Source organism: Vicinamibacterales bacterium (assembly GCA_041659285.1).
In the GTDB taxonomy this organism is placed as follows: Bacteria; Acidobacteriota; Vicinamibacteria; order Vicinamibacterales; family UBA2999; genus 12-FULL-67-14b.
The window spans coordinates 1-57,671 of record JBAZYO010000021.1 but is presented as its reverse complement, the minus strand read 5'-3'; the positions used below and the strand labels follow the sequence as shown (position 1 = coordinate 57,671).

At 67.7% G+C, this 57,671-nt stretch carries 39 protein-coding genes (1 of these 39 running past the window's edge); 19 read left to right on the top strand and 20 right to left on the bottom strand.

Going from position 1 to position 57,671, the window contains the following annotated elements; genetic code table 11:
* Window positions 1–477: the beginning of a CoA transferase gene (locus WC815_22770; protein ID MFA5911611.1), read on the bottom strand. The gene continues 714 nt to the left of window position 1, outside the view; the window shows 477 of its 1,191 coding nt (coding positions 1–477); it begins with the start codon at window positions 475–477; the stop codon falls past the left edge of the window.
* Between the two features lie 19 nt (window positions 478–496).
* On the opposite strand from WC815_22770, the gene WC815_22765 reads away from it, so the two are divergent.
* Window positions 497–1,228 carry an enoyl-CoA hydratase gene (locus WC815_22765; GenBank protein MFA5911610.1) on the top strand — a complete coding sequence of 244 codons (732 nt, stop codon included), beginning with the start codon at window positions 497–499 and terminating at the stop codon, window positions 1,226–1,228.
* Window positions 1,229–1,260: 32 nt separating this feature from the next.
* Here WC815_22765 and WC815_22760 read toward each other — a convergent pair whose 3' ends face one another.
* The 4 genes from WC815_22760 to WC815_22745 all read right to left on the bottom strand — a co-directional run bounded on the left by WC815_22760 (window position 1,261) and on the right by WC815_22745 (window position 7,993).
* Window positions 1,261–2,532: an SLC13 family permease gene (locus WC815_22760; GenBank protein MFA5911609.1), complete on the bottom strand. Its 1,272-nt coding sequence runs from the start codon at window positions 2,530–2,532 to the stop codon at window positions 1,261–1,263.
* A 33-nt stretch (window positions 2,533–2,565) separates the two neighbouring features.
* On the bottom strand, window positions 2,566–5,475 hold the full coding sequence (locus tag WC815_22755; GenBank protein ID MFA5911608.1) for an FAD-linked oxidase C-terminal domain-containing protein: 2,910 nt from the start codon (window positions 5,473–5,475) through the stop codon (window positions 2,566–2,568).
* Window positions 5,476–5,522: 47 nt separating this feature from the next.
* The gene (locus WC815_22750; protein MFA5911607.1) at window positions 5,523–6,617 is read right to left on the bottom strand and encodes a DSD1 family PLP-dependent enzyme; all 1,095 of its coding nucleotides are present in this window, start codon (window positions 6,615–6,617) and stop codon (window positions 5,523–5,525) included.
* 113 nt (window positions 6,618–6,730) lie between these two features.
* A complete protein-coding gene (locus WC815_22745; GenBank protein ID MFA5911606.1) occupies window positions 6,731–7,993 on the bottom strand; it encodes an MFS transporter in 1,263 nt (420 codons plus the stop codon).
* A gap of 105 nt (window positions 7,994–8,098) precedes the next feature.
* Here WC815_22745 and WC815_22740 point away from each other — a divergent pair, with 105 nt between their 5' ends.
* Complete coding sequence (locus tag WC815_22740; protein MFA5911605.1) at window positions 8,099–9,607, top strand: serine hydrolase domain-containing protein; 1,509 nt, start codon at window positions 8,099–8,101, stop codon at window positions 9,605–9,607.
* Window positions 9,608–9,619: 12 nt separating this feature from the next.
* Here the strand turns inward: WC815_22740 and WC815_22735 are convergent, their stop codons facing one another.
* Window positions 9,620–10,930 (bottom strand): trypsin-like peptidase domain-containing protein, encoded by a 1,311-nt coding sequence (locus tag WC815_22735; GenBank protein MFA5911604.1) that lies wholly within the window; start codon window positions 10,928–10,930, stop codon window positions 9,620–9,622.
* Window positions 10,931–11,132: 202 nt separating this feature from the next.
* On the opposite strand from WC815_22735, the gene lepA reads away from it, so the two are divergent.
* The 3 genes from lepA (at window position 11,133) to WC815_22720 (ending at window position 14,030) form a co-directional block, all read left to right on the top strand.
* Window positions 11,133–12,935 (top strand): translation elongation factor 4, encoded by a 1,803-nt coding sequence (gene lepA, locus WC815_22730; protein MFA5911603.1) that lies wholly within the window; start codon window positions 11,133–11,135, stop codon window positions 12,933–12,935.
* A 2-nt stretch (window positions 12,936–12,937) separates the two neighbouring features.
* Window positions 12,938–13,591: a signal peptidase I gene (gene lepB, locus WC815_22725; GenBank protein ID MFA5911602.1), complete on the top strand. Its 654-nt coding sequence runs from the start codon at window positions 12,938–12,940 to the stop codon at window positions 13,589–13,591.
* A gap of 91 nt (window positions 13,592–13,682) precedes the next feature.
* Window positions 13,683–14,030: a hypothetical protein gene (locus tag WC815_22720; GenBank protein MFA5911601.1), complete on the top strand. Its 348-nt coding sequence runs from the start codon at window positions 13,683–13,685 to the stop codon at window positions 14,028–14,030.
* Between the two features lie 143 nt (window positions 14,031–14,173).
* Here WC815_22720 and WC815_22715 read toward each other — a convergent pair whose 3' ends face one another.
* The 9 genes from WC815_22715 to rpiB all read right to left on the bottom strand — a co-directional run bounded on the left by WC815_22715 (window position 14,174) and on the right by rpiB (window position 22,628).
* Window positions 14,174–14,791, bottom strand: a complete 618-nt coding sequence (locus WC815_22715) for a cyclodeaminase/cyclohydrolase family protein (GenBank protein ID MFA5911600.1) — start codon at window positions 14,789–14,791, stop codon at window positions 14,174–14,176.
* A 49-nt stretch (window positions 14,792–14,840) separates the two neighbouring features.
* Complete coding sequence (gene hutI / locus WC815_22710) at window positions 14,841–16,082, bottom strand: imidazolonepropionase (protein MFA5911599.1); 1,242 nt, start codon at window positions 16,080–16,082, stop codon at window positions 14,841–14,843.
* Window positions 16,083–16,328: 246 nt separating this feature from the next.
* Window positions 16,329–16,586, bottom strand: coding sequence for a DUF167 domain-containing protein (locus WC815_22705; GenBank protein MFA5911598.1), 258 nt, complete (start codon window positions 16,584–16,586; stop codon window positions 16,329–16,331).
* A gap of 16 nt (window positions 16,587–16,602) precedes the next feature.
* Window positions 16,603–17,169 carry a DivIVA domain-containing protein gene (locus tag WC815_22700; protein MFA5911597.1) on the bottom strand — a complete coding sequence of 189 codons (567 nt, stop codon included), beginning with the start codon at window positions 17,167–17,169 and terminating at the stop codon, window positions 16,603–16,605.
* Entirely contained in the window at window positions 17,166–17,867 is a 702-nt protein-coding gene (locus WC815_22695) for a YggS family pyridoxal phosphate-dependent enzyme (protein ID MFA5911596.1), read from the bottom strand. Before WC815_22695 ends, WC815_22700 begins: the two co-directional genes overlap by 4 nt.
* Before the next feature lie 19 nt (window positions 17,868–17,886).
* Window positions 17,887–18,849, bottom strand: a complete 963-nt coding sequence (locus WC815_22690; protein ID MFA5911595.1) for a tetratricopeptide repeat protein — start codon at window positions 18,847–18,849, stop codon at window positions 17,887–17,889.
* A gap of 32 nt (window positions 18,850–18,881) precedes the next feature.
* Window positions 18,882–20,891 carry a helicase C-terminal domain-containing protein gene (locus WC815_22685; protein ID MFA5911594.1) on the bottom strand — a complete coding sequence of 670 codons (2,010 nt, stop codon included), beginning with the start codon at window positions 20,889–20,891 and terminating at the stop codon, window positions 18,882–18,884.
* Entirely contained in the window at window positions 20,852–22,120 is a 1,269-nt protein-coding gene (gene glyA, locus WC815_22680) for a serine hydroxymethyltransferase (protein MFA5911593.1), read from the bottom strand. The genes WC815_22685 and glyA overlap by 40 nt, the downstream gene beginning before the upstream one ends.
* 61 nt (window positions 22,121–22,181) lie before the next feature.
* Entirely contained in the window at window positions 22,182–22,628 is a 447-nt protein-coding gene (gene rpiB, locus WC815_22675; protein MFA5911592.1) for a ribose 5-phosphate isomerase B, read from the bottom strand.
* 113 nt (window positions 22,629–22,741) lie between these two features.
* On the opposite strand from rpiB, the gene WC815_22670 reads away from it, so the two are divergent.
* The 7 genes from WC815_22670 to WC815_22640 all read left to right on the top strand — a co-directional run bounded on the left by WC815_22670 (window position 22,742) and on the right by WC815_22640 (window position 33,540).
* A complete protein-coding gene (locus WC815_22670; GenBank protein ID MFA5911591.1) occupies window positions 22,742–23,908 on the top strand; it encodes a class I SAM-dependent rRNA methyltransferase in 1,167 nt (388 codons plus the stop codon).
* Window positions 23,909–24,056: 148 nt separating this feature from the next.
* The gene (locus tag WC815_22665) at window positions 24,057–25,421 is read left to right on the top strand and encodes a cytochrome c (GenBank protein ID MFA5911590.1); all 1,365 of its coding nucleotides are present in this window, start codon (window positions 24,057–24,059) and stop codon (window positions 25,419–25,421) included.
* A 72-nt stretch (window positions 25,422–25,493) separates the two neighbouring features.
* On the top strand, window positions 25,494–26,399 hold the full coding sequence (locus tag WC815_22660) for a hypothetical protein (protein ID MFA5911589.1): 906 nt from the start codon (window positions 25,494–25,496) through the stop codon (window positions 26,397–26,399).
* Window positions 26,400–26,690: 291 nt separating this feature from the next.
* The gene (locus WC815_22655; protein ID MFA5911588.1) at window positions 26,691–29,651 is read left to right on the top strand and encodes a carboxypeptidase regulatory-like domain-containing protein; all 2,961 of its coding nucleotides are present in this window, start codon (window positions 26,691–26,693) and stop codon (window positions 29,649–29,651) included.
* 128 nt (window positions 29,652–29,779) lie between these two features.
* Window positions 29,780–30,370: a redoxin family protein gene (locus tag WC815_22650; protein MFA5911587.1), complete on the top strand. Its 591-nt coding sequence runs from the start codon at window positions 29,780–29,782 to the stop codon at window positions 30,368–30,370.
* Between the two features lie 56 nt (window positions 30,371–30,426).
* Window positions 30,427–32,205, top strand: a complete 1,779-nt coding sequence (locus WC815_22645) for a tetratricopeptide repeat protein (GenBank protein ID MFA5911586.1) — start codon at window positions 30,427–30,429, stop codon at window positions 32,203–32,205.
* A 3-nt stretch (window positions 32,206–32,208) separates the two neighbouring features.
* Window positions 32,209–33,540, top strand: coding sequence for an APC family permease (locus tag WC815_22640; GenBank protein MFA5911585.1), 1,332 nt, complete (start codon window positions 32,209–32,211; stop codon window positions 33,538–33,540).
* Here the strand turns inward: WC815_22640 and WC815_22635 are convergent.
* The gene (locus WC815_22635; GenBank protein MFA5911584.1) at window positions 33,527–34,495 is read right to left on the bottom strand and encodes a TlpA disulfide reductase family protein; all 969 of its coding nucleotides are present in this window, start codon (window positions 34,493–34,495) and stop codon (window positions 33,527–33,529) included. The genes WC815_22640 and WC815_22635 overlap by 14 nt on opposite strands.
* A gap of 76 nt (window positions 34,496–34,571) precedes the next feature.
* On the opposite strand from WC815_22635, the gene WC815_22630 reads away from it, so the two are divergent.
* The gene (locus tag WC815_22630; protein MFA5911583.1) at window positions 34,572–36,761 is read left to right on the top strand and encodes a M28 family peptidase; all 2,190 of its coding nucleotides are present in this window, start codon (window positions 34,572–34,574) and stop codon (window positions 36,759–36,761) included.
* A gap of 222 nt (window positions 36,762–36,983) precedes the next feature.
* Here WC815_22630 and WC815_22625 read toward each other — a convergent pair whose 3' ends face one another.
* Window positions 36,984–37,172, bottom strand: coding sequence for a hypothetical protein (locus tag WC815_22625; GenBank protein MFA5911582.1), 189 nt, complete (start codon window positions 37,170–37,172; stop codon window positions 36,984–36,986).
* Between the two features lie 167 nt (window positions 37,173–37,339).
* Window positions 37,340–38,704 (bottom strand): M23 family metallopeptidase, encoded by a 1,365-nt coding sequence (locus tag WC815_22620; protein ID MFA5911581.1) that lies wholly within the window; start codon window positions 38,702–38,704, stop codon window positions 37,340–37,342.
* A gap of 208 nt (window positions 38,705–38,912) precedes the next feature.
* Between WC815_22620 and WC815_22615 the strand changes: the two genes are divergently transcribed.
* Genes WC815_22615 through WC815_22605 form a run of 3 tightly spaced genes read left to right on the top strand, consistent with a single transcriptional unit; the run spans window position 38,913 to window position 47,533 of the window.
* Complete coding sequence (locus tag WC815_22615) at window positions 38,913–42,560, top strand: TonB-dependent receptor (GenBank protein ID MFA5911580.1); 3,648 nt, start codon at window positions 38,913–38,915, stop codon at window positions 42,558–42,560.
* An 11-nt stretch (window positions 42,561–42,571) separates the two neighbouring features.
* Complete coding sequence (locus tag WC815_22610; GenBank protein MFA5911579.1) at window positions 42,572–45,211, top strand: alkaline phosphatase family protein; 2,640 nt, start codon at window positions 42,572–42,574, stop codon at window positions 45,209–45,211.
* Between the two features lie 33 nt (window positions 45,212–45,244).
* Window positions 45,245–47,533: a TonB-dependent receptor gene (locus WC815_22605; protein MFA5911578.1), complete on the top strand. Its 2,289-nt coding sequence runs from the start codon at window positions 45,245–45,247 to the stop codon at window positions 47,531–47,533.
* Window positions 47,534–47,551: 18 nt separating this feature from the next.
* Here the strand turns inward: WC815_22605 and WC815_22600 are convergent, their stop codons facing one another.
* Entirely contained in the window at window positions 47,552–49,906 is a 2,355-nt protein-coding gene (locus WC815_22600) for an ATP-dependent helicase C-terminal domain-containing protein (GenBank protein ID MFA5911577.1), read from the bottom strand.
* Between the two features lie 116 nt (window positions 49,907–50,022).
* Here WC815_22600 and WC815_22595 point away from each other — a divergent pair, with 116 nt between their 5' ends.
* Complete coding sequence (locus WC815_22595) at window positions 50,023–51,657, top strand: M1 family metallopeptidase (GenBank protein ID MFA5911576.1); 1,635 nt, start codon at window positions 50,023–50,025, stop codon at window positions 51,655–51,657.
* A gap of 36 nt (window positions 51,658–51,693) precedes the next feature.
* On the opposite strand, the gene WC815_22590 is transcribed toward WC815_22595, so the two are convergent.
* Window positions 51,694–53,730 carry a hypothetical protein gene (locus WC815_22590; GenBank protein MFA5911575.1) on the bottom strand — a complete coding sequence of 679 codons (2,037 nt, stop codon included), beginning with the start codon at window positions 53,728–53,730 and terminating at the stop codon, window positions 51,694–51,696.
* A gap of 148 nt (window positions 53,731–53,878) precedes the next feature.
* Between WC815_22590 and WC815_22585 the strand changes: the two genes are divergently transcribed.
* The gene (locus tag WC815_22585) at window positions 53,879–56,866 is read left to right on the top strand and encodes a two-component regulator propeller domain-containing protein (protein MFA5911574.1); all 2,988 of its coding nucleotides are present in this window, start codon (window positions 53,879–53,881) and stop codon (window positions 56,864–56,866) included.
* Entirely contained in the window at window positions 56,863–57,525 is a 663-nt protein-coding gene (locus WC815_22580; GenBank protein MFA5911573.1) for a response regulator transcription factor, read from the top strand. Before WC815_22585 ends, WC815_22580 begins: the two co-directional genes overlap by 4 nt.
* Window positions 57,526–57,671 lie beyond the last annotated feature (146 nt).

Here is a 57,671-nt window from a genome sequence, read left to right as displayed (position 1 = left end):
CGGACCGTCGGGCGCGCCGGTGACGGACATGATGCCAGACAGGCCTTGCGCGATCAGGTCGAAGCCGCCCTTTGACGCCCACGGCCCGGTCTGGCCGTGCCCGGAGATCGAGGCGTAGATCAGCCGCGGGTTCTCCGCCGACAGGGCCGCATAGTCCAGGCCGAGCCGCCCCATCACCCCGGGCCGGTAGTTCTCCACGAGGATGTCGGCGCCGCGGGCCATGCGCGTGAACACTTCGCGGCCCTTCTCTTTCGTGAGATCGAGCACAATGCCCAGCTTGCCGCGGTTCACGGCGTTGAACGCGGCGCTGTCGTTACCCCTGGCGCCGGCCATGGCCCGCGTCGAGTCGCCGGCGGGCGGCTCCACTTTGATCACGCGCGCGCCCATGTCCGCCAGTAACATCGCGCAATACGGGCCGGCCATGACCTGCGTCGTATCGAGAACCACTATGCCTTCGAGCAACCTAGCCTGGGACATCAACGGATCCGTCGGAGTGGTGACATTCAATCGTCCTAAGGCGCGCAACGCGCTGACGTGGGACATGTACGACGCGCTCGTCACCGCGTGCGACACCGCCGAGGCGGCCGCCGACGTGCGCGTCCTCATCATACGCGGAGCCGGGGGCGCCTTCGCCGCCGGGACCGACATCTCGCAGTTCCGCGAGTTCGCCAACGGTGACGCCGGCGTCGCCTACGAACGCCGGCTCGACGCGGTGATCGATCGCATCGAGCGCGTCCGCATCCCGACCATCGCCGAAGTGGACGGCGCCGCCGTCGGCGGCGGCTGCGCGATCGCGATGGCCTGCGACCTTCGCATCTGCTCCGAGCGGGCCAGTTTCGGCGTGCCGGTGGCCCGCACGCTGGGCAACTGCCTGTCGATCGCGAATACGGCGCGGATGGTGGACCTGCTGGGCGTGGCGTTGACGAAAGAGCTGTTGCTGACCGGCCGCCTGGTTGACGCGACCGAGGCCTACCAGCGCGGCCTGGCCACCATGGTCTTGCCGGTGGAGCAACTGGAAGGGGAAACCATCAAGATCGCCGCCGAGCTCTCGACGCGAGCGCCGAGCACGATCATGGCGACCAAGGCCATGCTGTTGCGGTTGCGCGAGCATCGCCGGCCGGCGGCGGCGGCGGCCGACGACATCCTGCGGGCGTGCTATGGCAGCGCCGACTTCCAGGAGGGCGTCGCGGCGTTCCTCGAAGGCCGCAAGCCACGTTTCGGGGTCTGACCCCGAGCAAGGCGTGCCGAGGGGTCAGACCCCTAGAACAGCACCCAGCAGATCAGCGCGCCCACCACCATCATCGACAACCCCCACGCCAGGAGCTGGTTGAACAGCTTTTTCGAATCGCCTTCAGGCGGCAGGGCGGCGATGCACAGCGCGCCGATCGTTGACAGCGGCGACAGGTCCACCAGGTGGCCGCCCACGTTCATGGCCGAGGCGATGGCGAGCGGATCCGCGCCGAGCTGCGTGGCCAGCGCGGGCACCGTGGGGAGGAACGCCGGCAGCACGACCCCCGAGGTGCTGCTATAGGCCGAGACCACGCCCGTCACGAACGCAATCGTCAGCGTGACGGTGCCCGGTGTCGAGATCTTCGCGAGCAGGTCGGCAAACAGCGACATGCCCTGGGTCTTTTCCAGCACGCCGATCAGGACGGTGACGCCGCACACCATGATCACGACGCCCCACGGCATTTTCTTCAGGGCCTCCTTCTCGTGACCGGGCCGGAGCAGGGAGAGGATGGCCGCGCCGGTCAGCGCCGCCATGCCGACCTGCATCTTGAACACCACGACGACGATGACGAGCGTGGTCAGGATGGCCAGCGTGATCCAGTGGATGGCCTCGAACGGTTCGGCCTCGACCAGTTCGGTGTCTCCGCGCGCACCGGCCTGGTCGCTCTGTGAGACCAGGCGTTCGACCGGCCGCTTGGTGAAGAGCTTCCACCCCCCGAACAGGAAATACGCGGCAAAGGTGACCACCACGTGGGCCAGCAGGTTGTTGGCGTAGGTCTGGAGCTCATGCCCCGGCAGGCCGATGCGGTCCATGATGCCGTTGACGATCACGCCGGTCGGGGCAAAGGGCGAGAGGGCGCCGGCCTGCGCGCCGTTGCCGACCATCAACGCCATCAGGAAGGGCGGCACCATCGCGCGCCCGCCCACCGCCATCGCCATCGGCGCCAGGATCGCCGTCGTCCCGATGTTGCCCGGTCCGATGCTGGAGAGGCCCAGGGCGATCAGGAAGAACATCACTGGAATCACCCCGGCGTTGCCGCGGCACAACTGCACCGCGCGGGTCGCGATTCGCCCGAGCGTACCGTTGATATTGGCGATGCCGAACAGCAGCGTCACGCCGACCAGCGTGAGGAACAGCTGGATGGGGAAGGCGCCGATCACCGAATTGAGCGGCATGCCGCCGAGATACACGCCGACGATCCACGCGAAGGCGAGCGAGACCACGCCGACGTTGACGCTGGTCACGATACTGAGCGTGACGGCAATCACCAGCGCCACCAGCGAAATCCACGCAAGGTTCATCGGGTCTCCTCCAAACCAATGTAGCGTCCGGCTTTAGCCGGACCGCGCCAGCAGCGAGCTGAGCAGGACGGCCGGGTGCACGGCGCGCACCCCCGTGAAGTGGGCGACCTGGTGCCGGCACGAGGTGCCGCCGGCGACCAGGGTGGATTGATCGTCGAGAGCGCGGGCGGCGGGCAGCAGCTTGCGCTCGCCGATCGCCTGCGACACGTCGTAATGATCCCTGGAATAGCCGAATGACCCCGCCATGCCGCAGCACCCGGCCTCGAGGTCGGTGACCTGCGCGCCGGGGATGCGGGCGAGCAGCGCCTTGGCCGGCGCCGCCAGGCCCATCGACCGCTGATGACAGTGCGGATGCAATTGGATCCGGGCCGGTCCGCTCTTGAGCGGCAACCGCGCGCGACCGGCCGCCAGCTCCCGTTCGAGATATTCCTCGAACAGCACCGACGCCCGCGCAATCACCTGCGCGCGGCGCTGCAACTCGCCGCGCAGCAGGCCGGGCGCGTCTTCTCGCACCGCCGACAGGCAGCTGGGCTCGACGAACACGATTGCGGTGCCGCGCGCGGCGAGGTCGTAGAGCGCGTGAACGTTGGCCGCGGCTTGCCGCCGTGCTTCGCGCAGCAGCCCCTGCGAAATCAGCGGCCGCCCGCAGCAGACGTTGGGCGCCAGCGTGGCGCCGAGGCCGGAGGCGTCGAGTACCTCGACCGCCGCGACGCCGATGTCCGGATCCTCGAACTCGGTGAAGGTATCGGCGAACAGGGCCGCCTTCGGTTCGCTGACCGGCGAGTGATGGCGAGCCAGCCGCTTTCGCAACGTGCGGCGCGTCCACCGCGGCAGTTGGCGGCGGCGATCGAGGCCCAACGCCGCCTCCGCCATCCACCTCGCCGGCGCGCTGCCGCTGATCGCGTTCGACAGCGGCGCCAGCCGGCTGCCCCACTCCGCGGCCGACCGCGCGTTGCCGAACACCAGCGCGCCTGCGGACAGGCCGTGACGCTCCCAGTAATCAGCCAGGAACTCGCTCTTGAACCTGGCGACATCGACGCCCACCGGACACTCGGACTTACAGGCGCGGCATTCCAGGCACAGGTCGAGCACCTCGTGCACGCCCTGGTCCGTGAGCGCCGCCTCGCCTAGGCGGCCGGTCATCGCCAGCCGCAACACGTTGGCGCGCCCGCGGGTTGAATGCGCTTCGTCGCGCGTCACCATGTACGACGGGCACATCGTCCCGTCGCGGGTCTTGCGGCACAGGCCGACGCCGCTGCACATTTCCACCGCGCGGCCGAACCCGCCGTGCTCCGAGTAATCGAAGAACGTGGCCGGGCTGGGCGTCTCGTATCCGGCGCCGAACCGCAGGTGCGAGGTAATCGGCGGCGTGTCAACGATGCGGCCGGGATTGAAGAGGCTGTTGGGATCGAACGTGCGCTTGACGTCGCGGAAGGCCTGGTAGAGCTCCGCGCCGAACATCCGCTCGTTGAAGGCGCCGCGCACGAGGCCGTCACCGTGCTCGCCCGACAGCGCGCCGCCAAACTCGAGGACCAGGTCGGCAACCTCGCTGGCAATTGCCTCGAAAGTGGCGACTCCCCGCGCGGTCTTGAGGTTGACGACCGGCCGGACGTGCAGGCAGCCGACCGAGGCGTGGGCGTAGACGCCGGCCACGGTGTCGTGCCGCCGGACGATGCCGACGAAGCGATCGATGTAGTCGCGAAGCTTCTCCGGTGCGACGGCGGTGTCTTCGACAAAGGAAATCGCCTTGCCGTCCGACTTCATCGCCGTGGACAGCCCGAGCGCGGCTTCGCGGAAGCTCCAGATCCGCTGCTGCGCGGCGGGGTCGACGATCTGCCGGCAGCGGCAGGAAATGCCCGCGCCCCTGAGGTCGCGTTCGACTGCATTCATCCGTTCCGTCAGCTGGTCCATGTGGTGTCCGGCTTTAGCCGGACCTTCTGGATCGCCGTAAAACTCGACGCACAGGAGCGCCGACCCGTCGCGGTCGATCATCGAGCGCCGCTGCGCCTCGAGCACCGCGTGACCCTGGGCGTGGCTCAGGATGAAGTCGTCCATCACCTCGACCGCGGACGGCTGGTGCGCGAGGATCAGCGGCGTGGCGCCCAGGGCCTCGAGCAACTCGTCGAACTCGACGGTGAGCACGGCCTTGCTCGCGGGCAGGGCTACCAGCCCGATCTTGGCCTCGACGATGAAGCCCAGTGTGCCCTCCGAGCCGACGAGGATGCGGGTGAGATCGACGGGACGATCCGGACCGACGAAGGCGTCGAGGTTGTAGCCGCCGACGCGGCGCAGGACCTTGGGGAACCGCCGCTCGATCTCGGCAGCGTGGCGGCGGCCGAGCTCCGGCACGGTCCGATAGGCGCGGGCCTCGATGCTGTCGCCTTGCCGCGCCTCATCCAGTTGCGCGGCGGTCAGGGGCCGCAGGTGGACGAGCCGTCCATCCGACAGCACGACCCGCTGCTCGCGGACGTGATCGATGGTCTTGCCGTAGACGACCGACCGGGCGCCGCTCGAGTTGTTGGCCATCATGCCGCCGATGGTGGCGCGGCTGGCCGACGACACATCGGGGGCGAAGCGCAGGTTGAACCGCCGCAGTTCGGCGTTCAGGTCGTCGAGCACCACGCCGGGTTCGACGCGCGCCCACCGCTCGTCGGCGTTGATCTCGAGGATGCGGTTGAGGTGCTTGGAGGTGTCGAGCACCAGGCCGGCGCCGATCGCCTGGCCGGCCTGCGAGGTGCCGCCGCCGCGAGGGGTGATCGACACGCCGTGCCGGGCCGCGATGTTCACCGCCTGCACCACGGCTTCAGCGGAGCGGGGGATGACGACGCCAAGCGGCTCGATCTGGTAGACGCTGGCGTCGGTCGAGTAGAGCGCGCGCGAGACCCGATCGAACCGCACCTCGCCATCGATGACGGCTTCGAGTTCGCGTTGGAGGGCTGCCATCGGTGTCTAATCTGTGCCTAATCTGTGGCTGTCTTTTGGTCTGTGGCCTACTGGCTCTTGCCGCGCGCCGCGATCGACCACACGCCCTCGAGGCGGTCGCCGCGCAGGGCGTAGAGGTGGTCGTACAGGTTCACCGTCGGATCGCAGTGCGGGGGAATGAACTCAATGCGGTCGCCGAGCTTGAGCGCGCGGGACGCGCCGGCCAGGTTCAACCGACCGTGTTCGTCGCCCGCCCACCCATAGGTGATTCCCGGCAGGTCCACCGCTGCCGGCGTGAACGGTCGATCGGTGGAGAACGCCTTGTAGCCGCCGTCAACGATGGCAAAACCGGGCGGCGTCGAGACCACGGTGGTGACCACGGTCAGCGCGTTCTTGAAGTCGCGGTACTCGGCACCGTCGGGTCCGCCGATGCGCCCGTAGTCGATGTCCATGAACACGAAGCTGCCCGGCTGCAGCTCGGTCACGCCCGGGTTTTCGGAGTCGAACCGGTAGGTGCCCGTGGATCCACCCGTGACCATTGGACACGGGATGCCGTCACGTTCGATCAGCATCCGCGTCTCGGCGGCCCTGGCCATCGAGCCGTCCGTGCGCGCCCGCCGCGCCTCGAACGGCGTGGTGTGCGCGGCGTCGCCGTCGTAGGACTGCAAGCCGGCGAGGTTCAGGCCGGGTAGCGAGGCGATCACCCTGGCAAGCGCCAGCGCGGGCTCCCCGGGCAGGACGCCGGTGCGGCCGAAGTACAGATCGATCGCGACCTCGACCTTCACGCCGGCCGCTTTCGCCGCCGCGTTCAGCTCGTGGACATTGTCCGCATCGTCAACACAGAAAATGGTGTCGGGCGCCCGCGCCGCCAGCGCGACGGCGCGGGCGATCTTGGCGCGGCCAATCACCGCCGTCGTGATCAGCAGGCCGGGGATGCCGTGGTCGGCGAACACCTCCGCCTCGCTGAGCCGCGCCGCGCAGCAGCCCACGGCGCCGGCATTGATCAGTGCGCGGGCCACCTGCGGGCACTTGTGGGTCTTGCCGTGCGGGCGAAAAGCCTTGCCTCGCTTCCGGAGGTGCGCGGCCATGGTCGCGATGTTCGATTCAAACGCATCGAGATCGAGCAGGAGGGCAGGAGTGGGGATGTCGCCGCGGAATTGCATCGATTGCGAATGCTAGCACTACTTCCTCTTCCTCGACCGGATTGCCTCGATGACGAAGCTCGTCGACGGCGCGGCTCCCGACATCACCACCTTCACGCCCCGCCCGGCCCTGGTCAGTTCGCGCGCAGTTCGCGGTTGTGGGTTGCCGGAATGCCTGTCCACATCACCGCTGCGAGCAGGAACGCCGCGCCGGTAATGGCAAACGCCACGCCGAATCCCCGCGTGCCCGCCATCGACCCGACGACGAACGGAGCAGCGGCACTGGCGATGCGGCCGACGTTGTAGCAGACGCCCGCCGCCGTCGCGCGCACGGCTGTCGGGTAGAGTTCGGCGATGACGGCGCCGAAGCCACTGTAGTAGCCGGTGCCGAAGAAGGCGACGAAGGGGCCGAGCACCAGCAACAGCGCCGGCATGCGAATCACACCGTACAGCGGCAGCAGCAAGCTGGCCATCAGGACATAGATCACGTAGGCGCGCTTGCGGCCAATCGCGTCCGCCACGTAGCCGAAGCTGATGTAGCCGAACCACATGCCCACCTGCATCGCGATTACGAACCACGACATGGCGGACGACGACAAGCCGATGCCGCCGCGATCGACCGGCAGATTCAGGTAGGCCGGCACCCAGAGGTTCAGCCCCCACCAGCCAAACAGGGTGCAGGCGTTCATCAGGATGATGAACACCGTGACCCGCGCCATGCCGGGCGCGAACAGCACGCTGACGCGGCCGCGGGCTTCGGGCGCGGTCTGGTGCCACATCGCGGGCTCTTCCACCTTGCGGCGGATCCAGAGCGTGAACACCGCGGGCAGCACGCCGACGAAGAACACGCCGCGCCAGCCCCAGAACGGCATCACGACGAGGTTGACCGCCGCCGCCAGGGCGTAGCCAATGGCCCATGAACTCTGCACGAAGGCGAGGGCCTTGCCGCGGTGTCGCGCCGGAAAGGTCTCGGAGACCAGGGCCACGCCGGTGGCCCACTCGCCGCCCATGCCGAAGCCGAGCAGGATTCGAAACACCGCCAGTTGCGGCACGGTCTGCGCAAAGCCGCACGCCGCGGTGAAAATCGAATAGATGAGTACCGCCGCCATCAGCGCGCGCTTGCGGCCAATGCGATCGGCAATCACGCCAAACGCCACGCCCCCAACCGCTGCTGCCAACAGCGTGAGGGCTCCCAATTGGCCGGCCACCGCCGTGGTGAGCTGCAGCGCGGGGTCCTGCAGGAGCGACGCGAGCACCAGCGAGTAGAGCATCACGTCGAACGAGTCGAGCATCCAGCCGAGCGACGCGGCAACGAACGCGCGGCGGGCGCGGGTGTCGGCCTCGTGCCACCAGGCCAAGGGACCGTCCGCAGAGGCGGCGGCCAGGGGCGAGATCACAGGCTCATCGTGGGGGGGCATTGGTCTGTGCCGCGAAGTGTACACGCGATGACGCGGCGGCGGCTGCCCCCGAGAGCGCGCGGGGGGCGTGCTAGGATTCGCGCCATGCGACGAGACACGATTGCGGTTCTGCTGGCCATCGTCGTGGCCGTGCCCCTCGCACAGCCCTCCGGCGCCGCGAGAGCGCAGGCGGCCGACGTCTTCGCCGCAATTGACCGTAGTTTCGACGACTACCGGCTCGACGCGCACATTCCGGGCATGGTCTACGGCGTGGTAATGGACGGCCGGCTCGTGCACGTGAAGGGGCTGGGCATCCAGGACCTCGAGTCGAAGCGCCCGGTGTCGGCCGAGACGCTGTTCCGCATTGCCTCGATGACCAAGGCGTTCACGGCGCTGTCGATCCTGAGCCTCCGTGACGCCGGGCGCCTGTCGCTCGATGCGCCGGCGGAGACCTACATCCCGGAAATTCGCGAGTGGCGGTACCCGACCGAAGACTCGCCGCGGATTCGTGTCCGCGACCTGCTGACCCATACGGCCGGCCTGGTCACCGACGACCCGTGGGGCGATCGGCAGACACCGCTGCCAGACGGCGAATTCACGCGGCTCCTGCGCCAGGGAGTGCCGTTCACGCGCCCCCCGGGCACGGCGATGGAGTACTCGAACCTCGGCTACGCGATGCTCGGCCGGGTCATCACGAACGTGGCGCAGCAACCATTCAAGGACTACATCGAGCGGCTCCTGCTGGCCCCGCTCGGCATGACGTCTTCCGGCTTCGAGGTCACCCAGGCGCCGGCCGCGCGGCGGGCGCTGGGCTACCGATGGGAAGACGCGGCGTGGCGCCTGGAGCCGACGATGGCCCACGGCGCGTTCGGCGCCATGGGTGGGTTGCAGACCAGCGCCAACGACTACGCGAAGTACGTCGCCTGGTTGCTGTCGGCGTGGCCCGCGCGCGACGGTGCCGATGCCGGTCCGGTGAAGCGGGCCTCGGTGCGCGAGCTCGCGCAGGGCGCGAACTTCCCAACCGTGCGCCAGCGCGCCGGCAAGAGCGGTGCGGAGGCGTGCCGGCAGGCCGCGACCTACGGGATGGGCATGTTCGTGGCCCCTGACTGCGACCTTGGACTGACGCTCTCTCATGGTGGCGGCTATCCCGGCTATGGATCGCACGTGCTGCTGCTGCCCGACCATGGCGTCGGCATTTTTGCGTTTGCCAATCGCACCTACGCCGGGCCACGCGCGCCCGTGTGGGATGCGGCGGTTGCGCTTCACCGCGCGGGGTTATTGAAGGCCCGGCCCACCACCGGCGACGGGTCGCTCTCGACCGCTTATGGCGCCGTGGGCCGGATCTATACGGCGGGCAGCGTCACCGCGGCGGGCGACGCGCTGGCGATGAATTTCCTGATGGATCGATCCGCCGAAGGCTGGGCGCGCGATCTCGCCGGCCTCAAGGCGCAGGTCGGCGCCTGCGAGACCACCGCGCCGATCGTGGCCACCGGCGTGCTGTCCGGCGACTTCACGTGGCGCTGCGCGGATGGCCGGGTGAAGGGGTCGTTGCTGTTGGCGCCGACCAATCCGCCTCAGATCCAGTCGCTGAGCCTGACCCGCGCGACGCCCTGACCGCGCCCGCGGTCAGCGATCCCAGCCGTCGAATTCGAGGCGGTTAGCGCGCAGCGCGTCGCGCACCACGCCGGGCAGCACGCCGGCGCGGCGCGCGTCGTTCAGGGCGCTCCGCATCTCCGTGGCCACGCGGGTGGCTTCCTGTTGAAACGCGGTGAGGAACGTGCCGCACGATCCGGCCGGCACTTGCGCCGTGGTGATCGCGCGCGGCGACAGCATCACGAACCACTCGTGGCTGAACGAGCCCGGGAGCGCGGTGGTGTAGCAGGACTGCCGGAAGCGCTGCCACTCGGTATCGAGCAGGTCCGCCGTCTTCGACAACCGCGCCGCGGTCGCCAGGAACGTGCGCTGGCCAACGTCGAGGGCGCGCTCCGACTCCGACTGCACCGCCGGGGTCAGCGACTTCAGCTCGTTCATGGCCAGCGGCGCCGACGCCGGACCGGCTGAACGGCCTTCGATAATTGCGCGGGCGTGGTCGATGGCCACCGCGAAGTTGAGGCCCTGCTGATCGCGGTAGCCCATGGTGGTGATGCCGATGGCAACGCCGTTGCGGTCGAGCAAGGGGCCGCCACTGTTCCCGGGGTTGGCCGCCGCGTCGGTCTGCACCAGGGTGGCGTTGCCCGATTGCCGCACGCCGCTGACGATGCCGCGCGTGACGCTGTTCTGGAGCGTGCCGAGCGCGGAGCCGATCGTGATCACTTCCTGGCCCGGCCGCAGCGAATTGGCCGAGCCCATCGGGATGACCACCTGTCCCGCGACCGGCGCCATCACCTTCAGCACGGCGATGTCGAAGGCCGGCGACCGCTGGTCAACGCGTGCCGAGACCGTGGTGCCGTCGATGCGGCGCAACTTCACGAACGCGTCATCCTTGACGACGTGGACGTTGGTGATGATGGTGTCGGGCCGGACGAAGAACCCGCTGCCGCTGCCCGCCGACGTTTCGACGAGCACCACGGCGGGCATGACCCGGCTGACGACGTCTTCCAGTGACGTTGGGGCGGCGAGCGCGGCGGCAGGTTCCGCCGCGGCCGGGGCGTCGTCTGGCGCCGGCGTGCCGTTCTTGGCCAGGACGGCGTCCCACGCGCGGCGCTCGGCGGACGATTCGGGGCCCGTCGCCACGGCCGGCGGCGTCATGAAGCCGCCGTCGACGGTTCCCGGCCGGGTGACTTGGGTGGGTATGTCGGCTGCCGGTGGCCGCGAGAACGACCAGTAGGCCGCGCCGGCCAGCACGGCGACCAGGCCGGCCGCCGTCGCGAGGATGGCCAGAGACAGGCCGCCCTTCGAGCCCTCCAACTCCGGCTCAACCGGGCCGAGGTCGGGCATTCCCGCGCCGCATCGGCAGCTGTTCACCGCCCTGGGCACACGACGGCCGCAGACGGGGCAGAGGCGGCTGAGCCCGGAACCCAGGTCAGGCATGAGTCATAATAGTCAGGATCTGCCTTCGCGCCAGGCGCTTCCGCCTTCGCGCCCAGCGCCATGGCGGACAAGTCGGCGGACAGGCCCGACAGCAGGACCAGAATCTTCAGTGAATCAGCCCCACATCCGTAATTTTTCGATCATCGCGCACATCGACCACGGCAAGTCGACGCTGGCCGATCGATTCCTCGAAGTCACCGGCGCGCTGCAGATGCGCGAGATGTCGGCGCAGGTGCTCGACAGCATGGACCTCGAGCGCGAGCGCGGCATCACCATCAAGGCCCACCCGGTCCGGCTGAATTACACCGCCAAGGACGGCAAGACCTACGTGCTCAACCTGATCGACACGCCCGGGCACGTCGACTTCAGCTACGAGGTCACCCGGTCGCTGGCGGCGTGCGAGGGTGCGCTGCTGCTGGTGGATGCCTCGCAGGGCGTCGAGGCGCAGACGCTGGCGAACGCCTATCTCGCGGTGGAGAACAACCTCGAGATCATTCCCGTCATCAATAAGATCGACCTGCCCAGCGCGCAGCCCGACGAGGCGCGGCGGCAGATCGAGGACATTATCGGCCTCGACGGCGACACCGCCATTCTCGCCAGCGCCAAGGAAGGCATCGGCGTCATCGACATCCTCGAGGCGATCGTCACGCGGCTGCCGCCGCCGGAGGGCGACCCGGAGGCGCCGCTCAAGGCGCTGATCTTCGACTCGTGGTACGACTCGTATCGCGGCGTGGTGATCGTCGTGCGCGTGCTCGAGGGCACCATTCGCGCCGGCATGAAAGTCACGCTGATGAACACCAAGCAGGACCACGAGGTCGAGACGCTGGGCGTGTTCTCGCCGAAGGCCGTGCCGATTGAGCAGCTCGGGCCTGGCGAAGTGGGCTTCATTGCCTGCGGCATCAAGGTGGTGTCCGACGCGCAGATTGGCGACACCGTCACCGAGACCTACCGGCCGACGCTGGAGCCCTTCCCGGGCTTCAAGGAACTGAAGCCGATGGTGTTCGCCGGCCTCTATCCGGTGGAAAGCCACCAGTACGCCGAACTGCGCGAGTCGCTGGAGAAACTGCGGCTGAACGACGCGGCGTTCTTCTTCGAGCCGGAAACCTCGGTGGCGCTCGGCTTCGGCTTCCGCTGCGGCTTCCTCGGCCTGCTGCACATGGAGATCGTGCAGGAGCGGCTCGAGCGCGAGTTCAACATGGACCTGGTGACCACGGCGCCGGGCGTGCTGTATCGCGTGACCAGGACCGACGGCGCGGTGGTCGAGATCGACAGCCCGGCCAAGCTGCCCGAGGCCGGGCACATCAGCAAGATCGAGGAGCCGGTGATCACGGCGATGATCCTGACCCCGGCCGAGTTCGTCGGCGCCATCCTGCAGCTGTGCCAGGACAAGCGCGGCGTGCAGAAGCAACTCGAGTTCAAGGCCGCCGATCGCGTGCTGATCACCTACGAGCTGCCGTTCAACGAGGTGGTGCTCGACTTCTACGACCGCCTCAAGACCATCTCGCGCGGCTACGCCTCGCTCGACTACCACGTCACCGGCTACTGGGAATCGCCACTGGTCAAGCTCGACATCCTGGTCAACGCCGAGCCGGTGGACGCGCTGTCGATCATCGTCCACCGCGATCGCGCCTACGATCGCGGCCGGTTGCTGGCGTCGAAGATGCGCGAGCTGATCCCGCGGCAGATGTTCGAGGTCGCCATCCAGGCCGCCATCGGCGCCCGCATCATCGCCCGCGAGTCGGTCAAGGCGCTGCGCAAGAACGTGCTGGCCAAGTGTTACGGCGGCGACATCTCACGCAAGCGCAAGCTGCTCGAGAAGCAGAAGGAAGGCAAGAAGCGCATGAAGCGCGTCGGGACCGTGGAGATCCCGCAGGAAGCGTTCCTGGCGGTCCTCAAGATTGGAGACGAGTAGCCGTGACCGAGGCGACCTTCCAGAAGTCCACCCTGCGCGAGTACTTCGAGTCAATCGTGGTTGCCGTCATCCTCGCGCTGTTCGTGCGCACGTTCGTCTTCCAGGCCTTCAAGATTCCGACCGGGTCGATGAAGCCCAACCTGCTGGTGGGCGATCACCTGCTCGTCAACAAGTTCATCTTCGCGCCCGCGGCCGGCGCCCTCGAACGCGCCCTCCTGCCGATGCGCCCGATCGAGCGCGGCGACGTCGTGGTGTTCAAGTATCCCGAGGAACCCGATCGCGACTTCATCAAGCGCGTCATCGGGCTGCCCGGCGACACCATCGAACTGCGCAACCAGACCATCATCATCAACGGCATGCCGCTGATCGAGCCCTACGCCCACTACCTGTTCCCGCCGGTGGCGGAAGGCCAGGCCGACGGCTTCGACCTGCGCCGCAAGTACGGCCCGGTCAGCGTGCCGGCCGGGCATTACTTCATGATGGGCGACAACCGTGACGATTCGCAGGACAGCCGCTACTGGGGCTTCCTGCCGCAGTCGTACGTGAAGGGCCGCGCCCTGTTCATCTACTGGTCGTTCGATACGCCGGACGACGGGGCGCCGGCGACGTCGTTCCTCGGCGTTCGCTGGGACCGCCTGCTGCACCAGATTCACTAGCGGGCGGGCACAGTTGCGCGCTCGAGGGCGCGCGCTGCACTATGATGTCCACAAAGGCGGGCGTGCCGATCCCCCGTAGGCCCGTGGACACATGAAAACGATCATCAAGCTCGTGCTGGCCTTTGCCATCCTGACGGCCGCCTTCCAGGGCGGGCGGGCCACGATGTCCAACTACCAGTTCGAAGACGACGTCGAGCAGGCCCTGCTGTTTGCGCCCAACGCCTCGGAGTCCGAGCTGATCCAGCAGATTGTCTCGCTGGCCTACGACTACGGGCTGCCGGTGGAGGCCGACAACGTCACCATCACGGAACGCGCCTCCGACCGCATCGTCAACATCACCTACACGACGGACGTCGCGTTCATTCCCGGCATCGTTACCCAGCCGATCACGTTCCATCCGACCGCCTCGGTGCGGATGTTGACCAAGCCGCGCCGCTAGGCCACCGATAGCAGCCACAGATAACAGCCGCAGATTAGACGCAGATTAGACCGGGTAATTCTGGGACCCGTCGTAATCACTCCTGTGCCTAATCTGTGGCTGCTACTGGCGAACTGCGGCTGTCATCGGTGATCTGTGGCCTGCTAGCCGAGGTGCGCCCGCGCCGCGGCGGCCAGGCGAGCGGCGTCTGACACGAGTCGGCCGGTTTCATCGCCGGTCGCCGACGTGAAGTGCAGGTCGCGCACGCTGCCGAGGTTGATGCGGACGTTGGCCTCGGCGCCGGCCGCCGCCGCTTCCAGCAACCCAATCGCCACCCCCACGTCGCTCACGGCGGAGCGGTTGCCGCAGGCGGCCACCACCCCGGCGTGCGCCAGCGCTTCGGTGCAGGCGCGCAGGGTGTGCAGCGGCACGACCGTGGCCCCCTGGAGGGCCGACTGGATCGCCGCCGATCGCGCGGCCTTCTCGTCGTCGGTGGCCTTCGGCAGCCGATAGGCGCTCAACACGTCGTCGAACGCGGCGCTGTCGGCGTCGGCGAGATCCACGAGCGTCGCGCTGAGCGGTTGCAGGGCCTGCCTGGCCGCGGCGAGGGCCTCTTTCTCCACGTCGGTGTTGGTGTGCGACTTGGCAAGGCCGGACACCATCACCAGCAGGGAGGCGGCCATCGCGCCGGCGATGGCCGACGCGGTGCCTCCACCGGGCGTGGGATCCGGGCTGGCGAGCGCGCCGAGGAACTGCGCCACGGTCATGTCGGAGAACTTCATAGCGAATCGATTCTACCGGCAACCGGGAGCCGGGAACCGGTCCCGGGCGTCATACGATTCGGCCGCGTTTGACGACGTGGCGAATCACCGGTCCGCCGACCCGGATGAGGTCGGCGAGGGCGCCGTTGACGACCACCGCGTCGAGTTGCTTGCCGGGTTCGAGGCTGCCGATGTCATCGGCGCGATCGATGGCGGCGGCGGCGTTGATTGTTGACGCGACCAGGGCTTCTTCGAGCGTCATGTTCATGCCGAAGCACGCCAGCGTCATCACGAACGGCATCGACGGCGTGAAGCCGCCGCCGGGGTTGAGGTCGGTGGCCAACGCCACCGCGACGCCCTGGTCGATCAGCATGCGCGCCGGCGCGAAGCGGCCCAGCTTGAGGAAGAAAGCGGCCGCGGGCAACAGCGTGGCGATCACGCCGCGCTCGGCCATCTTCTTCGCGTTCGCCTCGTCCACAAAGATCAGGTGATCGGCGGATCGCGCGCCGACGGCGGCCGCGACCGCGGCGCCGCCGCTCAGCCCGAGTTCGTCGGCGTGCACGCGGGGCTTGAGTCCGTGACGCCGGCCGGCCTCGAGAATGGCCTGCGACTCCTCCGGGGCGAACACGCCGGTCTCGCAGAACACGTCGCACCATTCGGCCAGGCCCTCGCGGGCCACGGCCGGGATCATGTCGTCGATGATCAGCCGGACGTAGTCCGCGCGCCGTCCGCGGTATTCCACCGGCACCTCGTGCGCGCCCATGAAGGTGGCGGTCAGTTCGATTGGCTGCGTGGCCGCCAGCGCGCGGATGGCCCGCAGCAGGCGCAGCTCGGTCTCCCGATCGAGCCCGTAGCCGCTCTTGGCCTCCGCGGTCGTGGTCCCAAGTGCCAGCATCTCCGCCAGGCGCGCGCGCGCGCTGTCGATCAACTCGAGTTCGCTCGCCGCCCGCGTCGCGGCCACGGTCTTGACGATGCCGCCGCCGTCCGCGGCGATCTCGGCATAGGTGGCGCCGGCGAGCCGCCGCCGCAGTTCCTCGCGGCGGTCGCCGCCGAACACCAGGTGCGTGTGCGGATCGACGAACCCGGGGACCACCGTACAGCCGCGCGCGTCGATCACCTGCGCGTTTGGTGCGAGCGTGACGGCGCGATTGCCGGCGTCGGCGGGGCCCACGAAGACGATGCGCCCATCGAGGCCGGCCACCGAGCCGCGCGCGATCCCGGAGAGGTCGTTCTGCGCCGCGCCTACGCGCGGGCCGGGACCGGCACACGTGGCGACGAGATCGGCGTCTTGTATCAGAAAGTCGGCGGTCATCAGGTCCAGAGCCGCAGATTACGCAGATTGCGCAGATGCGGCAAGCGGGAAGCGCCCACGCGCGCGCGGAGCGCGCGCGGCGACGAGGCGAGAGCACTCGAGGGAATGAAGCACTCAGCGACTTCTCCGAGCTTCATTCCTCGAGGGCTCTCGCCTCGTCGTCAGCGGCTTCGCCGCTGGGCGCTTTGCCCGCCTGCGTCATCTGTGTCATCTGTGGCCCTGGCGATCACGTCTGCCTGCGGCCCATTACACGGGGCGGCCAACGCCGAGTGCTGCGAAGACCGCATCGGCCTCCATGCCGTCGATGCGCACGCGCTTGGAGCGCGAGCGATCGCCGCTCACGATCTGGATGCTGCGTTTGGGAAGGTCGAGGGCGTCGGCGAGTACCGCCACGAGTTCGGCGTTGGCGGCGCCGTCCACGGGCGCGGCGGCCAGCCGCACGAGCAGGGCGCCATCCCTCAGGCCGGCCACGCCGCTGCGGCCGGCGCGCGGGATGACGCGCACCTCGATCAGGCCGGCGCTAGCCGGCCTGGCTGTCGGCTTTGGGCGTGACATCCGCCGGCCGTGGCGACTGTGCCGGCGCCGCTTCCGCGGTGCGCGGGCGGTGGAGGAGGATGCGGTCTTCGCGCGACCGCGCATCCTGGTCGCGGATGAATTCCAGGGTGCTGTTCAGCGTCCGCACCAGCGCCTCGATGTCGTTCTCGACCTCGCGGCGCTTCATGCGCAGGTTGTCGATTTCGCGCTGCACGTCTTCGAGGCGCGATTGCGCCTTCTGCAGGAGCAGGTCGGCGCGGCCTTCGGCCTCCCGGATCGACAGCGCCGCTTCCGCCTGGGCGTGCTCCTTGATCTCGTCCGCCAGTTTCTGCGCGGTGAGCAGCGTGTTGCGGAGGTTGCGCTCCTGCCCGCGATGCTCGCCGAGCACGGCGTCGAGCTTGGCCACGTCCTGGCGAAGCTTGTCGTTGTCGCGCAGGGCGTTCTCGTAGTCGTCGGCCACCTCAAGGAGGAACGCCTGTACCTCGCCGCGGTCATACCCGCGCATCACGGTCTTGAATTGCTGCTGCCGGAGATCGAGAGGCGTCACCTTCATGCGTAGTCCCTCATGCCGAATATTGCCGTGCCGACGCGGACCATGGTGGCCCCTTCTTCGATCGCCACTTCGAAGTCGTGGCTCATGCCCATCGACAACTCGCGGAGCCGGGCCGCCGGCACGCCGCCCTCGGCCAGCTGGTCGCGCAACGCCCGCAGCCTGGCGAACCAGGGGCGCGCGTCTTCCGGGTTCTCGGCCAGCGGGGGCAGGAGCATCAGCCCCACCAGCGCCGCCGACCGGCATTCGGCCGCCGCGGCAAAGATTCCCGGCACCGTGTCCACCGGCGCGCCGAACTTGGCGTCTTCGAGCGCAAGGTCCACTTGCACCAGCACGTCCAGCGAGCGCCCCGCCGCCGCGGCGCCCTGGTCCACGCGCTGCAGCAGGTCGATGCTGTCGATGGCGTGCACGGCATCGACGACGGCTGCCGCCTTCTTCGCCTTGTTCGACTGCAGGTGGCCGATGAGATGCCACCGTAGTCTCGTATCGGCCGACGCCGCGATCTTCTGCAGCGCCTCCTGGACCTTGTTTTCGCCGAAGTCGAGCTGGCCCGCCTCGGCGGCGGCCCTCACGGCGTCGATGGGATGGGTTTTCGAAACGGCGATCAGCCGGACGTCGTCCGGGTGCCGGCCGGCCCGCCCGGCGGCCGCCGCGATGCGATCGCGAACCTCCGCCAGGCGCCCGGGAATGTGTTCGTACACGTTCGAAATGCGGTCTTCGTTATTTCTTGAGCTGCGCGATCATGCCCTTGGCCTGCGTCGCGTACTGGCCGTTCGGCTCGAGCTTGACGTAGGTCTCGAACGCGGCCACGGCGTCCGGCAGCTTGCCTTCGTTCAGCAGCGCCATGCCGAGCTGGTAGTGGGCGTCGGCGTGAGCCGGGTTCGCCTTGATGGTCTCTTCGAACTTGGCCTTGGCGTCGGCGATCTTGCCCTGGTTCCAGAGAATGATGCCCTGGTTGAAGGTGGCGTCGGCGCTGCCGCTGCCGCCGCCGCCGGCCGAAGCCGCCTTCGCGCTCATTGCCGAGGCTTCGTCGAAGCGCTTCTGGTTGTTGTAGAGCGTGGAGAGCGCGTTGAGCGCCTCGGTGTAGTCGGGCTTCAGCTCGAGCGCCTTCTTCCACGTCTCCTCGGCCTGCTTGTCGTCTTTCTTCGCGAGATAGGCGACGCCGATGTTGTAGAGGCAGTCGAAACAGGCCGGCGACACGGCGAGCGCGGCCTGGAACTTCTCGATCGCGGCGTCGTGATTGCCGGTGCGGCTGGCGGCGACGCCTTCGTCGAACACCTTCCGCAGTTCCGCCGCCTTGGCTTCGTTGTTCGCGGCGGTGGTCGGCGCCAGCACGATGTTGGCCTCGCTGACCTTGCCGAGGACGACGCGCAGCATCGTCTCGGCGGCGCCGATCTTGGCGTCGGTGGCGGTCACCTTGTACTGGCCCGACTCGGTCAGCAACTGGATGTACTCGCCGCGCTTGTCGGTCTTGGTGGTCAGCTTGCGGCTGCGGCCCACGCCCTCGATGGTGATGGCCACGCCGACCATCGGCTCGCCCTTGGCGTCAACCACTTTGCCCTTGATCATCGTGGATTGCGCGAAGGCGGCGGACGCCGCCAGGACGGACGCGAGCAAGATCGTGACGATGCGGGCCTGGGCGCCGAAGCCTTGGCGACGGCGGTTCGTGGAAAAGTGTGTCATGTGCGGTGCCTGCCTTAGACCAAGAGTGTACGTCAGACGGCGAAAAAACGGGTCACCGCCTCCGGGCTCTGGGTCACCGGGGCCGGGGGGAACGAGTCCAGGAAGCGGCGGCCGTAGCCCATCGTCCGCAGTCGCGGATCGAGCACGGCCAGCACGCCGCGGTCGCTGCGGTGGCGGATCAGGCGGCCCAACCCCTGCAGCATCGCCAGGATGGCGAGGGGGACCTGGTATTCCTGGAAGGCGTCGCCGCCCTCGGCGGTGATCGCCTCGATGCGGGCGGCGGTGATCGGATCGCCCGGCGAGGCGAACGGCAGCTTGTCGATGATCACGCAGCTCAATTGCTCGCCGACCACGTCCACGCCCTGCCAGAACGACGAGGTGGCAAACAGCACGGCGTTCGGCGTCGCCCGGAACTGCGTCAGCAGCACGCTGCGCGGCGCCGACCCCTGCACGATCAGCGGGTAGGGGAGCTCGAGCTCGATGCGGTCGCGCACGGAGCGCAGCATGGCGTAGCTCGTGAACAGGACGAAGGCGCGGCCTTCGGTGCGCCGCAGCAGGTCGAGCACCTCGCGCGCCACCGCGTCGCCGTACTCCGGGGACTTCGGCGGCGGCATCTGCCGCGGCAGGTAGAGGATGGCCTGCTCCGTGAAGTCGAATTCCGACGGCACCCGCAGGTCGGCGGCGTCGTGCGCGCCGAGGCGCCGCTTCACGTACTCGAACGAGCCCGCGACGGTGAGCGTCGCCGAGGTGAGCACGGTGGCGCGCATCTTGTCGAGCAACTGCTCGCGGATGATCGCCGAGACGTCGATCGGCGCGGCGCGCAGGAAGACGCCGCGGTGGCGCGTCTCCAGGAAGTAGACAAACGCCGGGTTCGCCGCCTCGAGCAGGAACTGCAGGTTGTCGCGGAGTTCCGCGGCACGGCGGGCCAGCGTGGCCGCCTCCTCGTTGGCGACGCTGCCGGGGCCGGCGGCCGACCCGGCGACCCGCTCCAGGTCGCGTTCGACGGCGTTGAGGCCGCTGACCAGCCCGAGGCCGTCGTCGATGATGTCGCCGAACCAGTCGGGGCCGATGCGCAGCCGTTCTTCGCCGAAGCCGCCTGCCCTGAGCGAAGTCGAAGGGCCGCGCGATTGCCGGGCCATGGCCAGCCGGCCGAAGAACTCGCGCGCGTGATCGTCCACCCGCCGCAGCGCCCGCCGGATGTCGCCATCGGCATCCTCGATCGCGCCGAGGTTCAGCCCGCGCTCGCCGTCGCGCACCAGGTCATCGACCCGATAGTTGCTGACGGCAATGCCGAAGTACTGCGTCGCGACGTCCTCGAGCTGGTGCGCCTCGTCCAGCACCGCGTAGTGGCACTCGGGGATCACCTCGCCGTAGCTGCTCTGCCGCACCGAGGCGTCGGCGCATAGCAGGTGGTGATTCACGATCACGATGTCCGACTCCGCCGCGCGCTGGCGCATGCGGGTGACGTAGCACTCCTGGTATTGCGGGCAGTCGTTGCCGAGGCAGGTGTCGGCGGTGGCCGAGACGTCGTGCCAGGTGGCCGAGTCTTCCGGCAGCTCGCGCAGCTCGGCGCGATCGCCCGTCTCGGTGACCCGCCGCCACTCGTCCACCATCGACACGAAGTCGTGCGGAACCGCCGGCGACGCCCGCAGCTGGTCGAGCCGGTGGAGGCACAGGTAGTTGGCGCGGCCCTTCATGTAGGCGGCCTTGAACGGCACGCCCAGCGCCTCGCGCAATACCGGCAGGTCCTTGAAGTAGATCTGTTCCTGGAGGTTCTTGGTGCCGGTCGAGATCAGCACCCGCTGGCGGCTCAGGATGGCCGGTACGAGGTAGGCCAGCGTCTTGCCGGTGCCGGTGCCGGCTTCGGCGAGCAGCACGCCGCCGTCGCGCAGCGTCTCGGCGACGGCCAGCGCCATGGCGCGCTGGCCCGCGCGGGGCTCGAACTGATCGACCGCCCGCGCCAGCACGCCGTCGTCGGCAAACGCCGCCTCGACGGCGGCGACTAGCCCCGGCGTTCCGGGTAGAGCGGGAACTTCCGGCACAGCTGCTCGACTTCCGCCTTGATCATCGTCAGCGCGCGCGCATCCTCTGGTGTGGCCAGCGCCCGCGTGATGAAGCCGGCGATCAGATCCATTTCCGCTTCGCCCATGCCGCGCGTGGTCACCGCCGGCGTGCCGAGGCGCACGCCGCTCGCCACCATCGGCGGATTCCGGTCGAACGGGATCGCGTTCTTGTTGACCGTGATCCCGGCCTGTCCCAGCGCCGCCTCCGCGACCTTGCCGGTAATGCCCTTGGAGAACACGTCCACCAGGACGATGTGATTGTCGGTGCCGCCGCTGACGATGCGAAATCCGGAAGCGGTCATGGCGGCAGCGAGGCGCTTGGCGTTGGTGACCAGCTGCTTCTGGTAAGCCGCAAACTCCGGGGTCGCGGCCTCGCGGAAGCACACCGCCTTGGCGGCGATGACGTGCATCAGCGGCCCGCCCTGCACGCCCGGGAACACCGCGCGATCGAGGTCTTTGGCGTACTGCTCGCGGCACATCACCATGCCGCCGCGCGGCCCGCGGAGGGTCTTGTGCGTGGTGGTGGTGACGAAGTCGGCGTGCGGCACGGGGCTGGGGTGCTGGCCGCCGGCGACGAGGCCGGCGATGTGGGCCATGTCGACCATCAGCGGCGCGCCGACGCGGCGCGCCACCTCGCCCATGCGCGCGAAGTCGAAGGCGCGCGGATAGGCGCTGGCGCCAGCGATGATCATCTTCGGCTGGTGCTGTTCGGCCAGCCGCTCGAACTCGTCGTAATCGACCCGCTCGTCGTCCTGGCGCACGCCGTACGGCACGATCGTGTAGAGCTTGCCGGAGAAGTTCAGCGGGTGCCCGTGGGTGAGGTGCCCGCCGTGCGCGAGGTTCATGCCGAGCACCACGTCGCCGGGCTTGAGCAGCGTGAAGAAGACGGCCATGTTGGCCTGCGCCCCGGAGTGGGGCTGCACGTTGACGTGGTCGGCGCCGAACAGCGCCTTGGCGCGGGCGATGGCCAGCGTTTCGGCGACGTCCACGAACTCGCAGCCGCCGTAGTAGCGCTTGCCCGGGTAGCCTTCGGCGTACTTGTTGGTCATCACCGAGCCGGCGGCTTCGAGCACGGCGCTGCTGACGAAGTTCTCCGACGCGATCAGCTCCAGGCCTTCGGCCTGCCGCGCGGTTTCGTTGGCGATGGCCGCGGCAATCTCCGGATCCGATTGCGCGAGCGACCGCTGCATCAATGACAGGTTGTCCATGTGGAGCTGTGATTCTATCAGGCGCGAAGGGGTCCGGTCCGTCGTCTCCCCGGGCTCGGGGTCAGACCCGTGATTTCTCGATGCGGTGGATCTTCTCGACGCGGCCGGCGTGGCGTCCGCCCTCGAACGGTGTTTCCAGGAAGACCTTGACGATCTCCCGGGCGCGCACTTCCGGCGTGACGCGGGCGCCGAGCGTGAGCACGTTGAGGTCGTTGTGCTCGCGGGCCAGCCTGGCGGTGTCGGTGTCAACCACCGGCGCGGCGCGGACGCCCGGCACCTTGTTGGCGGCAATCGCCATCCCGATGCCGGTGCCGCAGACCAGGATGCCGCGATCGAATTGCCCGCTCGCCACCCCGGCGGCCACCGCCTGCGCGAAGTCGGGGTAGTCCACCGACGCCGCGGAGGTGGTGCCGAAGTCCTGGTAGGTGACGCCCAGCTCGTCGAGCGTGCGCTTCAGCGAGTCCTTGAGGTAGAACCCCGCGTGGTCGGCGGCGAGCGCGATGTGCATGGCAGATTCTATCTTGCCCGCCTTCGCTCGCGCCGGTCGCTCGCGAGCGTCGGCGAGGTCTCGCCGTAGCGGCCTTCGGCCGCGAGGGCGGAGCACCGTGACACTATAGACAGGTGCTTCCCACCGCCATCGTCAACGCCAAGGGCGAGGACCGCATCCGCAGCGGCCACCCCTGGATCTACCGGTCGGACGTCATGGACGTGTCCGACGTCGAGCCGGGCATCGTCGTCCGGGTGCGCGGGCCGCGCCACCGCGAGCTGGGCCACGCGCTGTTCAGCGACCAGTCGCAAATCACGCTGCGCATGATCGCGCGCGACGATCGCGCGATCGACGAGGCGTTCTGGCGCGGGCGCCTCGAGCGCGCCATCCGCTTCCGCGACGTCCTCGCGATCGACGCCACCGCGTATCGCCTCGTGCACGGCGAGGCCGACCTGCTGCCGTCGCTGATCGTGGATCGCTACGGCGACTACCTGGTGATGCAGACGCTGTCGCAGGGCATGGATCGGCTGACGCCGGCGCTGGTGCCGCTGCTCGTGGAGCTGACCGGCGCCAGGGGCGTGCTGGCGCGGAACGATCCCAAAGTGCGGTTGCTCGAGGGCCTGGAGCAGAAGGTCGAGGTCCTTTACGGCGCGGTGCCCGAGACCATCAGCGTGCGCGAGGCCGGCGTGACCTACGACGTCGATCCGTGGCGCGGGCAGAAGACCGGGTTGTTTCTCGACCAACGCGAGAACCGGGAAGCGGCCGCGCGCTACGCGCACGGGGCCCTGCTGGATTGTTTCAGCTACAACGGCGGCTTTGCGCTGGCGCTGGCGCCGCGTTGCCAGACCGTGGAGGCCCTCGACGTGTCAGCCGACGCGGTGGCCCGCATCACGGCCAACGCGGCGGCCAACGGCGTCACCAATCTCACCGCCCGCGAGGCCAACGTGTTCGACGAGCTCCGGCACATGGAACGGGACGGCGCCCGTTACGACACCATCGTGTTGGACCCGCCCGCCTTCGCCAAGAACAAGGCGTCCATCCAGAACGCCCTGGCCGGCTACAAGGAAATCAACCTCCGCGCCCTGCGCCTGCTGGCCCCCGGCGGCTATCTGATCACGTGCAGTTGCTCGTACAACGTGGACGAGGGGATGTTTGCCCAGGCGGTGTTCGAGGCCTCCGTGGACGCCCATACCCCCGTAACTGTGGTGGAAAAACGCATGCAGGGGCGGGATCACCCGGTGCTTTTGGGGGTGCCGGAGACCTATTACCTGAAGTGCCTGATCCTCCGCAAACTGGCCTAACATGCCGGGTGTGGCCAGCCGATAAACGGGGATGGCAACATTCGCGTAAGTGATGGTAGCCATGAGGCTAATACGGGGTGACAGGCGGTTACATCGCGTGTACACTCCCCAACCGCTGCTATTCGGTCACATTTTTCGGAGGGGAAAGATGGCTAACGGTATTTTCGGCCGGGTTTTGAGTGGAGCGGTGGGCGTGATGGGCCTCCTGGCTCTTCCTGCGTCGCTCTCAGCTCAGACGACCGCGACGCCGACGTTCACGAAGGACGTCGCGCCAATTTTTCAGAACAAGTGCGAGTCGTGCCACCGGCCGGACTCGATCGCACCGTTCTCGCTGATCACTTACGAGGAGGCGCGTCCGTGGGCGCGTTCGATTCGCGATCGCGTGGCGTCGCGCAACATGCCGCCCTGGCACATCGACAAGACGGTCGGCATCCAGCACTACAAGGATGACCGCTCGCTGAGCGACAAGGAAATCGACACCATCGTGAAGTGGGCCGCCAACGGCGCGCCGAAGGGCGACCTCAAGGACATGCCCAAGCCGGTCAAGTGGGAAGAGGGCAACGGCTGGAACTACGCCAGCAAGTTCGGCGGCCCGCCCGACCTGATCATCAAGTCGCCCAAGTACACGCAGAAGGCCGTGGCCATGGACGCCTGGTACAAGCCCGTCGTCGACGTGCCGGTGACCGAGCCCCGCTGGGTTCGCGCCATCGAAATGCGCCCGGGTTCGCTGAAGGGCCGCAAGATCACCCATCACGCGCTGGCCTACCTGATGCAGGACGAGAAGGAAGCCGTGAGCTCCGGCCTGTTGAGCGCTGATGCCGACAGCGGCGCCGGCCTCTTCATGGAATGGGCCGTCAACAAGCAGGGCGAGCTGATGCGTCCGAACACCGGCAAGCTGCTGATGCCCGGCGCCAAGATCCGCTGGGACATCCACTACAGCGACGGTGGCGAAGACATCACCGATGACGTCGAACTCGGCATCTACTTCTACCCGAAGGGTCAGGAGCCCAAGTACCGCACGATGCTGTCGCTCTACAGCGGCGTCACCGGCGGCAACCGCAACCTCGACATCGCGCCGAACTCGATCAGCGTGGGCCAGAACTTCCACGTCATGCGCAAGGCCGGCCGCGTCGAGAACTTCCAGCCGCACATGCACCTCCGCGGCAAGGCGATGATGGTTGAAGCCATCCTGCCGAACGGCACCCAGCAGGTGCTCGGCTACGTCCCGAACTTCGAGTTCAACTGGATGAACAACTACGTGTTCGACGACGACTACGCGCCGCTGCTGCCGAAGGGCACGATCCTCAAGGTCACCGCGTGGCACGACAACACCACCGCCAAGAAGAGCAACCCCGACCCGAATCAGTGGATCGGCTGGGGCGACCGCACGGTCGATGAAATGGCGCACGCGTGGATCAACATCACCTACATGGGCGACGACGACTTCACCAAGGAAGTCGACGCGCGCAAGGCCAAGCTGGCGACGACCACCGAACGCCAGCAGCAGCAGTAACGCCGTTTCTGTTTTCCACCGAGGGGGTGCCAGCAACGGCACCCCCTCACTGTTTGCGCAGGAGTTTTCAAGATGACATCTCGATTCATGACCCGCACGGCCCTGGCCGTTGTGGCCGCCGCGTGCCTGGCCGCAGGCGCGCAGGTTGCGGCCCGGCAGCTCGCACTGGAGCCGCTCAAGGACGCCGGACTGAACATCTATCCGGCTTTCGAAGGGTGGTACCAGAACGCCGACGGTTCCTACACGCTGCTGGCTGGCTACTACAACCGGAACAAGAAGCAGACGCTCGACATTCCGATCGGTCCCGATAACCGCATCGAACCCGGCGGTCCCGACCAGGGCCAACCAACGCACTTCGTGGTGGGCCGCGGCTGGGGCACCATCGCCATCAAGGTTCCGAAAGACTTCGGCGACAAGAAGGTCACCTGGACCCTGACCGCGAACGGCAGGACCGTGTCGGTACCATTCGCCCTCAGCAAGGGTTACCAGATCGAGCCGTATCTCGACGCGGCGATGGGCAACAAGCCGCCGGTGTTCAAGTTCGCCGAGAGCGGTCCGGCCCTCACCGGCCCGCCGCCGCCCCTCTCGGCCGCACCCGTCGTCAACGGCGCCGTCGGCGAGCCTGTGGCGATCAGCTTCTGGGTCACGGACGATGGCCACGAAGAGCCGCCCACGGGCGGGTCGGCCGCCGCGCCTCCTCCCGGTGGTGCCGGCGCACAGGGCCAGCCCCGCCGCACCCGCCTCAGCGTGTCGCTGAGCAAGTATCGCGGCCCCGGCACGATCACCTTCGCCGACGCCACGCCGGCGATCGAGAAGGACAAGATTGCGACCACCGCGACGTTCTCCCTGCCCGGTGAGTACGTTATCCGCCTGGAAGGCAACGACTCGTCCGGCGTCGGTGGCGGCGGCTTCCAGTGCTGCTGGTCGACGGCCTACTTGAAGGTCAGCGTGAAGGCCGCGAACACCGGCCGTCACTGATCGAAACGGGTTATCACGCGTTGTCTTGCAGACAACACCGAGCCGCGATTCATCGCTGATGGATCGCGGCTCTTTCATCTTCACCTTGCATTCCAAAATACCGGATTACATCTCGACAGTTCGAGATTGACGGAAGCAGTTCACAGCGCTAACTTTCTTGCTGCTCTTGGCGACGAGCGCCCACGCCACCGATGCTGGGCGTTGTCGGGTGGCTCGGTCGCTGAATTTGGGGGAAGAATGATGGCGTGGAAGTCTGTTGCAAGAACATTTCTGCTTGTACTAGCAGGCCTCGTGCTCGTGCCGGCGTTGGCGCGGGCGCAGAGTGTCTTTACCGGAACCGTGAAAGACACCTCGGGCGCGGTGATGCCCGGTGTGACCGTGGAAGCGGCCAGCCCCGCCCTGATCGAAGGCGTGCGCTCGGCCATTACCGACGAGAACGGTGGCTACCGCATCGTTGACCTGCGGCCTGGCACCTACAAGCTCACCTACACGCTGCCCGGGTTCAACACCGTGATCCGCGACGGCGTCGAACTGCAGGCCAACTTCACGGCCACCATCAACATTGATCTGACGGTGGGCACCTTGCAGGAGTCGGTCACGGTCTCCGGCGCCTCGCCGGTGGTGGACGTGCAGAGCAACGCCAAGCAGCAGGTGCTCACGCGCGACATGCTGAGCGCGGTGCCGACGTCCGGCACCATCCAGGGCCTGGGCCAGCTCGTGGTCGGCGTCACGCTCAACGTGCCCGACGTCGGCGGCTCGCGCGCCATGCAGCAGACCTACTTCGCGGTGCGCGGCCAGGGCGGCGCCCAGACGGTCGTGCTGGTGGACGGCATGATGACCAACGGCCTGATGGGCGACGGCGCCGTGCAGGCCTACCACAACGAATCGATGACGCAGGAAGCCGTCTACCAGACGGCCGGCGGCAACGCCGAAACCCTCACCGGCGGCGTCAACATGAACCTGATTCCGAAAGACGGCGGCAACCAGTTCCGCGGCGGGTTCAAGGGCTTCAAGTCGCCCAAGAAATGGCAGGGCAACAACCTGACCGACGACCTGCGCGCGATCGGGGTCAGCGCCGTGGACAAGATCGACAACTTCTACGAGTGGAACGTTGAACAGGGCGGTCCGATCATGAAGAACAAGCTGTGGTTCTTCGGCGCCTTCCGCCGCGCCAAGTACGACCGCCCGATTGCCAACACCTTCTACACGCCCGAGAACGTGCCGTTCCCGGTGGGCTTCCAGCAGTGCCGCACGGGCGCCGCGCAGTGCGAGCAGGGCATCTCCGACGAGAAGATGAACAACCCGGTGGTGCGCCTCACCTGGCAGGCATCCGATCGTAACAAGGTGGCGGTCTACATGGATCGCGCGCTGCGTCTCCGCGGCCACGCCATGGGCGCCAACACCGACCCGCGCACGGCGTCGGTGATCTGGAACACGCCGAACTTCTCGACCGGATCGCTCAAGTGGACCTCGACGGTCTCGTCGAAGCTGCTGCTCGAAGTGGGCACCTCGTACAACCGCGAACGCTATGACAACCTCTACCAGCCCGGCGTGCTCGCCGAGCGTGGCACGGCGGCCTGGTACCGCAACGTGCGCCGGAACGACACCAGCACTGGCGCGCTCTGGGGCGCGTCGGGCGCACAGCTCGGCAACTACCCCGACCGCTACAACGTGCAGGCGGCGGCGTCGTACGTGTCCGGTTCGCACACCGTGAAGGTGGGCCTGTCGCAGCAGTTCGGCAAGTACCCGCGCTACAACAATGCCAACGGCGACCTCTACCAGACCTACAACAACGGCATTCCGACCCAGGTCTCCGTCCTGAACACCCCGCTGCGCGTCGAAGAGTCGCTTGACGCCAACTTCGGGATCTACGCGCAGGACACCTGGAGCATGGACCGGCTGACGCTGAACTACGGCGCGCGCTTCGACATCAACAAGCAGACCATCGTCGGCCAGGCGGCCCAGGTGGGGCGCTTTGCGAACGTGCCGGCCTACAGCGACATCGCGTTCCCGACGTGGAAGGACTTCTCGCCGCGCGTGTCGGCGATCTACGACATCTCGGGCAACGGCAAGACGGCCATCCGCGCGGGCTTCAACAAGTTCGTTACCGCGCAGACGACCGGATTCGCGCAGCTCTACAACCCGACGGCGCTGACGACCTTCGCCTTGCCGTGGACCGACTCGAACGGCGACGACATGGCCCAGGGCGAGCGCGGCTGCACCTACCTGACCGCCGGCTGCGAGATCAACTTCGCCAACCTGCCCGCTAACTTCGGCGTCCGCTCGCTGGCCCAGTTCGATCCCGACATCAAGCGTCCGTACTCGCTGGCGATGAACGTCGGTGTCACCAGGGAGCTGTTCAGCGGCTTCTCGCTGGCGGCTGAGTTCTACCGCATCAACTTCAAGAACCTCACCATGCGCACGAACAGCCTGCTGAACGCGGACAGCTACAACCGCTTCAACGTGGTGAGTCCCCTCGACGGCAGCGTCATTCCCGCCTGGGTCATCAAGCCGGCGTTCCGCGGCCAGGTCGCCAACGTCGACAGCACGAGCGATGAGATGAAGCGCAACTACAACGGCGTCGACATCAACTTCAACGCGCGTCTGCCGCGCGGCGTCCGTGCCTTCGGCGGCTTCAACCTCGAGCGCTCGATCAACGACGTGTGCGTGTCGGCGGCCAGCGATCCAAACCGCTCGCTCTATTGCGACCAGTCCGAGAGCGGCATTCCGTGGCAGAAGCAGTTCAAGGCCACGGTGGTCTACCCGCTGCCGTTCTTCGGCATCTCGGTGAGCGGTTCGTGGCAGAGCCTGAACGGTTACCTCACGGGCTCGGCGGCGCAGGCCTACGGCGGCTTCACGGCCGGCACCGGCTTCGACCGTCCGAACGGCCAGGCCACCTACTGGCAGCTGACCTCGGCCACCCGCTATGCGGCCAACTGCACGGGTCCCTGCACGCCGGGCGCGTTGGTGCTGCCCGAACTCGCCGCCAGCGGCGTGGCGAACATCCAGGTGCCGCTAGTGGCGCCGGAGACTGAGTACACCCCGCGCATCAACCAGTTCGACTTCTCGGTGAGCAAGAAGCTCCAGCTCGGCGGGTTGACCATGGTTCCGAAGATGGACCTGTTCAACGCGCTCAACTCGGATGACTACTCGTCGGTGGCGACGGTGCAGTACGGCGCCGCCACTTACAAGCAGCCGTCGGTGGTCCTCCAGGGCCGCATCATCCGCGTCGGCGTTGACGTGAGCTGGTAAGTCCTGGTTCCAGACGGGCGGCCCTTTAGTGCCGCCCGTGAGCAATGTCGTGTCCGGCTTTAGCCGGACCGAAGGAAGGGCGGGGGCCAACACCCCCGCCCTTCTTTTTTCTATACTGAAGCCACACGATGTTGCTTCACCTCATCCTGGCCCTGCTTCTGGCCACGCCCTCCGGTCCGGCTCAAGCCGGACGCCACATCGATGGGCCCGGCCCGACCCGCGTGCTCGACCTCGCGGGCAGCAGCGTCAATCCACTGGTGCTCGCGCCGCGTCGCGTCGCCATCGTGCTGGTCTTCACCACCACCGACTGCCCGATCTCCAATCGCTATGCCCCGGAGATCCAGCGCCTCGCCGCGCGCTTCCAGAAGCAAGGGATTGGCTTCACGGTGGTGTATCCCGTGAGCACCGACACGCCGCCGGTGATCCGCGAGCACCTGAAGAAGTTTGGCTACGCGCTTCCTGTCGTCCGCGACACGGCGCAGGAACTCGTGAAGCACACCGGCGTGCAAGTGACGCCCGAAGTGGCCGTCGTCGGTGCAGGTGGCCGCGTCCTCTACAAGGGCCGTATCGACGATCGGTACATCGAGTTCGGCAGGGACCGGCCGCAGCCCACCGAACGGACGCTCGAGCGCGCGCTGGAGGCGATTGTGCAGGGCAAGGCGGTGGCCGTGCGTGAGACGCAAGCAGTGGGCTGCATCCTGGCGGACCTGGTGAAATGAAGCGCACCCGCGTTCGGAGAGCGACGGCTTTAGCCGTCGCCGTGTTCGCAGTGGCGATGGCTGAAGCCATCGCCCTCCGACCGTCTGCCGCGAGCGCCCAGGACGTCACCTTCACGCGCAACATCGCGCCGATCGTCTTCACGTCGTGCGTGTCGTGTCATCGGAAGGGCGGTCCGGCGCCATTCAGCCTCGCGACCTACGACGAGGTCCGGCGGCGGGCGACGCAGATCGCCGCGGTCACCCGAAGCCGCTTCATGCCGCCGTGGAAGGTTGAACCGGGCGTCGGCCACTTCGTCGGGCAGGATCCGCTCAGCGACGCGCAGATTGCGGTCCTGGAGACGTGGGCGAAGACGGGCACACCGCAAGGGGATGCCGCGGCCCTGCCGCCGGTTCCAGACCTTCCCGATGGCTGGCTGTTAGGCAAGCCCGACCTGATCGTCAGGCCATCGCGGCCGTTCACCCTCCAGGCGCAGCCGACCGACGCGTTCCGGATCTTCGTCCTGCGGCTGCCGGTGTCGAAGCGCACCTACGTTCGCGGCATCGAGTTCCACCCCGGCAACGCGCGCGTCGTGCATCACGCCAACATCCGGATCGATCGCACGGCGGCGACGCGGCAACTGGACGATGCCGATCCCCTTCCCGGGTACGACGGCCTGATGCCGCGATCGGCGGAATATCCGGACGGACACTTCCTGGGCTGGACGCCCGGCCAAGTCGCCCCCCTGGTGTCTGCCGACCTGGCGTGGACACTCGAGCCCGGGAGCGACCTCGTCGTGCAGCTGCACCTCCAGCCGAGTGGCGCCGTGGAACAGGTGCAGCCCGAGATCGGGCTCTACTTCAGCGACCGCCCGCCCACGCGCACGCCCACGATCCTTCGCCTGGGCTCGCAGGGAATCGAGATTCCTCCAGGGGCGCCGCGCTACGTCATTCGCGACGCCTACACCCTCCCGGTCGATGCCGACCTGCTGGCCGTGCAGCCCCACGCGCACTATCGCGCCCGCGAAATCCGCGGCCTGGCCGAGTTCCCCGATGGCACCTCGCGTCTCGTCATGCACATCACGGACTGGGACTTCCGCTGGCAACACGTGTACCGCGAAGTCGCGCCCATTCGGCTGCCGAAGGGGACGCGGCTGTCCATGGAATTCACCTACGACAACTCCGCGGAGAACGTCCGCAACCCGGAGTTGCCGCCCGTTCGCGTCTACTGGGGCCAGCGCTCGCGCGATGAGATGGGCGACTTGTGGTTCCAGCTCCTGGCCACGAACGACCGCGGTCGCGAGCTGATGACCGGGCAGATCGCGAACAAGATGGCCGCCGAAGACATCATCGGCTACGAGACGATGCTCCGGGTCGATCCCAAGGACGCCGAACTGCACGACGACGTGGCGTTGATCTACCTGGGCATGGGACAGGCCGCGCCCGCCGTGCGGCACTTCGAGGCGTCGGTGGCGCTCAAGCCCGAGTCGGCGGCGGCGCACTTCAACCTCGGGACGGCGTTGGCGCAAGCCGGCCGGCTGGCGGAGGCGGTGAGTGCGTTTCGAGCGGCCCTGGAACGGCGGCCCGGCTACGCGCTGGCGCACAACAACCTCGGACAGGTCATGCTTGCGCAGGGCAAGACCGGTGACGCGTTGAAACACCTGCAGGAGGCGGTCCGCCTGGATGCCGCCAACCCGCAGGCGCTGGCCGGACTGGCGGAAGCATACGCGGCGGTGGGCTCCTACGATCTCGCCCTCGAGGCCGCCGACCGCGCGCTCAAGCTGCCGTTGCCGGAGGCGCTGGCCAAGCAGATTGTCGTCAGGCGCCAACACTACCTGCAACGCCGTCCACCCCGGTAGAACATGGCGAAACTGACGGGCGGATCCGCACTCCGCCGCAGCCTGTCGCTCCGCGACCTCATCGTTTACGGTCTGCTGTTCATCGGCCCGCTCGCGCCCGTGGGCCTGTTCGGCGTGCTTGACGCGCGCACGAACGGCGCGGTGGTCATGGTCTACCTGCTGGCTACCGTGGCGATGGCGTTCACCGCGTGGTCGTACGCTGAGATGTCGCGCGTGGTCCCGCACGCGGGCTCGGTGTTCGCGTACGCCAGCGAAGGGTTGGGGCGCCATGCGGGCTTCCTGGCCGGATGGCTGGCCATGCTCGACTACCTGCTCATCCCGTCGGTGGCCTACCTCTTCTCGGGCATCGCGCTGCACGCGCTGGTGCCATCGGTGCCGGCCTGGGTGTTCACCGTGGCGGCGTTCATGCTGACGACGGCGCTGAATCTGGCCGGGGTCGCCGTGGCCGCGCGGGTCGGCTTCCTGGTGCTCATTGCCGAGGTCGTGGTGCTCCTGGTCTTCGTGGCCGCGGCGCTCGTGGTGATCGCCCAGGACGGGACCTCGCGGGCGTGGACCACGCCCCTGACCGGCCTCGGCGCCTTCGACCTCCCGGCGGTTGTCGGCGCGATCTCGGTGGCCGTCCTGTCGTTTCTCGGGTTCGACGCCATCGCGTCATTCGCCGAAGAGAGCACGGGCGACGAGCGCGAGGTGGGCCGCGCCATCATGGTCTGCCTCGCGGTGACCGGCAGCCTGTTCGTGCTGCAGGTCTGGTTGGCGGGCGTGTTGAGCACCATTCCTCCCGCGGACCTGGCGGCGCACCCCCAACGGCAAGGCACGGCATTCTACGACCTCGCCCGCGTGGCGATCGGGCCGTGGCTGGCGACCGTGCTGGCCATCACCAACGCGGTGGGTCCGGCTTTTGCCGCCATGACCGCGCAAGCCGCTGCCGCGCGCCTGCTCTTCGGGATGGCCCGCGCCGGGCGGCTGCCCGCGGCGCTGGCGCGCGTGGACCCGCGCCACGGCGTGCCCACGGTGTCGCTGCTCTCCGCCGCGGCGCTCACACTGGCCGTGTCGGTGTGGGCGGCGCGCCGGGACGACGGGCTCGACGCGCTGGTGTCGATCGTGGATGTGGGCGCGCTCGCGGCGTTTACGCTGCTGCATGCCTCGGTGGTGGGCTACTTCGTCGTCCGCGGGCGGGCCGCCGCCCGCCTGGCCCACCGCGTGGTGCCGGTGGCGGGCGCCGTGGTCACGGTCTGGGTGATTGCCGGCGCCAGTACGCCGGCGAAGGTGGTGGGCCTGGTGTGGCTGGCCGCCGGCGTCGTGGTGCTGGCCGTGCGTCGAGCTACCGTGCGGTAGCGGGCGGCGCCGTGATCTTCTGGATCAACGGCTCAAGCTGTTCGGCGGTCAGCTGGCCCGGGTTGTACTTCGCGACCTTGCCGTCGCGATCGATGAACACGAGGGTCGGAGTGGTGGAGACGCCGTAGTGCGCGAAGATCTCCGCGCTGACCGGTACCGCGTAATCCTTCATCCAGGGATAGGTCTGGTCGCGCATTTCCGCGGTGTACGCCATCTCTTCCTGCGCCTCGGCCGCCTTTCGCTGGGCCACGTATCCGTAGAGCTTGGTCGGCGCCACGAGCGTCAGTCCGGTTGCCGCGTGCTTCTTGAGCATGGCTTCGAGGATGGGGCCCTGGATCTTGCAGTCGGGGCACCAGTGCGCCCACAGGTACAGGATGACCGGCTTGCCTTTCAGGCCGGCCAGGCTGACGCGTGCCGGCCCAATCCATGCGCTGCTCTCAATCGGAAACGCCGGCGTGCCCTCGAGGCCGAGGAGGTTGATGTTCTTGTTGATGCGCTCGACGATCGAGGTGTTCCTGTAGGTGTCCAGCTCGCGCCGCAGGTAGATGATCGCGTCGGCTCGGTTGCCTTGCCCGGCCGTGGCGAGTGCCTGCACTTCGATCGCCGCGCCAAGGGCGATCGGCAGCCGCGGCTCATCGTCCAGCTTGCGGGTCTTCAGTTGCTCTTCAACAATTTCGTAGGTGCGGGCCGCGTACGTCATGGCCGCGTCGTAATTCTTCGCGGCGACCGCGCCGCGGCCGAGCCACGAGAAGGCTTCGACGGCGATCGGCGTGGTGCCCTGCGCCGCCATGTCGTCGAGCACCAGCTTCTCGGCCTTCTTGAAATCAGGCTCGGCGATCGCGGCGCGCACTTTCTGGATGATGGTCGGCGGCGGCGCGGGCTTCGCGGCGCCTTGCGAGAGGGCCGGGGCAGCGACAATCAGAGACAACACCAAGGCAAACAGAGCGCGTTTCATGCCGCCGAGGATACTCCAAAGCCACCCACACGCGGGTGCCGCGTGTGGGGCCCGGTGGACGGTTTATAGTTGCGGAATGCACAAACCTCTGCCGTGGGCGACGCGGCGTGTCGCGACCGCCGCCATCACCCTGACCCTGGCCGCTCTCAGCCTGACGCAACCGCACGCGCAGTCGCCGGGGCTTCGCGGCTTTCCGGATGACGCGGTGGCCGCGCAGCGGGGGCGCGAAGAGCAATTCCGGAGACTCCCGGACGCGGCGCGGATCAAGACCTACATGGAGGCCATGGCCGGTGAGTCGCACGTGGCCGGCCAGCCATCATCGAAGAAGGTCGCCGACTGGGCGCTGGGCCAGTTCAAGTCGTTCGGCCTCGATGCGCGCATCGAGGAATTCGAGGCGATGATGCCGTGGCCGCTGGAGACGAGCGTGGAGCTCGTCGCCCCGGAAAAGTACGCCCTGAAGATCAAGGAGCCGGTGTTACCGGAGGATCCCGACTCGGGCGACCAGACGCCGCTCTACAACGCCTATTCCGGCGACGGCGACGTCACCGGCGAAGTCGTGTACGTAAACTACGGCATGCCCGCCGACTTCGAGCGCCTCAAGCAGCTCGGGATCAGCGTCAAGGGCAAGATCGTGCTCGCGCGTTACGGCGCCGGCTGGCGCGGCATCAAGCCGAAGGTGGCTTACGAGAACGGCGCCATCGGCTGCCTGATCTACTCGGACCCGCGAGATGACGGCTACTTTGCCGGCGACGTGTATCCGGCCGGGCCTTATCGCCCGGAGTTCGGGGCGCAGCGCGGCAGCGTGATGGACATGCCGGTCCATCCCGGCGATCCCATCACGCCCGGCTGGGGCAGCGAAGCCGGCGGCAAGAAAAACCGCCGTGAAGACTCGCAGACCATCCTCAAGATCCCGGTGCTGCCGATTTCGTACGGTGACGCCCTCCCGATCCTCAAGCAGTTGAAGGGACCCGTGGCGCCGGCCGAGTGGCGCGGCGCGCTGCCGGTGACCTATCACCTCGGACCCGGCCCGGCGCAGCTGCACATGAAGCTGGCGTTCGAGTGGAAGAACCGCCCGCTCTACAACGTGATGGTCACCATTCCCGGCACCACGCGCGCGGACGAGTGGATCATCTTCGGCAACCACCACGACGCGTGGGTGAGCGGCGCCGACGACCCGATCAGCGGCGCCTCGTCGCTGATGGAGGCGGCGCGCGGCCTGGCGGAGATGCTGAAGACCGGCTGGCGGCCGTCGCGCACGATCAAGATCGCGCTGTGGGACGGCGAGGAATGGGGCCTGCTGGGATCGACCGAGTGGGCGGAAAAGCACGATGCCGAGCTGAAGCAGAAGGCCGCCGTCTACATCAACACCGACGGCACCGGCAAGGGCTGGCTCAACGCCGGCGGCTCGCACGGCCTGCAGCAGTTCATGAGCGAGGTCGCGAAAGACGTGATGGATCCGCGCACCGGCAAGCCGGTGTTCGAGGAAGCGCGCCGCCGCGCGATTCTCGGTGAGGCGGAGGCGGATCGCAAGGCCGCCGAGGCCGACCCCTCACTGCGGCTGGCGCCGCTCGGTTCGGGTTCCGACTTCACGCCGTTCCTGCAGCACCTGACCTTGTCGGCGCTCAACGTCGGCTTTGGCGGTGAGAGCCCGGGCGGCGTGTATCACTCGGCCTACGACACCATCAAGTGGTACCAGACCTACTCCGATACCGACTACTCGTACGGGCGGACGCTGTCGCAGCTGACCGGCACGCTCGTGATGCGGCTGGCCGACGCGCCCGTGCTGCCGTTCCAGTTCACCGACACCGCCGATACGCTCCTGCGCTACGTCGTCGAGATCGAGAAGCTCGCCGAGACGAAGAAAGACTCGAAGGTGGACATGAAGCCGGTGCGCGCCGCCGTGGAAAAGCTGCGCGACGCCGGCCGGGCCTTCGAGAAGGCCTACGGCGCCGTTGGCCGGGCCAACACCGCGACGCTGCTGGGCCGCGCCGAACTGCAGGCGCTCAACCAGTTGCTGATCACGTCGGAGCGGAAGCTGGGCAACACCGAGGGGCTGCCGCGCCGCGAGTGGTTCAAGCACCAGATCTACGCGCCGGGCTTCTACACCGGCTACGGCGTGAAGACGATGCCCCAGATTCGTGAGGGGCTCGAAGAGGGGCGGTTCACCGAAGCGCAGGGCGGCGTTCGTACCGTATCGGCGGCCGTGAACGCCCTGGCCGCACAGGTCGAGCAAGCGGCTCAGGCGCTACAGCAGGCGGTTAAGTAACTTCAACACCCCGGCGCGTGTTCGATCGCAGGTGTCGGGCGGGTCGTGTTGCCAGTTCGCTGTGGATCGCAAGGTCATCGGGACGTCGGTACGACGATGACCTGCCTACACACTTGAAGAGTATTGAGCCGCTGGCGAAGGGCAATTCGGGTTAGTTGAAGGCGCAGTTCAGCGTGTCTGCAGGTTTGTCCAGCAAGAACGGGAGGTGCCACCGTGAGTTCCTCAGATCTGATCGCCGTCTCGACATTCCGGTCCACCGCGGATGCTCAGATGGCCAAAGGCATTCTGGACGAGGCCGGGATCGAGTCCATGATTAGGGCTGACAATGGCGGCGGAATGTTCCCGGCAATCAGTGGAGCCGAGCTGCTCGTCAGATCGGAAGATCTCGAAAAGGCCCATGACGCGCTTCATCGACGGCATCGCCGGTCACACTGACCCGGCTCCGTTTGGCTAACAATCGACGACGCCTCTCCCGCCCCGCTTCTAGGTCGTGAAACGGCTGGTCACTTCCAGACGCCGTTGGTCACCGCCGGCACGGCACCGGCCCGCCACAGTGCTAGAGCACCGGAGGCGGGCGGCTACTTCTGGCCGCCCGCCTCGCGGACCTTTCGGAACACCCGGTCTTCCAGCCAGTGCGGATCCCACCACTCCACGGGATTCACCGGCACGCCCTGCAGCAGCATCGTGAAGTGCAGGTGATCACCGCCGGCCAGGCCGGTCGCACCGGTGCGGCCGAGTTCCTGTCCCTTCGTCACCGGCTCGCCGACTTTTGTGCCGATTGATGACAGGTGCGCGTAAAGCGACTGCACGCCGAGGCCGTGGTCGATAATCACGCAGTTGCCGTAGATGCCGAGGAAGTCGGCGTGCACGATGACGCCGGCGTTCGAGGCATGAACCGGCGCCTGTTGAACCGAGGCGAGGTCGAAGCCGAGGTGGACCTGGCGGTCGATTTCCTTGTCCTCGAAGAAATAGGTCCGCCGATCGGCGAAGCGCGACTCGACCTGCGAGTTTCCCATTTGCGCGAAGGCTTCCGTCCACAGCATCTTCGGCTGGCTCTTGGCCGCGAGCGCGGCAATGGTGTCGCCGTTCTTCTTGCGCAGGTCGCCGTTGATGGTCAGGAATCCCCTCAGCAGGGCTTCAGGAGAGTTGGTGTCAATCTTGAGGTCCGGTGTGTTCGAGGCGATGGCGGGCACCACACGATCGAGGAAGCGCTGGTCGATGGGGATGCGCGACTGCAGGAACTGCTTGTTCGTCGGCTGATGCTCGAGCGGGGTCGTGGCCTCGTTGCCAGCTGCGTCTCTCGCAAACGCCGACATGCGGGCATTCACGTCCTGGTCGTGCTGCAGCGCGAAGAACGCCACCCGGACCGCCGGGTCCGCAATGCCGACAGCGGAACCGGGGTAAGCGCGGTACTCGACATCACCGACCTTGACGCCGGCGTCGACGTCTTCGGGCGTCGCCCGCAGGACCACAAACTCCGCGCCGCCGAGGTTGATGAAGTGATGGAGCGAGGTGACGGCGATCCGCGGCGGATCCAGGCGGACCTGCAGAACCCGCGTGACCGAGCTCTCGGCGGTCCGCAGCCCGAAGAGGACTAATCGTGACGCTGTCACGGTCAGTGTCGCCGGGCCGTTGACGAGCGCCGGCTGCGCCGACTTTCCGAGCGGACCAGACAACGACACGCGGGTCTCCGGCGCGCCGGCGTTGGAGTATGACGCGACCGGGGCCGACTGGCCGTTCTGTTCGAGCGTGGCCGACGCGCTCGACACCGCCGTCGGCGAGTCCACGGTCACGGCGAGCGCGCCGGCGCGGCCGATGAACTTATCCGGTGACCCGACGGTGATGGTTGGGCCGGGCTCGTTGCCCGCCAAGTACCAGCCGGCACCGAACCCGACGATTCCGATCACAACAAGAGCAAGCAGCGTCAGGCGAACAAATCGCATGCCCTGATCATAGTCACGAACAGGAGTGTGGCCCTTTGTTTCTACTCTTCCCCGTAGTGTCGTGACCGGATCCGCCGCGTAGTAACTCAAGCGGCGTCGCCGCGAATTTACCGGAGCGTATGGCCGCGGTCGCGGCCCCGTCGTCCCAGGCCCCTATTCTCGTCCGGCCGGAAGTTCTCCGGGGAATCCTCATTGGAGGGATAGGGACGTGCAATTCACCACACGCGCAACACTGATCGTACTCATACTCCTGGCCACCGCGTCGCTGGCGACGGCCGGCCAGGCTCCTGGCTCCATCGAAGGCGCCGTCGCCGACAGCAGCGGCGCGAGGCTGCCGGGTGTCACGGTGGAAGTCGCGCCCAAACTGCAAGGCGACCGCGCCATCGCCACGACCACGACCAACGCCGAGGGCGGGTATCGGTTCGCGGCACTGCAGCCGGGACCATACCTTGTTCGCTTCGTCTTGGCTGGCTTCGCCCGCACCCAGTTGTCGGTGGTGGTGACCGGGACCCGACCGACCGTCCTGGCTGCGACCCTCGAGGTTGATCGCCTGACCGAGTCGGTGCAGGTCATCGCCAACGAGGTCACCCTCGAGCCAACCACGTCGACCCAAGCGGCGACCTTTTCCAACGAAACGCTGACCGCGCTGCCGACGGCGTCGCGCTCCTACACCCACGTGATCGTGGGGGAAGCCGGCGTCAGCGCCCCGTTGCCCGACCGGACCGGCAAGGGGCTCAACATTGCAACGACCCCCGGTGGGCAGACGGACGACGCGTCGCAGTCATTGAACCCGAGCGTGAACGGCGCCCGTCCGACCAGCAACGCGCTGAACATCAACGGCGTCGACGTCACCAACATGCTCAACGCGAGTGGCGGCCTTGGCGGCGGCGTCGGCCTGCCCCTCGAGGCGCTCGACGAGGTCGAAGTGCAGACGGCGTTACCGTCGGCCTCGCGCGGGCGGAGTGCGGGCGGCAACATCGGGCTCATCACGCGCTCCGGCACTGACCGCTTCGCCGGTACGGCCGGCTACTACTTCCAGCACGAGAAGCTGAATGCCAACGAGTTCTTCCTGAATCGCGCCGGCGTGGCCAAGCCGGAGTTCCGCCGCAATGACACGAGCGCCACGTTTGGTGGCCCCGTCCTGCGGCGCCGCACCTATTTCTTCGGCGCGGCACAGAGGCAGGGCTTCAAGTCCGGCTACGCGTCGAATGCCAACGCCGCGACCGGCCTGCCGATGGGCCTCACCGACGTTCGTAACGCCGAGACGATTGCCGGCGTCGCCAACGCCTGGATCCAGAGCGGGCAGCAGGACGACCCCCGCTTCGCCCAGAACTTCATGAACGCACTGCGGGCCTTCCCTGCCGACCAGCAGGCCGGCCTCATCGCGCAATTCTTCGCCGACCCGGCGCGCCTCACTCTTCGCACGCTGACCGCGGCCGACATCCACCCGGTTGCCCTCAACATCCTCAACGTGAAGCGTGACGGCCAGTTCCTGATCCCGTCGCCGACGGGAAACCAGCCGATCCTCAAGGGCAACGGCAGTTACGGCCGGGAATACTTGCAGCAGCAGGTGATTCCCACCGAACTGCAGGGGTCGTCACTCTTCGGATCGGTGCAACACCGCCTCGGCTCCGCGAACCAGACGCGCGTGATGCTGGCGCGGTCGAACCAGGAGGTTGACGAGGCCTTCGGGTGGGCGGACGCGTCGCCGTCACCGACGCTGGGGACCACGCCGGCGTGGCTGTCCGGCGTCACCAACACCCACGCTTTCCAAGGGGGTGTTCTCCACGAGGCCACGGTCGGGTATTACGACCTCCAGAACACCCGGATCTCGAAGTACCGCGACATCTACAACTCGACACTCGGCATCTACAACCCGCTCGAGGGTGCCATCGGCGGCCTGGCCGCGCTCATGCCGACCATCGACATCAACACGCAGCGCAACTCGGGCGGCATCGGCAACGCGTGGGACTTCTTCGACATCCAGCGTGTCCTGACCGCAGCCGACCGCGTGACCGTCAGCCGCGGAGCACACACCCTGCAGGCCGGCGTCGAGTACCGCCGCGTCAACATCGCGGGCGAGTTCATGTCGCGGACCAACGGCGACCTCGACTACAACAACTGGGCACTGTTCTTTACCGGTCACGGCGCGGCCAGCGGGTCGTCCGACCTCGACCAGGGAGACACGCGCCGCGATTTCATGGCGCACGACATCGGCGGGTTCGTGCAGGACGACTGGCGCGTGGGTGGAGGGCTGACCCTGAACGTTGGCTTGCGCTACGACCTGTTCGGTAACTTCGCCGATCGCAACGGCCGGATCGGCAACTACTACCTGCCCGAGGCCGCGGCCAAGCTGGGCGTGCAGCCCGGATTCCAGGTGCCGGCCAACGCGCCCTTCTTCCAGCCCAACTTCACGCCGCTGTCGATTGGCCTGGTGGTCGATCCAGGCACGCCGATCGACCTGAGCCAGATCCACAAGGCCATGAACGATTCGACGCTCACCACCGACTACAACAACGTGGCCCCCCGCGTGGGCCTGGCCTGGCAGCCCTCGTTCGCCCCCAAGATCGTCGTGCGCGGTGGGTGGGGTCTCTACTACGAGCGGCCCGGGGCCAGCTACAAGGTCGACCTCCAGCGGGCCGCCCCGTTCTTCATCTACCAGAATGTCCCGGCGCCGCCCGACATGGCCGACCCGTATCCCCGGCTCAACGTGAATCCGTTCCAGATTCCCTTGAACGTGGCGATCGTGCGCGACGCCAACGGCGCGCCGCAGTGGGTGCGGGCCGACGGCTCGGCGTTTCCCGCCCAGTCGCCGTTCAGCTCGAAGAACAACGTGTTCGTGGATCCGCTGATCCGGACCCCTTACACGCACCAGTGGTCGGCGAACGTGCAGTACGAGGCCAGCCGGTCGCTGCTGTTCGACGTGCGCTACGTCGGATCGCGCGGCGTCGGTCTGCTCGGTAAGGTCAACCTGGCGGTGCCGGTCGATCCGCGCGTGACCCCGGTCAACGGGTTCACGGACATCTACGACCGGCTCGGCCGGGTGATTAACCCGGACTTCTTCGTATCCGGAGAGTTCCTCGGGCTGAACCGCAATGGCGGCTTCCAGCAAATCACCAACGTCGGCCGTTCCGAATACCACGGCCTGCAGGCCAAGGCTCGTGTGCGGGTGGGCCGGGCGCTTGTCACGAACGTCGCCTACACGCTGAGCCGAACCATGGACCTCCTGTCGTCCGACGGCGGGCTGGTCGAGCACGACCCGACGCGCCCCGAGAACAACTGGGGCCCCTCCGACTTCGACCGGACGCATCGCCTGACGACCAGCTTCATCGTGGACGTACCCGGCGTCGGTGGTACCGGGTCGATGATTCGGGCGATCACCGGTGGTTGGAACCTGTCCGGCATTTTCACGTATCAGTCGGGCACGCCGTTCACCGTGCTCGGTAACGCCACGCGCAACGCGTTCTTCGCGCAGATGAGCCGCGTGCGGGTCAGCTTCGCCCCTGGCATGACCGTCGCCGACGCCGTCGGGTCCGGTCGCGTGCAGGACCGCCTTGACAACTACTTCAACGTCGCGGCGTTTCAGGACTCGCTCGATCAATGGGGCGACACGGGTCGCAACATCCTTCGCGGCCCGTCGCAAATGGAGCTCGACCTGACGGTGGCGCGGGCGATTCCCCTGGGGCGCCGCCAGCGAATCGAAGTGCGGTGGGAGATCTTCAACGCACTCAACACCCCGGTGTTCGCCAACCCCGCGTCAACCTTCGCGGCCAACGGTTCCGGTACCGCTGGGCGGATCACTTCCACCATCGGCGGGCCGCGGACGATGCAGCTGGCCGCCCGTTACTCGTTCTAATGGAGAGCAACATGCGATCGCGGTTTATCAGCGTCATCACCGGAAGCATCCTCGGCAGCGCCGTGGGGCTCTCCGTGTCGGCCGCCGTCCTGTTCTCGCAGGGCACCCCGCAGCCGGTGCGGGCGGTCACTGACCCGGGCGTCATCACCACCCGCCAGGGCATCACGCCAGCGGGTGTGCAGAGCGTGTTCGACGGGCGTGTGTTCGGCCTCACCTTTGGCGCCACCGACGACGAGGTCTGGGTGCTCACGCGCGCGAACAGTGGCGGCGCCGACCTGTTTCGTCTGGACTGGATGCAGAATCGGGTTCGCCAACAGGCCAAACTGGCGGGCGCGCCGGCCTTGCAGGGTCTCGTGTTCGACCCGGCCCGCCAGAGTCCGTTGGTTGGAATCACGGTGCCTCCCAGGGCCGTCAACAACCGCGAGGGCGGCGCGGTGCAACTGTGGCGCGGCGAGGGCGCGGCGTTCGTGCCGCTGGCGGCCGACCTTGGCCGCCACCTTGGCGGCGCGCCGGCGCTGGCGCGTACCGACAGCGGCGGGCGGGCGGTGGTGCCGCTCGTGTTCGATAACGCGCTGGCCGTCGTCGACGCCGACACCGGCCGGGTGTCGGGCATCGTCAAGACCGGCGGCGTGGCGCCATTCGGCGCTGTCGTCAGCCGGGACGGGCGCACCGCCTGGGTGAGCAACTGGGGCGGCCGTTGGCCGAAGGACGGGGACATCACGGCGCCAACCGGACTGGCTCCCACTGCCGACCGCGTCGTTGTCGACGAGCGCGGCATCGCGTCAACAGGCAGCCTGACCCGTGTCGATCTCGATCGCCTGGCGGTGACGGACACGCTCGCGGTGGGACTGCATCCCACCGCGATGGTCTGGGACGAGCCGCGGCATCGACTCTTCGTGGCCAACGCCAACTCCGACTCGCTGTCGGTCGTCGACACCAGCGCCCAGCGGGTGGTGTCGACGATTCCCCTCGAGCCCTTTGGTTTGAAGCAGAAGGGCGTGGCGCCCACGGCGCTGGCCCTGGCTCCCGATGGCGCGACGCTCTTCGTCGCTCTGGGCGGCCTTAACGCCGTGGCGATTGTCGACACCAAGACGCAGGCCATTCGCGGGCTCATTCCCACGGCGTGGTATCCGAACCACCTGGCGCTCAGCCGCGATGGCTCCAAGCTCGGCATCGCGACGCTGCTTGGCGTCGGTTCAGGTTCGCAAGGCGATCCGAAGCGCCGCTACGTTCACTCGAACCGCGGCACCGTCAGTGTGGTGGCGGTTCCAGACGCGGCGCAGCTCGACAGCTATACGACGGCGGTGGCCGAGAACAATCACATTGCCACGGCCCGTCAGGAGATGGCGCCACGCGGTACGGCCGTCCCCGCGCCGCTGGCCGTGCCGCGACGTGCGGGCGACCCGTCACTGATCGAGCACGTCGTCTACATCATCAAGGAAAACCGGACCTACGATCAGCTCTTCGGCGACTTGCCGAAGGGGAACGGCGAGCCGGCCTTCGTGATGTTCGGCGCGGATGTTACGCCGAACCAACGCAAGCTGGCCGACGAGTTCGTGCTACTCGATAACTTCTACGCCACCGGCGGGAACTCCGGTGATGGTCATCAGTGGGTGACCCAGGCAAACGAGACGAGCTATACGCTCTGGCCCGGCTACGTTGGGCGGAGCTATCCCTTCGACGGCACTGATCCGCTTGCGTACGCCAACACCGGCTTCCTGTGGGACCTCGCGCGCGCGCGCGGCAAGACCGTAAAGGTGTACGGCGAGTACGCCGGCCGCCTGCCGGAGGGCAGGGACAACCAGCGGGGAACACTGCTCGAGCGCTGGAAGGCGGGGGCCGACTTCAGTGGCGAATGGAACGTGACGGCGCCGATCGCCCCACTCAATCAGGTTCTCGCGAAGAACTACCCGCCCTACTCGCAGGCCATTCCCGACGTCGTGCGTGCGCAAATCTTCCTGAAGGACGTCGCCGAATGGACGAAGCGCGGCACCATGCCCAACCTGGTGGTCCTGCAACTGCCGGCCGATCACACTCGTGGGGCGAGTCCCGGAACGTCGTCACCGAAGGCGATGGTCGCCGACAACGACCTGGCGCTCGGCCAGATCGTCGAGGCGCTGTCGCGTACCTCGTTCTGGCCCAAGATGGCCATTTTCGTGGTTGAGGACGATGCGCAGAACGGCGTCGATCACGTGGACGGCCACCGGACCGTGGCGCTGGCGATCTCGCCGTATATCCGCCGTGGCGCCGTCGACTCCACGTTCTATGCGAACCAGAGCATGGTGAAGACGATCGAGCTGATGCTCGGATTGCCCACCATGTCGCTCTTCGACATGATCGCCACCGATATGCGCGCCAGCTTCACCCCCACACCGAATGTGCGGCCGTACTCCACCGTGCAGCCCAAGCAGTCCATCTTCGAACAGAATCCGCCCCTCACCGCGATGCGGGGTCCGCTGCGCGAGGCCGCCCTGTCGACCATGAAGATGCGCTTCGACGTGCCTGACGCGGCGCCGACCGATCGGTTGAACCGCATCGTGTGGGGGCTCGTGAAGGGGTGGAATGAGCCGTATCCCGTTGTCCGCAAGGCGGTGTTCTCGCCCTTTGCGGTTGACGTCGAAGACGACGACCGGGAGCCGCGGAAGCAGTAGTGCCAGGGCGCGACTCGACCGTTGAGGATCAGAGTGAGAGCATTTTGCGGCATCGCCTTGTTACTGTCGTGTGTCGCGCCGGCGTCGTCGGCTGACGCACAACCGTCGGGCATCGCCTCGATCCGGGGGCGTGCGGTGGACGACGACACGCGTGCCGGCCTGCCTGGGGCGCGGGTCGAGCTTCTCCCGCTCGGGCGTTTGATCCCGACCGCTCCTGACGGGGAGTGGGAGTTCAGCAGCCTGGAGCCAGGGAACTACACGGTGCGCGTGACCGCCGATGGGTTCGAGCCGGCGATGCTTGCGGTTGCCGTCCCGAACGGTGGCTCGACGGTCGAGCTCGCCCTGATGCGCCGCCCCTACCGCGTGCACGAGTCCGTGACGGTCAGCGCGGAGCGCGCCGAGGCGCGCGCGTTCGATGTGCCGCGGTCGATCACGGTCATCGAGTCGGGAGCGCTCGACCAGAGGCTCCCCCGCACGACACCCGAGGCGCTCGGGGACGCGCCGGGTGTCTTCATGCAAAAGACCAATCACGGGGGCGGATCGCCGTACTTGCGTGGCCTGGTCGGTAACCAGGTGCTGGTGATGGTCGACGGCATCCGCTTGAACAACGCCACCTTCCGGTACGGCCCGAATCAGTACCTGGCGACGGTGGATCCGGCGAACATCGATCGGATCGAGGTCGTGCGTGGATCGGGCTCCGTGCTGTACGGCAGCGATGCCATGGGTGGCGTCATCAACATCATCACGCGCCGGCCGGTGGGGGTTGGGCTGCCGTTCGCCGTCAGCGGGGGGGCGACGACGAAGGTCATGAGCAGCGGCATGGAGAAGAGCGGTCGATTCAACCTCGCCGTCACCAGCGGGAAGGTCGGGGTCGTTGGCGGCGTGTCGCTGCGCCGCTTCGGCGATCTTCGCGCGGGGGGCGGACTGGGGATCCAGGCGCCGAGTGGCTACGACGAAGTGGCCGGCGATCTCCGTACGGAGTGGCTGGCGACGCCGCGGCAGCGCGTGACGATGGTCTATCAGCACAACCACCAGGGCGACGTCCCGCGATTCGACCAGGTGGCCCAACGGGGCTTCGCGCGCTATTCCTTCAACCCTCAAGTGCGGCAGCTCGGGTACCTGCGATACGAACGCACGTCGCCGAACCCGTTGTGGGCGACCGTGGTGGCGACGGCCTCGTTGCACCGGACGACTGAACAGCGCGAATACCAGCCGCGAAGTTCATCGGTCCTCACCGTCGAACATGACCGGGTGCTCACGAAAGGCTTCTCCATCGAACTGCAGTCGCGGCCTCGCCCCTCACTCTCCCTGGTCTCCGGTCTCGACTACTACGGCGACGCGGTTACCAGCGCCCGGCGCGATCGCGATGAGGCCACCGGCCAGTCCGAGGATCGGCGGGGGCAGTACGCCAGTGGCGCCACGGCGGGCTCGCTGGCGGCCTTCACGCACGCGACGGTGACGAGTCCGCGATGGCGGGCCGACGCGGGCGTCAGGATCAGCCGCTTCACCGTGTCGGCCCCGGACTCCCAGTTCGGGTCGGCTGCGATCGCGCCGACGACCGCAACCGGGAGCGCCGGCGTGCTGCTCACGCTGACCGAGGGCGTGCGCGTGTTCGGATCCGTGGCGCAGGCGTTCCGCGCGCCGAATATCGACGACCTCTCCAGCCTCGGCCAGTTCGACTTCGGCGTCGAGGTACCGGCGCCGGACCTCCAGCCCGAGTCCTCGGTCACCGTCGAAGGCGGAGTCAAGTGGCGAGCCGACGCCGGGTCCGCATCGGTGTCGGCCTACCGCACGGCACTCGATCAACTGATCGACCGGGTGCGGGGTACCTTCGACGGGTCGCCGATGGTCGGCACTCAACCCGTGTATCAGAAAGCCAACGTCGGGTCCGCGTTCATCCGCGGTGTCGAAGCGGACGGCGAGTTCCGCCTGACGCCGTCTCTGACGGCGTCGGGATCCCTGATGTACACCTATGGGCAGGCCACGTCCAGGAACGAGCCCATGCGCCGCATCCCGCCTCTCAACGGACTGCTCGCTCTTCGAGCCGCTCTGACAGAGCGATCCTGGCTGGAAGGCGCCCTTCGGTTTGCCGCCACGCAGGACCGGCTGGCCAGCGGCGACATCGCCGATCACCGGATTGCTCCGGGCGGCACGCCTGGATGGACCGTCTTCACGATCAGCGGGGGCCATCGACTTGGTGAGCGACTCGAGTTCGTGGGCTCCGCGCAGAATCTCTTCGACACGGCCTACCGTACGCACGGCTCCGGGATCGACGGCTACGGCAGGAGCGTGTGGGTCGGCCTTCACGCTGCGCTCCGGTGACCCGTCCGAGAGTGGTGGCTAGCCGTTGCGCCGGGCGGCCCTGGTGGTCCGGTGCGTCGGCGTGGCCGTCCACGGGTCGTCCGGCCACGGATGCCGCGGATAGCGGCCCCGCAGTTCCTTGCGGATTTCCGGGTAGGTCGTCGACCAGAAGCTCTTGAGGTCCTGCGTGGTCTGCACCGGCCGCGCGTTGGGCGCGAGCAGGTGAAACGTAACCGGGATCTTCTTCGGGCCCAGGCGCGGCGTCTCGGCCAGGCCGAAGAGCTCTTGCAGCTTCACCGCGACGGATACAGTGCCGTCGGCGGCGTACTCAAGCCGCATCGAGCGGCCGCTGGGAACGGCGAGTGAGTCCTGCGCGTCGCGATCGATCGCCTGCCGGGTCGTCCACGGCAGATGCGCGGGAAGGTCCAGGTCATTGAATCCTTTCGCGGCTGCCGCGGCGGCGTTCGCCAGGGCGGGCAGGTCGAGCGCGTGGCCCGCAAACGCCGCGCGACGCACGAGCCGCTCGGTCTTCTCGTCGCGGGCGCGGTCGAGCCAGGCCTGGGCTAGCATCGGCGCGGCAACGCCCGGGTCGGCTGGCACATGCCGCTCGCGCAACACGAGCGCGTCGTACCAGTCGGTGGCGTGAGCACGCACGATACCCGTGTCGCGGTCGATGCGGTGGATCACTTCGCTTCGGGTAGGGGCGAGCCATTCCGGTTCGACTCGGCAGGCCGACCGAACCATTGCTTCCGTGGGCGATGTGGCGTCCGGCTTTAGCCGGACCATTCCCGAGGTCACATCCAGCGCGACCAGCCAGTCGCCGTCACGTACGCCGCTCTCGCGTCCCATCACGGCACCGTGGCCTGTCGCCAGGGTTACGCGATCAGCATTCCGCCGCTTCGCCACTCGATCGGGATACCCCGCCAGGATCGACCGCCTGAATGCGGTCTCGTCGATGTGCCTTGCCTTGCGGCCGCCCAGCGCCGCTGCCGCACTGCGTTCAAGGTTCTCGGCGATGCGCTTGAGATGAAACGGCATGCGCGGCCAACTGTCGATGATGGGCAAGAGGTCGCACGAGGTGGACTGGTCGCGGCCCTCGCTCCGACCCGGCTCGGACAACCACGCGCACGCGGCTGACGCTTCGAACGAGCCGAGGCCGTCCACCAGGATGCGGGCGAGTCGCGGGTGCAAGGGCAGTCGCCGCAATAACTGGGCCTGCTCGGTCGCGCGCCCGTTGCGCGCCAGCCCTAGTCGCTCGAGCAATGCAACGGCGATCGCGAGACGCTCGTCGGATGGCCGCTCGAACCAGTCGAACGCCGCGGGATCGCCGCCCCACCCGAGGATCGACAAGACGGGCCCCGCCAGATCGATCCGCTGGACCTCGGGTTCGCGGTGCGGCCGCAAGCGATCGCGCTGGTCCCACAGCCGTCGAACCACGCCCGGGCCCAGCCGCCCCGCGCGGCCGGCCCGCTGATCCGCGGAGTCCTGCGTGATGCGCTCGAGCGTGAGGCTGTCCACGCCGCGGTCGCCGTCGTAGCGCGCCACCTTGTGGAGGCCGGTGTCGATGACGATCGACACGTCCGGCACGGTCAGCGACGTTTCCGCGATGTTGGTGGCCAGAATCACGCGCCGCCGCGCCGCCGGGGCGAGGGCGGCGTCTTGGGCGTCGCTCTCCATCGAACCGTACAGTGACAACAGGTCCACACCGTGACGCGCCGCCGCGGCCTCGGACTCGCGACTCGCGCGGGCAATCTCTCCGGCGCCGGGCAAGAAACACAAGGCATTGCCGCGCGACGCGGGCAGGACCTCGTCGAGGGCTGCCGCGACCGTCTGGCCGGGCGCGTAGCCTACGGCGAGCGGATAGAGGGCCCCGGGCACCTCGATCACCGGGCAGTCGCCGAGAAAGCGCGACACCGGCGCGGTGTCGAGTGTCGCCGACATCACGAGGATGCGCAGGTCGGGCCGCGCCATCCACGCCTGGCGGGCGAGCGCGAGGCCCAGGTCGGCGTGGATGCTGCGCTCGTGGAACTCGTCGACGATGAGCGTGGTGACGTTGCTCAGCAGCGGGTCGTCTTGCAGATATGCGGTCAGGATGCCCTCGGTGACGACGAGCAGCCGGGTGTCAGCGGTCGCCTTCCACTCGAAGCGGATGTGCCAGCCGACCTCGCGGCCCAGCGTCCAGCCGCGTTCATCGGCAATACGACGCGCCATGGCCCTGGCTGCGACCCGCCGCGGCTGCAGCAGGAGCACGCGGCCCTTGTCCACCAGCGCCGGCGGCACGCGCGTGGTCTTGCCGGCCCCCGGCGCCGCCGTCAGCACGGCCGCGCGGTGGCGATCCAGCGCCAGGCGGATCGGGTCGATGAAGGCATCGACAGGGAGCGGGGACGGGGGCACGTCACTTATGATGGCAGACCATGAGCTTCGCGCGTCTTAGCACCTTGGCCAGTGTGATCTGCGTCATCTGTGTCATCTGCGGCCCTGGCCTCCCTGCCATCGGCGGCCCTGTCGGTGTGGCAGCCCAGAACGTGTCGCCGCCGCAGCCGGTGAGGCGCGAGCCGCCGACGACCTTCCGCGCGCCGGCGCGCGCTGACATTCTGCGCGGCGAGTACGGCCGCTATCGGGCGAACAACGACCTCCTCCATTACGACCTCGATGTCCGCGTCGATCCCGACAAGAAAGCCATCAGCGGCAAGAACACCATCCGCTTCAAGATGCTCAAGGACGACACCCGCATCCAGTTGGAGCTCTACGCCAATCTCAACATCGACAAGATCCTGCGCGGACCGGCGACACTGAAGTACGAGCGCGACGCGAACACGGTGTACGTGGACTTCCCCGAGACGCTCAAGGCCGGCCGCACCTATGCGATCGACTTCCACTACACCGGGATGCCGCAGGAGCAGGGCCGCTTCGGCGGCCTCGCCTTCCGACAGGACCCCACCGGCCGCCACTGGATCAACACCGCGAACGAGGGCGAAGGCTCGAGTGTATGGTGGCCGAGCAAGGACCAATGGCGCGATGAGCCTGAGGGTATGGACATCCACGTCGCCGTGCCCAACGGCCTGATCGACGTCTCGAACGGGAAGTTCATGGGCAAGACGGATTTGGGCGACGGCTACACGCGCTGGGACTGGCGCGTGCACTATCCGATCAACTCCTACAACGTATCGCTCAACATCGGCGAGTACGTGCAGTTCTCGGAGAAGCTGGGCGACATGCCGCTCGACTACTTCGTGCTGCCGGGCAGCCTCGAGAAGGCGAAGAAGCAGTTCGCGCAGGCCAGGCCGATGATCGAGGCCTACGAGAAATACGTCGGCAAGTATCCGTTCCCGAAAGACGGCTACAAGCTGATCGAAGTTCCGTATTCAGGGATGGAGCACCAGAGCGCCGTCACCTACGGCAACAAGTTCGCCAACGGCTATCTGGAACGCGACTGGACCGAAGTGGGCGTGAGCCTGAAGTTCGACTTCATCATCATCCACGAGAGCGCCCACGAGTGGTTCGGCAACGCCGTGTCGGCGGCCGACGTCTCCGACATGTGGATCCAGGAGGGCTGGACGACGTATCTCGAGGGCGTCTACGTCGAGGCGCTGTTCGGCTACGACGATGCGCTGAAGTACGTGAATGGCTACAAGAAGAAGGTCGGCAACAAGGAGCCGGTGGTCACGCAGCGCGGCATCCACCGCACGCCCACACAGGACATCTACTTCAAGTGCGCGCTGTTCCTCCACACGCTGCGGAGCGCCGTCAATGACGACGAGCGGTGGTGGAAGCTGGTGCGGGCGACGTTCGAGCACTTCAAGTACCAGAACATCATGACGGAAGACATGGTGCGCTTCTTCAATGCCGAGCTGAAGCAGGACATGACGCCGATCTTCGACCAGTACCTGCGGCGGGCGAATCTGCCAACCTTCGAGATGACGTTTGACGAGAAGGCCGGCACGGTGTCGTATCGCTGGAACGCCGACGAGCGCGGGTTCGCCATGCCGATCAAGGTAGGAACAAAGGGCAGCTGGCAGGTGATTCAGCCGACCGCCGACTGGAAGACCATGCCGAACCAGCTCGGGAAGAACCTGGCAGTCGCCACCGACCTGTTCTACGTGAACGTGGCAATCCTCGATGCGGATGGCCGGCCAGTGAAATAGCAACGGGGCGGCCGGCAAGGCCGCCCCGTCGCGTCCCTACCGCGCGGTGTTGCGGTCGAAGATGATCCAGTTCGTGCCGTCGCTCACGAGCAATACCTGCTCGAAGCGCCGCTCGAGGACGACGGTTTCGTTGGGCCGTCCGCCGACGATGGTGCCGCTTGGCGGACGCACGAGCAGCCGTCCGCGATTGTCCATCCGCCGCACGAGCACGAACCGCGAGCGGGCATCGCCCGGCGCGGGCAGCGTCAGGGTGGTGTTCGGACCCGGCCGCGATTCATCATCATCGTCATCACCGCGGCGCGGCGCCGAGGCGCTCGAGACCAGGACAATCACGCTGGCGTTGCCGGTCGGGAGCGTCACGGCACCGCCGCCGGTGAGCGGCTGCACGACGAACCCGAGGCCGAGGCCGACCGGGCCCGCAACACCTGCGGGACCTTGCGCCCCTGTGGCCCCTGTCGCGCCGGGTTCGCCTTGCGGCCCCTGGCGGCCCGCCGGCCCTTGTGGGCCCGTCGCCCCTGGCGCGCCATCACTGCCGTTGAGGCCGTCGCAGATGTACTGTGCCGCGCCCGCGACGTCGCCGTTGACGAAGATCGGTGTCAGCTTGAGTCCGCCCGCCGCGCAATTGGCGCCTGAGGGTTCTTGCACGCTGAGGATGCTGACGCCATCCTGCCCGGCGGGCCCCGCCGGCCCTGGTGGGCCCGGCTCGCCGGCCGCGCCGTTGAGGCCGTTACTCCCGGCCGGGCCTTGCGGGCCGGTCAACTGCTCGAGCGTGCACCCGAAGGTCGTGACCGCCGCGCCCGGCGCGGTTGCGGGACACCAGTCGGCAGAGTTCTCCACGCCGTCGGCATCGCTGTCCAGCGTGAACACATAGGCCGCGCCGGCATCACTGGCGCGGTCATCGTCGATAACGGCACCGACCACCGCTGTGTCGCCGCTCACCGCCACCGAGTAACCGAAGTAGTCGTCCGCCGCGCCGTCGGCCGCGATCAGCTCCGCCCTCGGCGTCCAGACCCCGCCCGTCCGCTTGAACATATACGCCGAGCCGGAATTCTGGCCAAGTTCGTCATGTAAATAGGCGCCGACCACCACGGTGTCGCCGCTCACCGCGACCGAGTGGCCGAAGTAGTCGCCCAGTATGCCGTCGGCCGCGATCAGCTTCGCCTGTTGCGTCCAGACCCCGCCCGATCGCGCGAACACGTACGCCGAGCCAGGCGGGCCGCCGGTGTTTCCCCAGGCGTCTCCGTAGGCGCCGACCACCGCGGTGTCGCCGCTCACCGCCACCGAGTAGCCGAAGAGGTCGCCGTCCGCGGTGTCGGCCCCATTCAGCTTTGCCTGCGGCGTCCAGACCCCGTTCGTCCGCGTGAACACGTACGCCGACCCGGCATAGTAATAGTCCCGGTAGGCGCCGACCACCACGGTGTCGGCGCTCACCGCCACCGAGTAGCCGAAGAAGTTGGAAACTACACCGTCGAACCCGGCCAACGTCGCCTGTCGCGTCCAGACCCCGCTCGTCCGCGTGAACACATACGCTGCGCCGTTCTCGCTGTTGTGTCGAAAGGCGCCGACCACCACGGTGTCTCCGCTCACTGCCACCGAGTAGCCGAAGGAGTCGCCCGCTGCGACATCAGCCGCGGTCAGCTTCGCCTGCTGCGTCCAGGCGCCGTTGGTCCGCGTGAACACGTACGCCGACCCGGATTGGCTCGCGTCTCCATATGCGCCGACCACCACGGTGTCGCCGCTCACGGCCACCGAGTAGCCAAAGAGGTCGCCGCTCGCGCGGTCAGCCGCGGTCAGCTTCGCCTGCTGCGTCCAGACCCCGCCCGTCCGCGTGAGCACATATGCAGCGCCGGCCTCGCCGTCGTGTCGAGGGGCGCCGACCACCGCCGTGTCTGCGCTCACCGCCACCGAGTAGCCGAAGTGGTCGCCTGCCCCGCCATCGGGCGCGAGGAGTTGGCCTTGGAACGTCGCCTGCGCCCGGGCGGTGCCGGCCGCCAATAGCAGCCATGCCAAGCCCCACGCGCACCCCATCAGCCATCGTCGCAGCTGTCCAGCCGTCGCCCTTGTTCTTCTCACGGTTATCTCCCCTTGTTCCGCTCCGACCGCGGCAAGGGCCAAGGATGGCGAACCTGGGCAGGACGCCGGAATAGGTACGACTACCTAGATCTGTATCCGTGACGCCACCTATTCGGTAGAATCCGAGAACCCCCGGCACCGATCGGCTATGTCCCGCGTCCTGCGTATCTCCGCCTTCGGTCTGTGGCTGGTGTTGTGGACGGTGTCCTCTTCACTGGCGGCCGCGACGCTGTACCGAATCGACACCTGGACCACCGCCGATGGGTTGCCCACCAACTCGGTGAATGCCGTCCTGCAAACGCGCGACGGCTTCCTGTGGCTGGCGACCTACGGTGGCCTCGTGCGCTTCGATGGCACCCGGCTGAAGACCTACACCACTGACAACACGCCAGGACTGAGGACGGGACGCCTCATCTCGCTCTACGAGAGTCGTGATGGCGCGCTGTGGCTCACGTCCGAGGGCCTGGGCGTGACCCGCGTTGTCGATGGCCGGTTCATCTCGTACTCGACGGCCGACGGCCTGCCCGACAACGACGTCGCCGCCCTGTTCGAACTGCCGGACGGCACCCTGATGGTCGACACCAGGAAAGGCGCGGTGCGCTGGGATGGCGGCCGGTTTATCGCCGACCCTGGGCTGCCGAGCCTCGGCGACTCGGGCCGCGCAGTCCTGGGCCGATCCGAAGCAGGGGCGATCTGGTATCGCGATGCCGGCGGCCTGCATCGATTCGACGGCGGGCGGGTGACGCGCACGGTCCGGCTCGAGGTCGTTCCGCTGAGCGCCTACGAAGACCGAGCGGGCCGGCTGTGGTTGCAGCTGCCGACCGCTGGCGGCGATCCGAGACGGCAACTGGCGTGTCTGTGCGACGGGCGCCTTGTCCGCTATGGCGCCGGCGACGGCCTGCCAGACGCCGGAGCCATTTCGTGGTCGGAGGATCGCGATGGCCACGTGTGGTTTGGATTTCGCGGCAACGGCGGACTGGTGCGCTTCGACGGCCAAGGGTTCGCGGCTTTGACCACCAGCGACGGATTGCCCGGACCGAACGTCGAGAAGGTGTTCCAGGATCGTGAGGGCACCTTGTGGGCGCCCACCGACGGCGGGCTGGCCCGGCTCACCGCCAAGCCGCTGATTTCCTACTCTGCCAAGGATGGCCTGGAACACGACAACACCTACGTCGTCTACGCCGACCGGCGCGGCGATCTCTGGATCGCCGGCGCGCCGGGCCTGACCCGCTACCGCGATCGACGCTTCGAACCGATGTCTGCCGTATTCGGTCTCGAGGGACAGTTTATCAACGCCATCTTCGAAGATCGTGACGGCGTTCTCTGGCTCGGCTTGTTGGACGGCAGCATCCGCCGCATCGCCAACGGCCGCGTTGCGGTCATCCCGGCTGCGGCCGGCACGGCCCTTCGCGCGATTTACCAGGGCAAGGGCCCAGAGGTGTGGCTGGGCGGCCGCAACGGCCTGGCCCGCTACCGCGACGGTGTGATCACGCCGTTGGCTGAAGGCTACCCAGGCGGCGAAGTGCACGTGTTGCACGAGGACCGTGACGGAGCGCTATGGGGCGGCACCAATGCGGGGGTGGTGCGTTTTCGCGACGGCCGGTTCACGAAATTCGGCACGGCCGAAGGCATCACCGGCCAGCCCATCGTCCGCGCCATTCACGAAGACGTTGACGGCACACTGTGGTTTGGCACCTACGACAGCGGCCTCCTCAGGTTTCGCGACGGCCGCTTCACCGTGGTGACCACTCGCGACGGATTGTTCGCCACGGGCGCGTTTCAAATCATCGAAGATCGGCAGCAGCGTTTCTGGATCACGTCGAATGCCGGTATCTACCGCGTGTCGCGCCGCGAGCTCGACGACTTTGCCGCCGGCAAGATTCGGCACGTCAACTCGGTTGCCTACGGCACGCGCGATGGCATGCTGCATTCCGAGTGCAACGGCGGCACGCAGCCGGCCGGCGCGACCGATCGCGACGGCCGTATCTGGTTCCCCACGCAGCGCGGCGTCGTAGTCGTGGATCCCGAAACCATACCCATCAATCGGCAGCCACCGCCCGTCGTCATCACCCAGGCGAGTGTCGCCAACGAGCCGGTCGACGCCGCGGCCGGCATCGAAATCCGCTCGGGACCCACTGCGCTCGAGGTGCAGTTCGCGGCGCTCACGTTCGTGCGGCCCGAGCATTCACGGTTCCGTTACATGATGGAAGGCCTGGACCAGGACTGGACCGACGCCGGGACCGAGCGCTCGGCGCGCTACGCACAGTTGCCGTACGGCAACTTCTATTTCCGCGTCATCGCCGCCAACCGTGACGGCGTCTGGAACACCGAAGGCGCCCGAATCGCGGTGGTGGTGGTGCCGCCCTTCTGGCGCACGCAGTGGTTCTTCGCGCTGATGGTGATCGCTGCCGCCGCCGCGGCGTTTGCCGGCCACACCTGGCGCATGAAGTTGATCCGCCGTGAGCAGGATCGGCAGAAGGCATTCTCGCGCCAGTTGATCGAATTGCAGGAGGCGGAGCGCACGCGCATTGCCGCCGGTCTGCATGATGGCTTGCAGCAGAGCCTGCTGGTGATCAGGAACTGGGCGCTGCTGGCCCAGAACGCGCAGCCTTCAGAGCCGGCCGTCGCCCAGCGCCTTCGCGAGATCGACGGCGTCGCCGCCCAGGCCCTGAACGACGTGCGCGACATCGTCGAGGACCTGACCCCGCATCAGCTCGAGCGCTTGGGGCTTGCGGCCTCCGTCGCCGAGATGGTGGACACGGTCGCGGCGTCGTGCGCGATTAAGTTCGAGTGCCGCACCACGGATGTCGCTGGCCGGTTGCCGGCGGCGGCTGAGTTGACGCTGTTTCGCATCATCCAGGAGGCCGTCACCAACCTGGTGAAGCACTCGAATGCCCGATCTGCCACCGTCACGCTCGAAGCAGACGCGTCGGTCGTCCGCGTGCGGGTGCAGGACGATGGCGATGGGTTCGAGCCGGGCGAAATGGCGGCCCGGCGTGGCGGCGCTGGCGGGTTCGGGCTGTTTGGCATGTCGGAGCGAATCGCCATGATTGGCGGCCGCCTGGCGATTGAATCAGCGCCGGGCAAGGGCACGGTGGTGGCCGCCGAAGTGCCGATGGCCGGGAGTCCGATGTGAGCGGCGCCGTCCGGATCCGCGTGCTGCTTGCCGACGACCATCCGTTGATCCGCATGGGCCTGCGGTCGGTGCTTGATGCGTCGCCCGATGTCACCGTGGTGGCCGAGGCCGACAACGGGACGACGGCTCTGGAGCAGATTCACGCGTTGGTCCCCGACGTGGCCGTGCTCGATCTGGAAATGCCAGGCCAGGACGGAATCGCCGTCGCCCTTGCCATCCAGCAAGCCCGATTGCCGGTGAAGCCCGTGCTGCTGACCGCCCATCGCAAGCCGGCGCTGGTGCACCGGGCACTTGATTCAGGATTGCTGGGTTATGTGCTGAAGGATGCCGCGGTCACCGAGATTCTTGATTGCGTCCGCCAGGTGCATGCCGGCCACCACTACGTGAGTCCTCAATTGTCGAGCTTGCTCGTGTCGAGGCGGAGTCGCGCCACGGCACTCGCCGCGACCACACCCGGGCTGGAGGAGCTGACGCCCACCGAGCGCGACGTGCTGGCGCGCGTGGCCCAGGGGCAGACCAGCCGCGAGATCGGTGAGCTCATGTTCATCAGTCATCGGACCGTGGAGCACCACCGCGCCAATATTGCCGAGAAGCTCAACCTGCGGGGCGCGAATGCGCTGATGAGGTTTGCCATTGCCCACCGCTCCGAGCTGTCGTGATAACTTGGACGGAACCGCCAGGGGTATCCGGCGGCGCCCCATACAGGGGCGCCCTACCTGTAGGGCACCGCTTCAGTGGTGCCGTTGGATTGAGACACACCCTGGAACCTGATCCCGTTGACACGGGCGGAGGGAGTGCGGAGATG

Excerpts from the sequence above, each read along its gene's own strand:
- hutI (MFA5911599.1), bottom strand. The coding sequence starts at position 16,082 with ATGACCGCCGACTTTCTGATACAAGACGCCGATCTCGTCGCCACGTGT.
- WC815_22740 (MFA5911605.1), top strand. The coding sequence starts at position 8,099 with ATGCGACGAGACACGATTGCGGTTCTGCTGGCCATCGTCGTGGCCGTG.
- WC815_22585 (MFA5911574.1), top strand. The coding sequence starts at position 53,879 with ATGTCCCGCGTCCTGCGTATCTCCGCCTTCGGTCTGTGGCTGGTGTTG.
- WC815_22645 (MFA5911586.1), top strand. The coding sequence starts at position 30,427 with ATGGCTGAAGCCATCGCCCTCCGACCGTCTGCCGCGAGCGCCCAGGAC.
- glyA (MFA5911593.1), bottom strand. The coding sequence starts at position 22,120 with ATGGACAACCTGTCATTGATGCAGCGGTCGCTCGCGCAATCGGATCCG.
- WC815_22750 (MFA5911607.1), bottom strand. The coding sequence starts at position 6,617 with ATGCAATTCCGCGGCGACATCCCCACTCCTGCCCTCCTGCTCGATCTC.
- WC815_22735 (MFA5911604.1), bottom strand. The coding sequence starts at position 10,930 with ATGCCCGACCTCGGCCCGGTTGAGCCGGAGTTGGAGGGCTCGAAGGGC.
- WC815_22630 (MFA5911583.1), top strand. The coding sequence starts at position 34,572 with ATGCACAAACCTCTGCCGTGGGCGACGCGGCGTGTCGCGACCGCCGCC.
- WC815_22760 (MFA5911609.1), bottom strand. The coding sequence starts at position 2,532 with ATGAACCTTGCGTGGATTTCGCTGGTGGCGCTGGTGATTGCCGTCACG.
- WC815_22620 (MFA5911581.1), bottom strand. The coding sequence starts at position 38,704 with ATGCGATTTGTTCGCCTGACGCTGCTTGCTCTTGTTGTGATCGGAATC.
- WC815_22660 (MFA5911589.1), top strand. The coding sequence starts at position 25,494 with ATGACATCTCGATTCATGACCCGCACGGCCCTGGCCGTTGTGGCCGCC.
- WC815_22610 (MFA5911579.1), top strand. The coding sequence starts at position 42,572 with ATGCGATCGCGGTTTATCAGCGTCATCACCGGAAGCATCCTCGGCAGC.
- WC815_22700 (MFA5911597.1), bottom strand. The coding sequence starts at position 17,169 with ATGAAGGTGACGCCTCTCGATCTCCGGCAGCAGCAATTCAAGACCGTG.
- WC815_22755 (MFA5911608.1), bottom strand. The coding sequence starts at position 5,475 with ATGGCAGCCCTCCAACGCGAACTCGAAGCCGTCATCGATGGCGAGGTG.
- WC815_22650 (MFA5911587.1), top strand. The coding sequence starts at position 29,780 with ATGTTGCTTCACCTCATCCTGGCCCTGCTTCTGGCCACGCCCTCCGGT.
- WC815_22720 (MFA5911601.1), top strand. The coding sequence starts at position 13,683 with ATGAAAACGATCATCAAGCTCGTGCTGGCCTTTGCCATCCTGACGGCC.
- WC815_22635 (MFA5911584.1), bottom strand. The coding sequence starts at position 34,495 with ATGAAACGCGCTCTGTTTGCCTTGGTGTTGTCTCTGATTGTCGCTGCC.
- WC815_22665 (MFA5911590.1), top strand. The coding sequence starts at position 24,057 with ATGGCTAACGGTATTTTCGGCCGGGTTTTGAGTGGAGCGGTGGGCGTG.
- WC815_22715 (MFA5911600.1), bottom strand. The coding sequence starts at position 14,791 with ATGAAGTTCTCCGACATGACCGTGGCGCAGTTCCTCGGCGCGCTCGCC.
- WC815_22640 (MFA5911585.1), top strand. The coding sequence starts at position 32,209 with ATGGCGAAACTGACGGGCGGATCCGCACTCCGCCGCAGCCTGTCGCTC.
- WC815_22690 (MFA5911595.1), bottom strand. The coding sequence starts at position 18,849 with ATGACACACTTTTCCACGAACCGCCGTCGCCAAGGCTTCGGCGCCCAG.
- rpiB (MFA5911592.1), bottom strand. The coding sequence starts at position 22,628 with ATGCACATCGCGCTCGCCGCCGACCACGCGGGGTTCTACCTCAAGGAC.
- WC815_22625 (MFA5911582.1), bottom strand. The coding sequence starts at position 37,172 with ATGAAGCGCGTCATGGGCCTTTTCGAGATCTTCCGATCTGACGAGCAG.